The following is a 57,671-nucleotide window of genomic DNA, read 5'->3' on the forward strand; positions in this document are numbered from 1 at the left end:
ATGTCGCAAGCTAAGGAATTGTTGGTTGAGGGCATCGTAGCGATTGCCGAGGGAGAAAATCCAAAAAATATCGAATTGAAATTATCCGGTTTTTTAATCGAAAACCGGGATTAGCTCGGAGGGGCGTGATGCGGCGAAAAAAAAAAGAATTGGCCGAACCTGAAAATCATGAGCGATGGCTGATTTCCTATGCCGACTTTATCACCTTATTATTTGCGTTTTTTGTCGTAATGTATTCGATCTCTTCGGTCAACGAGGGTAAATATAAAACACTGTCCGACTCATTGGGAGAGGCCTTTTCGAAAAGACAATCGGAAGCGGCGATTTCCGATAGAGAAGGCTCTCCTTTTACTGTGGTGCAGCCGATCAAAATCGGTGAAGAACCGATGGCGGTTCAGCCGATCGAGCTACCTCATCCGACTTTGGAAGAGGTTGAAAAAAAGCATGAGCTTAGTGAGGATATCCTGCGTGAGCGGCGCAATTTGATTGATGCGTCCGAACAAATGTCGGAAGTCTTGGCGCCATTTATCGAAAAGGATTTGGTGGCGGTTAAAAAACATGACTTTTGGATCGAGCTAGAAATGAATAGCGAACTGTTATTCGCGAGCGGCGAGGCTGAGTTATCGCCAAAAGCGTTACCGATTTTGAAAAAAGTTTCGGAAATTGTCAGACGTATGCCGAATTTCATCAATGTCGAAGGGCATACCGATACGGTCCCGATTAGTACCGTTAAATTCCCATCCAATTGGGAACTGTCTTCGGCGCGAGCGACTAGCGTAGTAAGAGAATTCGTCAACGAGGGGATAGCGCCGTCACGATTATCGGCGGTCGGCTATGGAGAATTTCATCCGATAGCCGATAACAGTAGCGAGGCAGGTCGATTTCAAAATAGAAGAGTTGCGGTGGTGTTGATGTCGCATGCTTTTGCTCGTTACGGCGCGGATGACAAAGAAAGAGCGAAGTTACTGAATATATCGCCGGTTACCGATGCTGAAATCAACAATACTCAAGGTTCCCCATAGTGGTGTGGGTAATTACCATCCTCGTTCCTAACGCACCGGCTTCCTAGGTATGGGTTTCCACGGAGGACCGTGGGAACCGGAAAATCTACGAGAGCCGAGTTTTTTGCGGTTTAGCTAATGAATTTAGATTAAAAGGCATTTTATGAAGGTCTGGACGGTATCCAATCAGAAAGGCGGTGTAGGCAAAACGACGACTGTCGTTACGCTCGGCGGTTTATTGTCTTCCTGGGGATTTCGTACATTATTGGTCGATCTCGACCCGCACGGCGCATTGACAAGTTATTTCAAAATGAATCCCGATGAAGTCAAGGCGAGCGTATACAATCTTTTTCATGATGCCAGTTTGAAAAAGAAAAACGCGGGACCCGAACCTTATATCGTAGAAACTAAATTCGACGGTTTGTTTGTGTTGCCGGCCGCGACCGCGATTGCAACGTTGGACCGACAAGTCGCATCGATGGGCGGTATGGGATTGGTGGTCAACAATGCCTTAGCCAAGGTATCCGATCGTTACGATTACGTCATCATCGATAGTCCGCCAATGCTCGGTGTGTTGATGATTAATGCACTGGCGGCTTGTCAGCAATTAATTATGCCGGTGTTAGCCGAATTTTTAGCCGTCAAGGGACTCGAGCGTATGATGCATACGCTCAATATGGTTTATAAATCACGTACCCATGCGCCTCGATATACGATTGTACCGACGATGTTCGATAAACGAACGCGCGCTGCTCAAGAAAGCCTTAGGGTGTTGAGAGAGCAATATCCGGATTATCTATGGAATTCGATTATACCGATCGATACAAAAATCAGGGATGCCAGCACACAAGGTATTCCGCTATCGATTTATTGGCCGGAATCGAAAGCCGTGGAGGCTTACTCGGCTTTGCTGGATCGCTTGTTATTGTATGATAATCAAACTGTCAAAGAAACGGCGGCAGTTTAATGAAGGGTCTTAGCGATAACAAATTGGATATCGAGCCACAGATTATTCACCAGGAATTGGCTCTCGACAGCTATTTAAAAACCCTGCTGGAGGAAATGCCGACTGAGGAAGCCGACGTGATTATGCCATCGGCACCTGAGGCTAAAGTGCCCGTACCGACAGCACGTGTCGAATCGAAAATAAAGAAAAAAAGCGAGACCATTGCCAAGACGTCGGCCTTGGTTGAACTGCAATTGGTTCCAAAGCCTACCATGCCGCTTGCGGTTATGCCGTCTTGGGCGCAGTATGAATTCCAAGCCTTATTTTTTAGAATAGGCCAGCTCATACTGGCTACTCCTTTGGTTGAATTATCCAGAGCCATTAAATTTGATAAGACGATCACTAAAATCCCTGGGCAACCCTCGTGGTTTATCGGTTTGCTGGAAGACCAGAAGCGAAAAATCGGTATTCTCGATTCCGGGCAATTGATTTTAGGGAAAGGTTATGCAAATAAACGAGACTTAATTGAGCAGCCTTATAAAAGCATGTTAATTACCCAGGATGGCAATTGGGGCTTGGCTTGCGATGAACTTTTGTCTATTGGTAAGGTGCGTCCCGAGCAAGTTCGTTGGCGAACCCATCGTAAGCAGCGGCCATGGTTGATTGGAACAGTAATCGAGGAATTGACCGCCGTGATCGATGTCGAACAGTTGACGCCGCGAAGAAAGGGAAAAGAAGAAAGGTTAAAGGTTAAAGGTTAAAGAAGAAAGGTTAAAGATTATCGTTCCCACGCTCCAGCGTGGGAATGCAGCCCTGGACGCTCCAGCGTCCAGTGACGACAAAAAAGATAGGAAAAAGCCGCAATACGAAGGTACCGGCAGGACGGGATTTACTCCCTTTATACTCAAAAATTAGCTAACTTCATGAAGGTATGGGGTGTGGCTAGCGAAGATATCGGCATTCCTCGACAGGGATACCCCTCGCTCGAAATCCAGTGAGAATGCTCAAACTGGGAATTGCTGCTTGTGGAGTGGTACGTTGTGCGTAACTATAATCTTTAAATTTCGTGATTTTCGTGGACAAAATTCTTTTTATAGAGTGAAGGGTTAGTAGTTGGGCGGATACGGTTTGCAAAAAATAATAACTTTGAATAATGAAGCGGTGATCGCGAATGAGTGAATTCGATACAAAACAAAACAATCCGGTGATGCAATGGGTAACTTTTCGTCTCGGTGATGAAAAGTACGGCATCAATGTCATGCAAGTGCAGGAAGTGCTGCGGGTTGCAGAAATCGCTCCGGTTCCCGGTGCACCGTCTTATGTGCTGGGCATCATCAACTTGCGAGGCAATGTCGTAACGGTGATCGATACGCGCAATCGATTTGGTTTGATGTCGAAGGAGACCGACGATAATTCGCGCATTGTCATAATCGAAACTGAATCGCATATTATCGGCATCTTGGTCGATAGCGTTGCCGAAGTCGTCGAGCTGAGATCGTCAGATATTGAAACGGCTCCGAACGTCGGCAATGAAGAAACTTCTAGGTATATTCAAGGGGTGACTAGCCGAGATAATGAATTATTGATTCTAGTCGACCTAAATAAGTTTTTAAGCGATGAAGAGAAAGCGGAATTGGATATGTTTTGAAGTTAATCGTAACCTGAAAACAGCAACTTCCTTGAGCCGCGGCTAAGAGAGGCGGTCATGATCGAAATACAACCGATAGTACCGACATATCCGGTTATTAAACCGGCTAAAGTCACTAATGACGAAGATCGACCGGATAAGAAAAAACAACAAAACGAGCAGGAAAAGGGTTCTGAATCGGAGCAGCAAGACGATACGGGACCTGCTCAGCACATTGACGAAGTTGTTTGATGAATGAGATTTTATATGCCGGTCTTGCCGTACTGAGCGTTATGTCGATTTTGCTAGTATGGTTAACAGTCGATCATATTAAGCTTAAACGCAACTATCGAGCCTTGGCCGAACACCTGAATAATCATAATTTGGATATTGTCGGTTTATGTTCGGCATCGGTCGGTGTCGATAACCGATTAGCCGAGACGGCTGAAATACTCAAGGAGTTGACCGAAAAAATCAACGACTTTGAACAAAGAGAAGAAGAAGCGAAGCCTTACCACGCGATCATTCAGAAGGTGCGCAGCGGCGCCGATGCGGCTGAATTGATACAAAAATTCGGTATTAGTCGTGATGAGGCCGTGCTATTGATTCGTTTGCATGGGGCTAGATAAAGGCTCTGTTTGCGATAATACTCCCTTTTGATTGAAAAACCGTCTAAGAATAAAAGGTATGGGATGTATCTATCGAGGAACGCCTGAGTACCGCTCCAGCGTTACGAGACGCTAGAGCGTCTCGGTCTTCATTCCCACGCCGGAGCGTGGGAACGATAGGGGGGTGTGAATAATTACTATTTAGGTGCTGGATGAATTATCCCAAATAGTTAATCATAGCCAATGAATAATGGGTTGATATACAGCCGTCTACTCCGAATGTCGGCAAACACAACGAACGTTTTGACTTTATTGAACTTTGATCAGTTCAACATCGAATATGAGTGTGGCATTAGGGCCAATCGCGCGGCCGGCGCCGCGTTCGCCATAAGCCAAATCGGAGGGTATGTAAAAACGGTATTTAGCGCCTTCCTTCATTAACTGCAGCCCCTCGGTCCAGCCGGCAATGACTCGATTTAACGGAAACGTGGCGGGTTCGCCTCGGCCATAGGAGCTGTCGAATTCTTCCCCGCTGATTGTGGTGCCTTTGTAATGAACGGTTACATTATCGGAGGCATTTGGCGTGGCTCCGTTTCCTTCGTTCAAAACTTCATACTGAAGGCCGCTAGCTGTGGTTTTTATGCCCGCCTTTTTGGCGTTTTCGGCAAGAAAGGCTTCGCCTGCTTCTTTATTTTCCTGTGGGGTGGTCGCATTGGCCATTGAGAACATCGTAAATCCTATGATAATAGCGGTAAAAACTGAAAAAACGCGGATATGCAGTTTAGTCACAGATTTTTTCCTCCTGTCGTGAGTTATAAGGAAGTGAGTCCATTTTTGGAGAAGTCGCGAGAAAAAGCAAGAAAGCTTGTTTTTTAATCCCAATAAAGTAGCTAATCCATGGGAGTAGGTTAGCGCCTTCTAACTCCAATACCGGTTTGTCCTTTTTTGCCGGTGATGCCGCTTGTTCGCAACTGTGAACAAGCGATATAGTTTACCAAAAAAACCAGCTCTTGCTTTCAAATTCGTTCCGGCATGAATTTAATTGCGAATCGTAAACACGGGCTTTGCGGTCGACTTTTTCGGCAACTTTTAGTAACCAGGGTTTTTGTAAAAACGTTCGGCGCCGGTATCCCGTATGACCTTCGTGATAGGCCAGGTATAGTTGCCGAGCGTTTGATTTAGCTAGTCCGAGTCTTTTGTAGCTCATGTGATTGTACCAGCCAACAAAATCGACCGCATCGGCAAAGTCTTCGCGGTCGGCGCTCCAGCGACGGTTATGTTTCATGTAGTCTCCCCAAGTACCGTCCAATGCTTGAGCATATCCATAGGCACTACTTTTTCTAAACCAAGGTATGAACCCTAATAATTTCCGTCTTGGCGGGGCGGCGTCGGCAACAAAGCGAGATTCTTGATGTATGATCGCCATTTGGACAGGAATTGGGACCCCCCATTTTTCATAAGAGGTTTTGGCGTGTTTGTACCAGTTGCTTTTTTCTCTGAAAGTTTCGCAAATGTTTTCTGTGTTTTTTGGCGGGGCAGTGGTGCAGGCTTGTAAAATAAGAAACGAGATAGCCGTTAAAATTATTTTTATCGATCGAATGGATAGCAGCATAAAAAATGGACAATCAAGTTCTGAAAGACGAGATTCGAAGCGAAAAATAAAAATAATAGTCTACACTAGTCATTATTTAATTTTCATTGTAAGAGCATAATGCTTGCCCTTTTCGGTTTGGAAATAGAGAATAGAGTTGTTTATTTTCCGGTTATTGTCAGCATTTCCTAATTTGGAAATCAAACAGGGTGAGAAGTGTGTCTGGCGAGGAGTAAAAATCGACCGAGCACGCCGGTGCCTTTTAAGGCACTGCCGAAATTTGAAGAGCGACTGGTATGTTTCGGCTCCATATCTTCAATAATGAAAGTCGTACAAAAATGTAATGAATGTAATGTAGGTTAACAATGCCATACGAAAAACGCCATTATCGGAAAAAACTAACTTCCCATGGATTAATTTATCTGGATGGGGTTGAACTTCCGATGACCTTGAGCAACATCTCGATCACCGGTCTTTTGGCTGAATTGAACGATCATGAACGCATTAATGATGTTGAAGATCTGTTTAAAACAGTAAAGATATCCCCTATCGTCGATATCTACCTTCATGAAATGCGACTTGCCGGCGAAGCCGAAATTGTTCGAGCCGATATGATCGACGGTCGGATTTATTTGGCGTTGGATTTTAGAAATGTCGAGCATGATGTAGAAAACTTGTTTTATGCAAGGCATGCCTACAGGAAAAAATTGGAGGCGCCGGGGCTCATAATCCTTAACGGCCATAATTACCATTTCAACACGATTAATGTGTCGGTAGACGGCTTAATGGTTACGTTACCGGAGCGTATTGACGTGGAGCCTGGGGCAATTGCCGCGTTCAACTTTAAAAGACTCGACCTTCTCGGCGAAGTTAAGGTCGTATGGGTGACTTACCAGGACGGGAATACCTTATTAGGTTTGGAATACAATTACTTGGAAAAAACCTTTGTTGAAGGTATTCCGAGATTCTCCCATCATAACCCGGGTGTGGTTAAAGGGTAATTGCAATAAGTCCAGCAAGCGGATGCTCTGCTCAAACTTTTCATGTTTAAGCAGATTTGCGGAATAATCAAAAAAGAGTTGCAATCCATTAATCTAAAAAGAGCAGTTGAGAGTATCAAGCTACCGTTATTCCTGAGTCCTTCGGCTTTACTCAGGAGAGCCCTGTCGAAGGGTGAGGGGAATTTAAGGTTTAACCATGCCGGTAAAAGTGTTGTAGGCCGTTCATGCTTCGACTTTGCTCAGCACGAATGGTCTACAACACAAGCCAATTGCTCTTTTTAGGATTATTCAAACAGCTTGCGTCCCCGCCAAAAATCCTCGGCCATATTCATAGCGCAATCTTGACTGTCCGCTTTGCCTATCAGCTTCAAGGCGATCGCCGCGGTACCGATAACGGCCGCTTCTCCGTATTCGTCCTCGATATCGCCTTGCCAGACTGCAGCGAGCTGCTTAGGGTCGAGCGTTTCGGATTTGACATGGCGACGCTCGAAAATTCTCGGCCATTGCTCATCGTATAATTCGCCATGCTTAACGCTTTGCACTAAGCAATCGGCGTCGGGATTACGTTCGACTTCACCGCTTTCGCCTTTGAATACCGCGACATGAAGGTCGTTTAATAACAAAGCGGCTTCTTGATGCACCGGCCGGTAACCCGGGTGAAAAATCGCCTGAATGCTGTGTTTGGCATTAAAAGGGTTCAACATTCTGGCGAGCGTATGTACCGGCGATCGCAAGCCCATGATCGGGCGCAATTCGATGATTTCATGAAGTTTCGGGCAGAAGTATTCCAGCGGCAAATAACTGAAGCTTTGCTCTTCGAGTTGTTGTCGCGCTTCTTGTAAAGAGGCGGCGTGCTCGATGCCGAGGTATTTCAGAGCATCGTGCGTATAAATTCGGCCTGCGGTATGGCCGCCGGCGCCATGCATGAAGACTTTGATGCCATTTTCCGCGAGCAATAATGCCGACAACAAAAACCAGGGGAGGTGGCGTCGTTTGCCGGCGTAGGAAGACCAATCCAAGTCGGCGGGGCAAGAAGGTTCGCCGAATGGACTAAAAGTTTCGCGTGCGGCTTGAATGAAGCCGGCCAACTCTTCAGGCGTTTCTTCTTTAACCCGCATTAGCATCAAAAAAGCGCCTAATTGCACGGGCAGCACTTCGCCGGCCAAAATCATTCTCATCGCTTGATAGGCTTCTTCTCGAGTTAGCGGGCGCGAGCCTTTTTTGCCTTTACCGAGAATGCGGATATATTCAGCGAAAGGATGTTCTTGTCTTGTCATGGCAGATTACAATCCAATAACGACATAATGATCGATTAATAACGCGGCAAACATCAGCATCAAATAAATAATGGAAAAACCGAAGGTTTTCATTGCCGTTCGGTCGTCCTTGTGGCGCATCATCAAAATCGCATAATAAACAAAGCCGAGGCCGAGAGGAACTGCGGCGGAGAGATAAATCAGCCCGCTCATGCCGGTTAAATAAGGCAGCAATGTCACCAATAAGAGTAGCACTGTATACAGTAATATTTGCAGTCTTGTGAATTCGGGGCCGTGCGTGACTGGCAACATCGGAATTTTAACTTTCGCGTATTCTTCGCGGCGGGCGATTGCCAGGGCCCAAAAATGCGGAGGTGTCCAAACGAAAATGATTAAAAACAATAGTAACGAATAAGGATGCACTTCGCCGGTCATCGCGCACCAGCCCAAAACCGGAGGTGCCGCACCGGCCGCGCCTCCGATCACGATGTTTTGCGGCGTCATGCGCTTTAAATACACGGTATAGATGATTGCATAACCGATCAGCGACAATAAGGTCAAAAACGCAGTGAGCGGATTAACCAAAAAGCCCAATATAAGCATCGACACCAAGCCCAAAAGCGATGCGAAAACGATGACATTCATTGAGTGCAACGAGCCTTTCGGCAATGGGCGGTTTTGCGTTCTGCCCATTAAGGCATCGGCATTCTGATCAAGATAGTGATTAACCGCCGCTGCGGACGAGGCGGCGAGTCCGATGCCAACGGTGCTGTAAATCAAGGTATCGATGGGCGGTATGCCGGGCACGGCCAGCAACATGCCGACCACGGCAGTAAAAACGATTAAGGCAACTACTTTGGGTTTGCACAGTTCAAGATAGTCACGCCAATAGAGCAGGGCGGATGGGTTAGTCATTATCGAAAATATTCCAACATTTATATTAAGCTATAGAATACAGTGAACTATTGATTTATCAAATAGTCGGACGCGTTAACCTTACTACAGAGAGGACGTTATGAAGTTGCAAATTGCGAGTGCGGTATTATCCGGCATGTTTTTGTTGCCGGCACAAGCGGCGGTTAAAGTACATGAGCGGATTTTAGACAATGGTTTGAAAATCCTGGTCAAAGAAGATCACCGGTCGCCGGTAGCGGTTTCCCAAGTCTGGTACAAAGTCGGTTCCAGCTACGAGCCGGGCGGCATTACCGGTATTTCTCACATGCTCGAACACATGATGTTCAAAGGCACTGACGAGCTCAAACCCGGCGAGTTTTCCCGAATCATCGCGGCCAACGGCGGTAACGAAAACGCCTTTACCGGTCGCGATTATACGGCTTATTTCCAGACGATGGAAAAATCCCGTTTGGAAGTCAGTTTTAAACTGGAAGCCGATCGTATGCGTAATCTGCACTTGCTTGATGAGGAATTACAAAAAGAGCTGCAAGTCGTTTACGAAGAGCGTCGGATGCGCACCGACGATAAGCCTCGCTCTAAGACCCAGGAGCATTTCGCCGCACTGGCTTATTCGAACAGCCCCTACAGAAATCCGATTATCGGTTGGCCGACGGACATAGAGAACTACACAATTGCCGATCTCGAGGCCTGGTATCAAAAATGGTATGCGCCGAACAACGCTACCTTGGTCGTGATCGGCGATGTCGAGCCGAAAGCGGTGTTCGCGTTAGCCGAAAAATATTTCGGACCGCTCAAGCCCAGTGAAATTACGCCGGTGAAGCCGCAAACCGAAGTCGAACAACTCGGCATACGGCGCATGATCGTCAATTTGCCAGACAAACTGCCGTATCTGGTCATGGGGTATAAAGTTCCTGTGCTGAACACGGCCGAACACGAATGGGAAGCTTATGCATTGGAAGTGATGGCGGGTATTTTAGATGGCGGCAGCAGTGCACGCTTGGAGTCCGGATTAGTGAGGGGCAAGCAGATCGCTGTGGCGGCCGGGGCCGGCTACAACTTGAGTTCCAGACTCGATGAATTGTTTATGTTTGACGCGACGCCTGCACAAGGAAAGAGTCACCAAGAATTGGAAGCGGCGTTAAAGGAAGAAATCGAAAAACTCAAGTATGAGTTGGTGCAACCGGAAGAATTGCAGCGGATCAAAGCGCAGGTGCTCGCGAATGCCACCTACGAGCGCGACTCGATGTTTTATCAAGGCATGCAGCTGGGCATCAATGAGACCGTCGGTTTAGGTTGGCAAAAAGCCGACGAATATGTCGACAAGGTCAATCGGGTGACCGCCGAGCAAGTCCGAGAAGTCGCTAAAAAATATTTTACCGATAACAACTTGAGCGTGGCCTATTTGGTGCCGCAACCGATCGCTGAACAAACCGGCAATAAAAAACTTAAGGAGAGCAAATAATGCGTATCGCTTTGATCAGTCTGTTATTGATGCTGACAGGACAGACCGCCTGGGCTGCGGCAAACATTGAACACTGGACAACCAAACAGGGGGCTAGAGTGTATTTCGTACCCGCTCCAAATCTGCCCATGGCCGATATCCGGGTGACTTTCGATGCAGGTAGTGCGCGCGACGCTAAGCAATTCGGAATCGCTGCGTTGACCTCCGGGCTACTCGATACCGGCGCCGGCGAATGGAATGCCGACCAAATTGCGCAACGTTTCGAAAGCGTCGGCGCCCGTTTCGGAACCGGAGTATCCCGCGATATGGCTTGGCTGTCGCTACGTACCTTGACCGATCCGAAATTGTTCGATAAGTCGGTCGAAACGATGCAAGCCATCTTGACTCAACCGCGCTTCGAGGAAGCCGATTTTCAGCGCGAAAAAAAGCGCACGTTGGCCGGTTTAAAACATCGCGAATCTTCGCCGTCAACCCTGGCCGATATTGCCTTTTATAAAGCGGTTTATGGACAACATCCCTATGCGCATCCAAGTGCCGGCGAAATTGAGACTGTAGAACCTTTGCAGGCCAAGGATCTTAAAAGCTTTTATAGCAAATATTATGTGGCTACCAATGCGATGGTGGCCATCGTCGGCGATATGAGCCGTAAACAGGCTGAACAAACCGCCGAGAAATTGTTGGCGAAATTACCGGCTGGACAAAAACCAGCCGAATTACCGGAAGTGGCGATGCCCAAGCAAGGCCGCCGCGAACATATCGCGTTTCCTTCCGCGCAAACTCATGTAATGAGCGGTCTTCCGGGATCCTATCGCAATGACGACGACTATTTCGCATTATTTGTCGGCAATCACATACTGGGCGGCGGCATGCTGGTTTCGAGATTATTCGAGGAAGTCAGGGAAAAACGAGGTCTAGCGTATAACACTTACAGTTATTTTGCACCGATGTATCGCAAAGGACCTTTTGCGATGGGCCTGCAAACCCGGGCCGATCAAGCCGACAAAGCGTTGGAAGTCTTGAATCAAACCTTGACCGAGTTCATTGAGGAAGGGCCGACCGAGGAAGAACTCACCGCCGCAAAACAAAACATCACCGGCGGTTTTGTCATGCGTTTCGATACCAATAGTAAAATGATCGGTTATGTCGAAATGATCGGATTTTACGGTTTGCCGCTCGACTACTTGGAAACTTTTCAGGAGAAGGTGAATGCGGTGACCGTCGATGCGATCAAGGACGCGTTTCAGCGTCGCGTCGATTCCGAGTTATTGCAAACGATCACCGTCGGCGAAACTCAATAAATCCGTGCAAAACAAGCTAAGAATCATCGCCGGCGAATGGCGCGGTCGCAATCTGCGTTTTACCGACGCACCGGGATTGCGCCCGACGCCGGCAAGAGTTCGGGAAACCTTGTTCAATTGGTTGCGAAGCGATATTTATGGCAGCCGTTGCCTGGATCTCTATTCAGGCAGCGGCGCGCTGGGTGTGGAGGCTGCCTCGCGAGGTGCAAAATCGGTCGTACAGGTCGAAAACAACCCACAGGCTTGCCGACATTTAAAAGAGAATACCGTTATTTTATCGACCGACCGAATCAAAATCGTCAATCAGGATGTCTTCCGCTACTTGGCCGGTGACGCCGAATCATTCGATCTAGTTTTTCTCGATCCGCCTTTCGGCAAAGGTCTCGCCGTGCAAACCTGCCAATGGCTCGAAGATAAAGGCTGGTTGTCCGCGCGGGCTAAAATCTACTTGGAAACGGAAATCGTGCTCGATTTTACCGACATACCCGAAAACTGGCGGCTTCTAAAAGATAAAACGGCCGGCGAGGTAGCGTATCGGTTATACGAAAGGTTCGCCGAATAAGATTTCCTGATTACAGATAAGCTTCAACGCTCGCTGCTTCACAGGCACCAGCTCTCGCCGTTATACATAAATTGTAGGGTACGCTACGCGTACCTCCATGCAGTTAAGCACCGAACTCTACTCAGATGGGCTTGTGTTAAGCATTGATGGGGCGATCATGGTACGCATAGCGTACCCTACGGAGCTGAGTATTCTCGTTCCCACTCTCTGTATCACTGTCATTAAGTTAAGGGTAACCCGTCATTCCGCCATGTACTGGCGGAATCCAGAGCCATGGATGGCATGCTTGAGTACCTTGGCAGGACGGGCTTTATAACCTCGTCCTAAACGTTACCTACATGGATGTAGGTAAGGGGCGTGAGCAGGAGCGGAAGCTTTTCGACCGTGGCCAAAGCAAATCAAAACGTTCGGGGCGGGTTAAATAACCCGCCCCGCGTGATGCTTTAGTGCTAAAAAATCAAACAGATGAAAAAATCCCCCCAAAACGTTATAATCCGCTGTTTTTTCATTGTTCCGGCTTTATCATGAATATTACCGCAATCTATCCGGGCACTTTCGACCCCGTAACCGCTGGGCATCTGGACTTGATTGCTCGGGCCGCTAAACTTTACGACAAAATTATCGTTGCAATCGCGGTCGGTACGACAAAAACGCCCTTATTTACGATCGATGAGCGTGTTGCGCTGGCTAAATCGGTGACCGAAGCGTTCGAAAACGTATCGGTTATCGGGTTTAGCAACCTATTGGTCGATTGCGCCAAAGAACAAGGCGCTCATGTCATCATCAGAGGTCTAAGAGCGGTTTCCGATTTCGAGTACGAATTTCAATTGGCCGGTATGAATCGGCGGCTTTCACCCGATCTCGAAACGGTATTTTTAACGCCGGCCGAACAATACGAATTCATATCGTCGAGCATGATCAAGGAAATCGCACGCCTCAACGGCGACGTATCCAGTTTCGTGCCCGATATCGTTAAACAAAGTTTAATCCAAAAATTTAGTCAGGAGTAACAATGGCTCTTATTATCAATGACGAATGCATCAATTGCGACGTGTGCGAACCGGAGTGTCCGAACGGTGCGATTTCCCAAGGCGAGGAGATTTATGTCATCGACCCGGCTTTGTGTACCGAGTGCGTGGGGCATCACGATTTGCCGCAATGCATCGAAGTGTGCCCGGTCGATTGTATCGACAAAGACCCGGAGCATGCCGAAAGCAAAGACACGCTGTATCAAAAATACCTCAAATTGACTGCGTAGAGTACGCTCCGGGTAAATCTTCAGGCTAAGCATGCCGCAAATACGACTGACCACGCTTAACGCCCGGTACATCCATAGCGCATTCGGGCTGCGCTATCTCTACGCCAATTTGGGAGAGCTGCAAAACGTATCCGAAATACTCGAATTCGGCATACAAGACCGGCCGATCGACATTGTCGAAAAGCTTTTGCAGCATCGTCCGAAAATCATCGGTTTCGGCGTCTACATCTGGAATGTCGCCGAAATCGGCTCGACGGTGGCCCTGCTCAAACAAATCGCGCCGGAAATCGTCGTGATCCTAGGCGGCCCCGAAGTCAGCCATCCGCCCGATTTGCCTCCTATCGCCGAGTTGGCCGACTACATCGTCACCGGCGTCGGCGAAATCAGTTTTCGCGCATTATGCGAACAAATCCTAAACGGCGAAGCGCCCGACGAAAAAATCATAACCGGCGTCGAATCGCCGCTGGAAAGTTTGGCATCGCCTTACCCCTATTACAACGACGAAGACGTTCGCAACCGCATCGTCTATGTCGAAGCCTCGCGCGGTTGCCCGTTCAAATGCGAATTTTGCCTCTCGGCGCTCGATGTCACGGCCAAGCCGTTTACATTGGATCGCTTCTTGGACGAAATGGACGTGTTGTATCGGCGTGGCGTTCGGCATTTCAAATTCATTGACCGGACCTTTAATTTAAAAATCGCCGCCAGTGTTGCGATACTGGAATTTTTTCTCGAACGCATGGGCGACGGCTTGTTTTTACATTTCGAAGTGATACCGGACCATTTACCGGACCGGCTCAAACAAACGCTCGAAAAATTCCCACCCGCAACGCTGCAATTCGAAGTCGGCGTGCAAACTTTCGATCCTGTCATTCAACGGCTGATCAGTCGCCGCCAGGATAACGAAAAAACCAAAGAAAACCTGCGTTGGCTCAAAGCAAACACCCACGCGCACATCCATGCCGACCTAATATTCGGACTGCCCGGCGATACGCTGGCCAATTTCGCGGCCAGTTTCGATCAATTAGTCGCATTACAGCCGCATGAAATTCAACTGGGTATCTTAAAACGCTTGCGCGGTGCGCCGCTCAATCGGCATAACGAAGCCTACCGGTTGCGCTACAACCCCGAGCCGCCTTACAACATTCTCAGCACCCGCGATATCGGATTTAACGAAATGCAACGCATCAACCGATTCGCGCGCTATTGGGACATGATCGGAAATTCCGGCCGCTTTGCCGAAGCCCTGCCTTTGATACTGGCCGATGCGCCCTTCGAACGCTTTTTGCGGTTAAGCGATGCCCTATACGAACTCAGCGGTAGCACTTGGAAGATAGCGCTTCGGCGATTGTTTGATCTGCTCTATCGAGTAATGACGGAATTCTTGGCGATTCCTACGGTTGAAGCGAAGCACGTTCTCGAAGCGGATTATCAAAAAACCGGCGAAAAAGGCCTGGCGTCGTTCATGAAAACCGAAGGATATGAAACAAGTAAACCCTCTCGTCAAAATCAAGCGAATAAGCGTCAGCAGGCATTCGGTCACTAGTAGTGTGCGCATCGCGCACCATTTTCCGGACTCAGGTTATTGCAGAACATTCGAAGGGCCCCGCACCGCACACCTTTTTTAGCAGCAATTCCCCGTTTGAGAAATTTCGCCGTATTCAGGATGCGGGGTATGCCTGTCGAGGAACGCCGTAAACCCATCCATGGGGGCTTGACGGCGGCTCCCTTCCGCCGACACCTCGCCAAGCACATCCCGCACCCTTTTTTAGGGTATTTCGCTTATTGTGGAACATTCGTAGGGTGCCGCATTGCGCACCTGGGTCATGAGCTGTTGTCGAGTTCTGTGTCGTGGAAAGGGAACGTTATGTGCGCCCAACCAGGTAAAACGACCGATGAAGAAAAACGTCGCAATTAAACTGTGTTATTTGACGCAGTCAATAGGTTAAATGACACACTTTTTGATGAAGAAGCGCTGAATATCGAAAGCACTTTATTTAGCTAAAATAAAAAGAGAATCCTCCGTTAGGCAGGTATGAATGAGCTTCGGACGAGAAATTGTGAGGATAGTCTCGGATTTTTAAAAGCGGCCTCATTTTTGCTTAACATAACCGAGGTAGGGTGATGGTTGTTGTAAAAGGGCTTATTGCTTTTCTATATCAAATTCCTCCTAGATTACTGATTAGATCAATTACCTTGCCTTTAGAAGATAGCTAATACAGCGCCAATATTAGAACGATAGTTGTGTAATGAAGCTAACTGGGATAAGGAGCGGGCGTTGTCTTAAAACTCCGCAAACGGTATATTGCGGGCTTTTTACTTCAATTCAATAGACACAGAGGTACATAATGGAAATGAAAAAATCAATGCTGATAACAGCGGTGGCTGTTATCGGATTATCTATCAATACGGCTTATGCGCATGGCGAGCATGAGTTTAACGGTGGCGAACCTTATACCTTATTTCATCCTGAAATCACTTGGGTAGACGGTACCGCTACGGCTAATAACGTACAGTTAGGTGGCGGTGAAAGGTCGGCGGCCGCTTATTCGTTTAATGTGACAGAAGCGGGTAATTTGGATGTTTATAGCGCTTATACAGACGCTCAATGGGGCGTTACTTCTATTTGGGTTTTTCAAAAAGATACAGTTGGAAACGATTGGACTTTAACGAATTTAAATACCGATGGAGCACGTAAACCAGGTGGTGGGGCATTAAATATCTTTGATGTTCCAATTGTGGGATGGCAAGACGATGAATTTACTACAGGTGTTTCGCCTGCCGGGCTAAGAGATCATTTCGAAGTTGGCGAATATATGGCTTTGGTTACTATACTTGGGGCACATCCCGATGGACATCCGGGTGTCTTTGATGCAGTCGGAGCTAAATTATCCGATGGCTTTAATTGGACGGTCGGTGGTTTCGCCCTTATCGATCTCGTTCAAGAAGTAGCTTTTCACAATTTAACCATAACGGCTTCAGCGGGTTCTTCAGCTGTTGTGCAACCTGTGCCTGTGCCAGCTGCAATATGGTTCATGGGGTCGGCTTTGGCGGGATTAGGCGTTTTGCGACGTAAAAAACCCACTGCTTTGTAGGCTTAAATACAGTTTTGATTGGATTATTAGGTAATGCGGCAAATAAGATGAGGCTAATGATATTAGTTAAATGGATATCTCTAACGGCTTTGCTATTTGCCTCAATGTCAACAGCATATGGCGACAATACGATTGTTCAAGCCCCGTTTGTTATAAGACAAAGTGCGATTCCCGAAGCTGAATGGTTGTTGGAAGCTGAACAAGCCGATTTGCACGGATTGCTCGGAAGTTTGTCGGAACGGAGTGCGATAAAGATCCATTATGCCGCGTTGCCTACCGTGAACGTTGATGCAACGTGCATTGGCCCAACTGTGGTAACGATACTGCGGTGTTTGCTTGGCGCAGAGACTAACATGCTTTTTCATTATGCAGAGTCAGTGGGTGATGATGCCAATAAACAGGAACGCGAACCGAAAGAAATATGGATTTTAGCGTCTTCTCTGAGCCCGCCGCCAATTGCGTCAGCACGGCCAAGCGATTGTGGGAGCTCTGAAGGTAAGGGAGTCAGTCGACCGGTAGAAAGTTTACAAAATGAGTTGATTGTGGAACAAGATGTCGATTCATTGCTACGCCAGGTCGACTCGGAAGATTCGGAGGAAAGGATGAATGCACTAGCCGGATTGGCTCGGCTTGGCAAAACCGATAGCCCAGAGGTTTATGATGCGGTTGCTCGATCAATATCGGATAACGACGCAAGAGTAAGAGGGCAGGCTGTGTATGCGCTATCGCAAATCGAGAATGATCCAAACGCATTGAATGACTATTTACAACAAGCCCTGCATGACTCTGAGCTTGGGGTGCGTTTGATGGCGATCGATGCAATCGAATCTGACGCCGCTTTGTTGCAACAGGCGCTTCAAGATAAAGATTCGTCTGTACGCGATTATGCAGCAAGCAAATTACAAACAATCATGCAGCGCTAATACTATCAAAGAAGAGCAATAAACTATTCACTTGATGTTCACAGCTTATTACGAAATGAGACAAAGTTATTGAGCAGCAAAACTGTGTGAAAAATTACTTAAATAGAGAAATACAATGAAAAAAACCCATAAATTTATTAAAAGAACTTTAACTCTAGCGGTCCTATCAGTAGGAATGGGCATGACTGGACAGGTTTCCGCACATGACCTTAACGGATCGTTAATCGGAGGTTTTTTCGGGGCGACTGCAACCGATTTATTTATGCTTCAATGCTTTAGCGATCCTGGCTTAGGAGGTGGGGCCGCGGCTGCGAAATTGTCTTTAAGGGTAAGAAAATCACAAGGCAGCGGTAGTTTTTTAAATATTACGGTGATGAAGGACGGTGTGGCGAAATCCACAACTATCGGTCAAACAGCGAATGTTTGGAGCCCATGGATACAGGTTACGCCTCAGCAAGGTAACGGAAATTATATGATGACAGTTAGTCAAACGCATGCCGTCAATAGTTTTTACACAATCGAATATCATTGCGAGTCTGCGGGCGGTGCGCATACCGGAACTAGTTTGGTAACTTTACAAAACCAATAATTCTTATAGCGCTGTTGTTATATGTTGACGCCCCTTGATTCTTAACCTGGCTGAAACATAAAGGGGCGTCAACGTATAATAGGACGACCTAGTGAAGCATCAAAATACCCGGTCGTTTTTCGCTGATGCTCAAGCAAAGCGGTATTTTGGAGCCTTTATGTTTTGCGGGATTCTGGTTTGGTAAGGTTTTAAACACTTTTCAAATCCAATAGCTTAGCGTTTTATTTTGTATCGATATATACTCTTTCGTTTTTTCGATTACGGTTATAAAACCCAACTATCGCTTCCAAAACGAGAACCATGCTTTCTATCAAATCAGTTATTGTTTTATTCTTTTCGCTTTATTTTTCTATCAACATAGTTCGCGCCGATTGGGCCGGACAACCGGCGCCGAATTGCGAGTTGATGCTTATGAACGACGGACAGTCGTTCGACTGGGCTTCGCTTGAAGGCAAGGTCGTCTATCTCGATTTTTGGGCGTCTTGGTGTGTCCCTTGCGTGCAGTCTTTTCCATTCATGACCCAAATGCAACGCGAACTCAAGGGTCAGGGTTTGGTCGTGATCGCGGTCAATGTCGACGAGGAACTTAAGGATGCTGAAGGGTTTTTGTCTCGTTACCCGGCTGGGTTTACTGTTGTCGCCGACCCTAATCAACAATGTGCGAAACACTATAATGTAAAAGCGATGCCGTCGTCTTATGTGATCGACCGCAAAGGCCTTATCAGAGACGTACATTTAGGCTTTAGGCGCGGAGAAGCGGAAGCATTTAGGAAAGTAGTCGAGCGGATTTTGGCGGAGTAGGGTTTTTTTAGTGAGCGGAAAGCTGTAAACGGTCAGCGGTTATTGGGTTGTATTTCGCTAACGGGCTTTTATTTTTCTGTTTTTCTCTAAATCCCAGTCTTTTTTTACAAGTACGAATATACCCACCACATAAAGTTGATATCGGTTGTCGGCTTGCAATGGCATCATGGACATTTTTGGTGTTTGTGCGTATGGCGTTGATAGTCGCGACGAAGGCGTGGCTCCCGCATCGGTTCCACAATCTGTGGGAGCGATCCCCAGATCGTCCCTCACCTAACGCTAGGTGAGGGAAAGTCGGAAAGGTGCGGTAACAATAAAATGTTATCGAAGTTGTATTTGCCGAGAGATCGGGCTGTGTAGATTATGCTTCGCATACCTTTTAATAACTATTTTTTACAGCCGGAAGGCTAGTTAAAAGGTACGCAATGCTTACGGATTTATGTATATCGGCTAGCGCAGGGTCGGGAGACTCTATGGGATATTTTTTGCGGGATATTTGTTTGTTACAACAGTTGCCGTGCTTATGCAGTAAGCGACTTTATCTTCCAAACCATGATTATACGCAGTATGAACTCATCGATTAAACATAAACCTTGGCCGCTGCTCATGCTGGGGTTGTCTTTATTACAAGGATGCGCGGCGGTCCAGCCATGGGAGCGCGGCGTTCTGGCTAAACCGCAAATGGCGCTGGAGAGAACCCCTTTGCAAAGCGAATTGCGCGGGCACAGTTACGGCAGCCGCGAAGCGGCAGGTGCGGGCAGCTCGGCGAGCGGAGGCGGCTGTGGCTGTTACTGAGAAAGATCGGAAAGCAAATTCGGCGCTTGGCAGCCTACAAGCGCTAACCGCGGCGGCATTGATTTTGCCGGGCTTAGCGCCTGCGCAAGCGGCCGAGGATAATGAATTCAGTTTTCAATACGGGCGTTATGAAGAAAGCCGGCGGGATTTAGGCGGGGTTAAAAGTCAGTTCGATCCGATTACTGTAGATAGCCTACATACCAGCGCAAGAGTCCGCTTAACCGATCGTATCAAATTTGCGTTTAACTACATACAGGATACCTGGTCGGGTGCGACTCCGATTAGCACAGCGCCGTCTACACGAGAAGGGAATCAACCTTATGATGTTGGTACAGTAGCAGGAGCATCCCCTTGGTTATATTCTGGCAATGGGAATGGTAAGGTTTATTTTGATGACCAACGAAGGCCAGTTAGAACTATTCGTAGGGATAATGGTTTAGGGTTTGGTTTTGATGAATTAATTGCGGCGGGGCTTGATAATAGAAATGTACATACGATGTCTATTGCATCTCCCGAAGTGCGTAAGGAAGGCAATTTCAATTTGACTTATGAATGGGACGATGCAACGGTCAGTGCTGGTGGCGGTTTGTCGCTTGAAAACGATTACGAATCGCGTTTCGCCAATTTGGGTTTTACGATCGATTTTAATCAAAAAACCACCACGCTCAGCGGAGGTTTGAGCTACGCCAATAGTTCAACTTCGGCGCGTCTTGACCATGATGCACAGACCTATATTAGTAAAAATGCCTATAATGGTCAATTGCCCGAATTCCAACCTCGTTATGCAAAAGTAATTTCTAATCCTATACCAGGGACAGATGATTCCGAAGAAATTTTGAGGGGTAAACGAGAAGACTGGGCTGTCAACATGGGTTTAACGCAAGTCGTCACTAAATCGTCGCTGGCTAAGTTTGGAGCTAGTTATACTCGTAGTACCGGCTATATGGGTAATCCTTATAAAGCAGTTACGGCTTTCTTTCTAAGACCCGTTACCGCTGGCTTAATGAGCAGAGATTGCGATACTCAAGGGACAGTAGCCGGACCTGGACTTGGAGCTGCGGATTGTGGTGAAGGAATTGCTTACGAGGGCCAGGCGAAAGCGTTTCTAGAACAGCGTCCTGAGGTGCGCAATCAATGGAGCTTTAATACTGGTTGGGTACAATACATTGATCCTCTTGATGCTGCGCTGCATTTCGATTATCGTTTCTATCATGACGATTGGGGCATCAATGCGCATACTTTCGAAGCTGATTGGGTGCAGCCGCTTGGATCAGGTTGGTCAATGACGCCCCGTGTGCGTTATTATTCTCAAAGTGAAGCTGATTTCTATGTCCCGTTTTTGGTCGCAGATGTTTCGAATGAGAACGGCGCAGATCGGCTGGGTAGCGACAATTCTAAACTGCCGACCCAAACCTTCTCAAGCGACCATCGGCTATCCGGCTATGGTGCATTGAGCGGTGGTGTCACGGTCAGCAAGCAATTTACAAAAGGAGTTCGGTTCGATGCCGGCTTCGAGTATTACACGCATCAAGGCTCACTGAAAATCGGTGGAGGCGGCGAGCCGGATTATGCCGATTTCGATTATTGGGTCGCGAACGGCTCAGTGAGTGTCGAATTTTCAGCAATCGGCCGAAGTCTGACCGATCACGATCATCACCATCATCACGATATGACCGAGCACGAACCGCTGATGCCCGCCGGTTTGATGTGCGTCGGCGGGCACATGCTGAATCAGGAAGGCGATTTCATGGTCGGCTATGTGTATCAGTATTTACGGGAAACCGGCAATATGCTAAACCGGACCTCGAAAGCTAGCGATGCGGCGATGGTGAATAACGGATACCGGACGATTCCAACCTTCCATGACATGCACATGCACATGATCGACTTGATGTATGCGCCGACCGACTGGTTCAACATCATGGTCATGCCGATGTTTATGGATATGGATATGGATTTGCGAGTACTAGATGGGATAAACGGCGATGTAACCACGGATCATTTGCACGGCGGCCATCAAACCGGCGGCATCGGCGATACGCTGATGTTCGGTATGTTCAAATTATTCAAGCATCGCGGTCACCATATCAATTTAGGGCTTGGTATCAGCGCGCCGACCGGCGATGTCGGGATCAAGCTGAACCGGCAACACCAAGAAGACGCCGGCTTTATTCATTATCAAATGCAGCTCGGTAGCGGCACTTGGGACTTTCTGCCTAGCCTGACCTATCTCGGGCAATATGACAGGTTTTCGTGGGGCGCGCAGGCCAACGCCACTGTGCGTATGCAAAACCGGAACGATTCAGGGTATCGGCTAGGTAATATGTTCCAAGCCTCCGCTTGGGGCGGTTACAGTATATTCAACTGGTTATCGGGTTCTGTGCGGGGTGTTTACACTGTCGAAGGTTCAATTCAAGGGGAATTTAATCCCGTACCAGGTGCAGCTGGTTGTACAGATCCCATTACAAATGGGGCCATACTTTGTTCTAATGTCAATCCGACAAGCTCCACATTAGATGACCCAAGAAACTACGGCGGTCGCTTCTGGGATGTCGGCTTCGGCCTAAATGTGGTCGTGCCTGGTGGCGAGTTTTCCGGCAATCATTTGAGCGTCGAATGGTTGCAGCCGGTGCATGAAGATGTCAACGGCTTCCAATTGGAACGCAAAGGCACGCTATTCGCCACTTGGAGCTATATGTTTTGACCGTGGATGATGTCTGTATGAAAAAACTATTAAAGCGATGTTCGGCTCTAATCGCTGAAAATTAAGCGCGTAACTGGTACTCAGTCATTTTTGCAATGTCGGGTAAAAATCGTTTAGCGTAGCGTAAATCCTCTCATCCTTCGACAGGGCACTCCTGAGCGCAGCCGAAGGGCTCAGGACGAACGGATTTACTTTATGCTGTTACCCAGGCTCCATCATGGCCAATCTGTTCAGGAAGCCCTAGCTTCCCGATATCAATGAAGCCGTAGGGTGCGCATCGCGCACCTTTCTTCGGTGCCGAACCGACGAGCCTGACCAGGTGCGCGATGCGCACCCTACGGCTGGCACTTACAAAACCTATGAACACCAACAATTTCAAAAATATTTTTGAGTTTAAAACGCGGGAACACAGTATTTAGCTAAAAATAGATTTTTTCGATAGCCTAGTTCTGTGCCGTGGTAAGGCGCGCGATGTAAATCCTACGGTGCTAGCCGTCATCGGCGCTTATGTTATACTCCGAACCGATAAGAACGACTTCAAAGGAGCCGGGTCATGGCTTTAGCGCAAGAAGATATCAACTATATAGAATCTCTGATTCGAAAAGTATTGGCCGAACAGCTCGATCAGTCCCGTTTCGACTCGCGTTACGATTTGGAATTAAGGGAGCGCACCATTCGTGTGGAAGAGGAGTTGAAACATCAACGCGAATTGATGCTCGAAGGCTTTAAGCAAATGGAAAAGCGCTTTGAGCAGGTTGATAAACGCTTCGAGCAGGTCGAAAAGCGTTTCGAGCAAATCGATAAACGTTTCGAGCAGGTCGAAAAGCGTTTCGAGCAAATCGATAAACGTTTCGAGCAAATCGATAAACGTTTCGAACAAGTCGATAAGCATCTCATTCAGATTACGACCCGCATGGATAGGTTCATGTTTTGGTCGTTAGGTTTGACCATCTCCGCCGTCATAGCCGTCCTTAAATTCATGTAAACAAGGCTGGGTTTATAAGCCGCCTCATTTCAAATTCGCATCTTGAAAAAAGCCAAGCGCCTAAAATTCTATCGATTCAATTTCAAGGCCATGGGCACGCCTTGTGAAATCCAGTTATTCGCGGTTTCGCATAAAACGGCCCAACACGTTGCCGATATCGTCATCGACGATGTGGAGCGCTTGGAGCAACGCTATTCCCGCTACCGCCCGGATAGTTTTTTATCCGAGATCAACCGTGCGGCCGCGCGCGCCAATTCGATAGAAGTCGATCCCGAAACCGCTGGTTTGTTGAATTATGCATTGACCTGTTACGAGCAAAGCGATGGATTGTTCGATATCAGCTCCGGTATTCTGCGTCAGGCTTGGCGATTCGATCGCGAAAATTTACCGGAAGAGCCGCAGATTCAAGTGTTACTGGATAAAATCGGTTGGCATAAAATCGATTGGACGCCGCCGAAGTTGACTTTTTCGGTGCCGGGCATGGAGCTCGATTTCGGCGGCATCGTCAAGGAATATGCGGTCGACCGAGCTGCGGGGTTGTGTTTACAAGCCGGTATCAAGCACGGGTTAATCAATCTTGGCGGCGACATTAAGCTTATCGGTCCCCGGCCCGACGGTTCGCCCTGGCAAGTCGGTATCGCGCATCCCCGTCAAAAAGGGGAGGTAATTCAAGCCTTGGCTCTTTCGGGCGGCGCCTTGGCTTCAAGCGGGGATTACGAGCGCTGTTTGCAAATCGATGGCGTGCGCTACGGTCATGTGCTCAATCCCAAAACCGGTTGGCCGGTGCGCTTTATGGCTTCGGTTAGTGTTGTCGGGGATTTTTGCGTCGTTTCCGGGAGTGCCGCGACGATTGCGATGCTGAAGGAAGAGGAAGGACCCGCGTGGTTAGAATCGTTGGGCTTGCCTTGTTTGTGGGTCGATGTGAACGGCAATTCCGGCGGTTCGCTCATGAACCGAATAAGTGTGTGACTCCTCGTTCCCATCGCTCCAGCGTGGGAATGCATACCGATCTTACCTTGGTAGCCAAGGTAAGGGTTCCCACGGAGGACCGTGGGAACCAGAAAACCAGAAAAAATTTCAAGAGGTTATCCATAAACTTGGAGTAACCTTTCCGGAGAGCGAAGTTGTTTAGCAAAGGCGCGGCAACCTATTGAATTAACTTCTTATTCTTCATAGTGAAATGATTTTTCTAGGATAAAGGTCCTTTTTTCATAAATTCCTATCGCTATTATTTTTTCTGGGGTAAATCGAACGCTTATTATGGGCGAGGTTGTGTGTCATATGCCGCAGTAACTGTGGCATATGACACAGTTATCGTAAAATTAAGAGTTTATAAGTACTTTATTAAATAATTTAAATTATTGAAACCAAGTGAAATACTAGGTATTGGCATGTAGTCTGCTTCAATTAAAAGCGAGGGGCTAGATGTTGGGTTCAGCTGATGTCAATTTTAAGACTCAATTCGGATTTAGTAGCCTTTTCAATTTAGCCACACTCGTTGTGAGACGGGGCCGGAAAGTCACGGTTCTTGTATGCAATCAAGAAGGCCGGGCTGCCTCCTTAATTAAGTATTGATTGAGTTTAACGATAGAGGGTAGTACTCACTTAACTTTCAAGTTAGCTTGGGCTAGTTTGTCGTCTTTATTGGTGACGAACCGTGGGCGTTAGCTGAATCGTATGCTTGTTTTTGTGATGGGGGCGTTGGGACTGTCTGTTTTGTTGTTGTATCGGTTCCGCGAATATCACTGTTAACTTTTAGCGTTTAACAGTAAAGAGGACTTTTTAATGAAAAAAATAATATCGTCTGTTGTTGTATTTGTAGGGTTATTGTTAGGTAGTCAAGCTTACGCCCATGTGGGTTATAGAAATCTGGATAACTTGAATCCGTTTGTCGCGGCAGTCGGTTACGACAATGGCTGGTATCAGGGGACTCAACCAACCTTGGCTAACAGCCATGATGTTCGTTGGTATAGCTTTACGTTGGAGCAAGATTCTCTTGTAAGTATCAGTGTCGAAAATGCAGGCGTTGGAACCTATACGACTTACAATAGCGCAGGCGTTGATACCGGCAATACCTTTCCTGTTTTAGCCGATCTCGATGTCGGTTTTAGTTTGTACAAAGGACTCGTACCGCCGTCTGCTTATGAAGGCGCGAATATCGATGGCGAGCCTGTCTGGCCGGTTGCTGACGGGAATAATGGGTTGTTTAATGCGGTTGGCGATACCACGATGGGTAATAACAGCGGTGTTATTAACACGATTGAATTTATTACTGCCGTTAACGATAATGGCGTAGGCGCAACCGAATCGCTTAGCAATATCTTTTTACTTGCCGGCGTATATTCACTGGTAGTCGGTGGTGCGGCCGCTGACGGGGTCGGTGGTGGCGCATATGGTGTAATTGCTAGCGTCCAGCCCGTGCCCGTTCCTGCTGCGGTTTGGTTGATGGGGTCGGCTTTAGTCGGTTTAATCGGCATGAGAAAACGCGCTATCGCCGCTTGATTCAATTCTTGTGCCGAGTCAATTAAATCCAGGTCGGTTTCCGGTTTGGTTTTCAGTTAATCAATACCGTTAGGATGCGGTATCCCCCTGGACAAGGATGTCTTACATGGCTTCTTGGTAATACCACGCTTATTGAATTGAACTTGAAAGGTCGTTTGATGAGAGACTGGGTGCGACGTAAAACCGGATAAGGAGCGAGCTTTTATAGGATTGCTTTAAAGCCCGTTATTCCGATATGGGCTGCCGTAATCCACTCTCACAGAAGAAAATCGTTGTTCATTTATTTCATTACTTTACATGGCAGTTAGTTATCGGTTTTTGATCTTTTGTATTAACGTTTATTTTGAGGAAAAAGCTATGAAAAAATTGTTGTCGACAGTGGCCTGTGCTGCTGCGGTCGGTTTTTTTCCAACCCAGCAAGCGTCAGCGCATATCAGCTGGATCAACCTGACAAATTTAACGCCGGCCATCGACGGCGATAAGCATATTTATTCGGCTAATAGTATTGTGTCTGGCAACTACGGTTGGGCCGATTCGATGGATGAAGACTGGGGCGATAGCCATCAAGGTGCTTGGGCGCAGTTTACATTGACCGAATCATCGAATGTCAACATACATGTCGAGTCTGATTATCAAGATACTTTTATTACGATAGGCGGTAATACCTTTCCTTTACGAGTAGGCGATTTAACCCCGGGATTCTCGCTTTATAACGGCGTTTTGCCTGATGAAGCCTATGAGGATGCATTTCCACCGCCGGCTGGAAAAGAAGGAGCCTGGAACGGGCAGGGCACGACTACTATGGGTAACGATGATGGTGAAGTCGGCACAATCCATTACATCGGTCATGCCGGCGAAATCGACGGCTTGGCGACGGCTGTTTCATGGATGGGTGCGCTCGAAGCCGGCATTTATACCGTTGCAATCGGAGGGACGTGTTATGAAAGAGAGAGTTGCGGTGCTTTCAATCGATTCGATGCCGATAATGTCAGTCGCGGTTTTGATATTAGCTTGACCGTCGCTCCTGTCCCTTTGCCGGCTGCGATTTGGCTAATGGGAGCGGGCTTGGTTGGTTTGGGGGCTTTCAGAAAGCGTACTCTAGCCGTTTAATGGTGTTCTGTCGTATTTTAAAGATCGATATTGTTCTTCTTTCCCTGTGATTGGGAGTGGGATCGGGTTTTGCGTGTACCAAAATCCGCCCCACCTCCGACCTTTTCTCTCTAATTAGTAGGGTGCCGCACCGCGCACCCTTTCCCCGGGCATGCCGTTTGGTGTGTTTCAAAGTTTTGTAAATATCTCCTGATTAGCAAGATGCTTCAACTTACCGAAGCCAAGTGTCCGAGCAGGGGCCAGTCGTAGTCGCAAAAACTAAAATATGCTGTTACCCAAGCTCCAGCTTGGGTAACCTGTTCAGGAAGCTCTAGCTTCCGGTGTGTCTTTCCCAAGCTGGAGCTTGGGAAAGAGCGTGATATGGGTTGGCCGTTTTTAGCTTGAAGCGCATGGCTTGCGAACCCCGTCCTGCTGGGGATATGCTGATCTTTGGGCTTTAGCTGAAGAAACTTGCTAATCAGGAAATATCTTGTAAAAAGGTGCGCGATGCGCACCCTACCAGCTTTATGTCTATAACTGAGGAGCAATGGGGTCAAAGAAAATGTGTGTCATTTCACGCATTACTGTGGCATATGACGTAAATCTTTTGAGAGATATTGCGAACTAGACTTGAAGTTAGTTTATGGCGAGAGTCGAAATTAAAATAAATTCCAAGCTATTTACTTGGTTTTGTTGAATTTGTGAAGTAGTAGCAAAAAATAAGGACTAAATAAATTATGCTTGGCACAGTAAATGAATAAGTAAAAGGGTGTGAAATAACATGGCGTTGTTATAAGTCAACGGGGGGACTTGCCGGATCGTTGTTTTGCAAATTCCTTTCTATTCGTAACTTAATAACAAAAATGGTGATCTATGAATAAAAATATATTTGCTGCATTGGCAATAGGCGTTACCGCCTTGGTGTCGATACAAGAGGCTTCGGCGCATGTGGGCTGGAATGGTCGCGATTTAATAACCGATGCTTATTCTTCGACGAATAACGGTGACGGTTCGACCACTTATCATTTCGACCGGGGTGTAGTTGCGGGTAATTTCGGTTGGGCTGACGGTTTGGATGCCGATTGGGGCGATAGCCATCGCATTCGTTTTACCAAATTCTATTTAGAGCAAGATTCATTTGTTAATGTCGACGTTTGGGGGACTGATCAAGTCAGAAATCGAAATGACGACGATATGATGGATCCTTCTTCTTTGTTGGCCGATTTGAACCCTGCGTTTTCGATTTATAAAGGAAACGGTGCGCATCATGATGCAAGTGCGGGTGCGCATAATGATCATAACTTAGTGCCCGGCAGCTCTTTTGATTGGTCTACATTTAATAATGCCGCCGATTTCGGTAAAGAAGGTGCGTTCAGAGCCTTGGGCGATATCACCATGTGTAATAATGCCGGGGAATGCGGTACGCAAGCATTTACCGGCTACTTTGCTGGCGGTGTGAATACTACTGCCGATTCGATCTCTGTTGCGGATATTTTCCTAACTGCCGGTTGGTATTCCGTAGCTGTTGGCGGCACTTCAAGCGAAGCTTGGAATTACTACACTGCGGGCGACGGCCGCGCTCCTGACCTGACGGCTCATAATTATTTGGGCACTCATAATGATTTAGATCTAGCCAATAGAGGCTTTAATGTCGATTTAACAGTCAGAGCGGCATCTCTCCAGCCCGTTCCCGTTCCGGCCGCAGTTTGGTTAATGGGGTCGGCATTAGTCGGTTTAATCGGGTTTAGAAGACGCTCGTTGGTCGCTTAATTCAATTCTAGAATTTAGCCTTTTTGAAAAAGCCCTCGGGCTTTTTTACATCAGTTAATGCCGTTGGGATGCGGCATCCCCCGGACAAGGATGTCATCTTTCAAGGTCGATTTTCAATCGATGCATGAATTTCTTATTTTATAATTTTTCCGATTCACTACGGCGTTGGCATTTTAGACTGCGGTGTTCTGTTTGGAATCTTAATTGACTTGATGATGACTCTTGTTTTATAGGTATTTTATGTCTAAATCGCGTGCTCTTTCTTCCGGTTTAACTATCTCAGTTTTCGACAGGACCGTACTGTATTTGACCGTTTCGTTGACCGGTGCTTCGGTAATGGTGCTGGAATTGCTCGGCACGCGGCTAATCGGTCCGTTTTACGGCGTCAGTTTGTATGTTTGGTCGTCGTTGATTTCGGTAACGATGATCGCGTTGGCCTTCGGTTACTGGCTCGGCGGCCGGATTGCCGACCGCATGCCGCGTATTCGTTTGTCTTATTTGATCGCTTTGGCCGCGTTGACGACCGTGATCATTCCAGCCTTGACCCGGCCGGTGTTGCTGCTGACCGATCCGATGGGTCTTAGAGCCGGCGCTTTTTTCAGCGCTTTTTTACTGTTTACGCTGCCTTTGACCTTGTTGGCGATGACGGGGCCTTATGTAATCAAGCTGGCCGCACGGCAATTGGCGAACGTCGGCGCCTTGTCGGGTTCGGTGTATGCAGTCAGTACGGTCGGTAGCGTGATCGGCACGATCGCGTTGGGTTTTTATTTACTGCCGGTAACGGGATCGCGCGCGGTGCTGTATGGTTTAAGCGTTTTGCTCGGCATGTTGGCATTGATGCTGGCGCTTTACGAACGGCGCGGTACCGGTCAGCAATTTACAATAATGAGCATGGCCTTGATTTTTTTTGCATGCTTGGGCGGCGCTGCCTTTGCGTATGAAAATAATCGTACGCAGCCTTGGGGTAAAGGTTTGACTTTGCTTTACGAATCCGAGAGCGTTTACGGTTGGGTGCGCGTGATCGACGACGAAACCCAAAAAGTTCGTTTCATGATGTCCGATGCCTCGACGATCAGTGCAGCGGATATCGATAATGTTCGGCAAGGTTTATTGACTTATCAATGGGTTACTCAGAGATTGCCGTTGTTTCGCCCTGCGGCAAAAAATGCGTTACTGATTGGCCTAGGCGGTGGACATATCGCGGACGGTTTGGAAAAGCAAGGCGTCAAAACCGATGCGATCGAGATCGATCCGGCGGTGGCTGAAGCGGCATTGAGGTTTTTCGATTACCGCCCGTCCGGCGATTTGATCGTCGGCGATGCGCGTTATGAAATCCGCCAATTGACCAAGACTTACGATTTGATTATTCATGATTGTTTTACCGGAGGCTCCGAGCCTGCTCATTTAATGAGTATCGAAACGCTATTGGAGTTGAAGGCGCATTTAAATCCAGGCGGGATTTTAGCAATCAATTTCGTCGGGTTTACCGATAGCAAGCGGCAACGGCCGGCGCAACTGGTATACCGAACCCTTGGCGACGCGTTTGCCGAGCGGAGAGTTTATATTTCCGAACCGGGTTCCGAATTTAACGATTTTATTTTCATGGCGTCGGATGAACCGATCGCGATCCATGTAGGGCAGGGTAATCCAAAAATGCTGGAGCTATTGAGTCAGCGGCGCTATGCGATGGCCGAAGGAGATTTGGTCGTCACCGACGATTTTAATCCGCTGGAAAACCTTCAGGTCAGTAAGGCCGAAGCCTATCGTAAGGTGCTGTTGGAGCGGGTCGGCATGGATGTTCTTTTGCGTTGACGATTGCATTTACCGCAAGCTACATCCGACAAACGATCGATCATTCTTAGAGCGTCGCATCGCGCGCCAATTTCCTGCCATTCCGTTTGTTTCAGTGTCTTGAAAAGGTGCGCGATGCGCACCCTACTTACTCCCTTTATACTCAAAAATTAGTTAACTTTATGAAGGTATGGGGTGTTGCTAGCGAGGATGTCGGCAGCAGGGGCAGATTTTTGCTCCTCGGCAATTGCTCCTGCATTGCCCTAATACACGCCATCCTTGGCGCTTAGCTGCCGTCAAGCCCCCATGGATGGGTTTATGGCGGTCCTCGATAGTCACACCACATGCCTTTTATTCTTAGACGGTTTTTCGATCAAAAGGGAGTAGCTTCTTCGATCAATTCCATTCAAGCAATTTCCATTGATTGATTCGCGTACCGCGATGTAAATCGCTTTCTCTGACGTCCATGTTGCCGTCGCCGTCAGTGTCGATCAAATAGTAAGCCGGGCCGATATCGGGAACGACTTTGATCATATACAACTCGCCGTTGATCCGGTATTCCTGTATTTGGTCCTTGCCTCGCCGAATGATGGTGATATCGGGCTCCATCGGTTCGCCGCTTTCGACAGGCATCGGTGCATCGGGAAGTTCGGGAATGGCTTCGGTGGTTTCCTTGCTTCTGCGTATTACCGTTCGATCAGGCTCCATCACTTGGCCGCTTTGCACGGTTGCCGGCATATCCGGTACGTCGGGAATATCCATTAAAATGGGCGGCGGAGCCGATAATGCGAATGCTGGAATAATCAGCAAGCTGTAAGTTAAAGTTAAACGCATCATATTTTCTATTCTAATCGGTTATTGATTCTATTATGACAGCTTGCGGGCTCTGCGTATTGAAAAAGTTATGACAAACCATTAAAGAGTTAGCGGCGAGGGGAGTTTGTCATCCAGGTCGATTTTGAATCATGTATCGGCCTTCTAGGCGGTTGGTTATTGTTCCTATAGCGATCCCTGTAAGGGAATCTTGACTGATAGGGAAGATAATACAAGGGGTAAGCCGGCATTCGGAATTGATTCTCTAATGCTTCGGCCTGCCTTAATTCGGCGATGGCTTGTTGACGTTGCGCTTCCGCGCTACGTTTCAGCGCCTCAACCGCTTCGGTGCGATTCCTTTCCTTGCGCTGCATTCTTTCGGCTTCCAGTCTTTCGGCTTTTTGTTTATCCCGTTCCATTTGCCAAATGGCGAGTCGTCTTTCGGCCTCGGCCAATTGACGAGGGTCGGTGGGTTCTATTGGTACTTTTTCTTGTTGCGCATCGGATGAGCAAGGTTTGCCCTGGTAAGTGATTTTTCCTGATGATGCGATACATTTAAAAACATCGGCATCAACAGTTGGGCTTATGGCTATCAAAAGCAAAAGGAATGCTATCATTGTCATGACGGTAACATTTTTATGCGTAAGGTTATAAGTGTAGACCCGTTATATGCAGCTTGGTTCTTTGAGCTTCTTGGTTTTTCCTCGTTTCCACCGCTTCAGCGTAGGAATGCATACCGATCTTGTTTCGGCAGCTAAGGTATGTGTTCTTACGGAGGACTGCGGGAACCGGAAAAAACTTAGGATGCGGTCATAAATAACTTTCCTATTTTTAATGCACGGTAAGCAGGTTCGGTTGCTTGATTGACAGGTGTCGGCGGCAGGGCAGATTTTTGCTCCTCGGCAATTGCTCCTGCATTGCCCTAATACACGCCATCCATGGCGTAATGCAAAATCTGCATTCACCCAGCACCTAAATTCATAGCTCGTTGGCTATGGTTAACTATCACTGATAATTTAGGTGCTGGGTTCACGGCGTCCTGTCAAACGAGTTACCGAACCCGCTACAAAACTCATAGCTCCAGGAAGTTATTTTTCACGAAATCCTTATTATTCATCATATTTCTCATGCCGGTACATTCTTCGGGCTCATCCTTTTTACGCCATCTTTTTCCACTGCTGATATCGAATCTCGTTTTGCTACTTTCGCTTGGAGCGACCTTCGGAGTTTGGAAAAATGCAGAAGCCGATCTTGAGCGCAATTTGAAAATCGATTTCGATTTCAGGGTTAGGGATATTATAGACCGCATCGAACAACGTATGGCGGCTTACCATCATCTGGATCGAGTCGGAAGGGGAAGGCAAAGGCAGCGTATTTGTTTTTGAAATACCATTAGCACAGAATGAGGCATCCGACTAATTTTTCAGCGAACTTACTATGAATCAGAGTAACAATGGGTCTTATCGAAAATTACGCCGCACCGTGACGTTGGGCGTATGCGGGATTTTGTTGCTGTTTGCACTGTTCATCGTTTATGTTGTCAGGAATGAAAGTATCAATCGCCTTCATGACTTGGCAACTCATACTTCTGCCGCGACCAGTGTCAACGAGATTTTGCTATATCGTGTCCTGGTCGATATCGATCGTTTTTTACTGAAAACACGGATCTTGCTGAATCAGGGTAAGGCCGATGAATTGTTGCGTGATTCATTAAAGAGCGAATTGGCCGCCAATCCTGAGCTAATCGATTTGTTAATTGTCGATCGCGACGGTGCGGTCATTCATTGGACCGGATCCGGCGATAAGCCGGTTGTTCTTGATCAACCCTCTTACACCTATCATTTAAATCGTTCTGAAGATCGCCTGTTTGTGAGCTCTCCAATGTCTTCATCGATAAGCGAAAGGGGGTATGAGGTCTCATTGAGCCGGCCCTATTTTGATGATGAACAACATTTTGTCGGAACGGTAGTTGCGATTGTTTCGATTGATCGCTTGGCCGAAGTTTTTGCCGGTATAGAGCGCGTACCAGGGTCGACTTTGGTCGTGATGAATAATGATAATGAGGTGTGGTTTCGCAACCCGCGCGTGTCTGGCGACTCCGGCACTCGATTGCGTGAAGTGCTGGAGCCTTATCGGGATAAAAGACAACGGTCGGGCAGGGTGACATCGCCCTTTGACGGTAAGGCTTATTGGGTTGTCGAAAAGCGCATGGCTGATTTTCCTCTTCGAATATTGACGTCCGCCGAAATGACTTCGGTGATGGCCGCCGAACGCGCCATGATTGCTTGGGCGATAGCGCTGTTTTTAGTCGTTTCGTCAGTGTTGTTCGTATTATTGTATCTGATACGGCGACAGGTGGCCGGTTTAGATCGGAGCGAGAGTGCTTTACAGGAAAGTCACGATCTATTGACGAAGCTGTCCGAACAGGTTCCCGGCGTTATTTATCAATTTCGATTGTTTTCCGATGGTCGATCTTGTTTTCCTTTTGCGAGTTGCGGCATTAAAGACATATATGAAGTCACTCCTGAACAAGTGCGAGAAGATGCCGCTTTGTCCATCGCGAGAATACATACCGAGGATCGGAATAATGTGATGTCTTCTATCCGGGAGTCGGCTACCTCGATGACTCCATGGCATCAAGAATATCGTGTAATATTGCCGAAGCAAGGTTTGCGTTGGCTGCGAGGGGATAGCCGACCGGAAAGGCTTGAAGATAACAGTGTGCTATGGCACGGCTTCATTACCGATATCACCGAGCGAAAACTTTATGAGCAAGCCGCTCAAGAGTTAAACCGCGATTTCAATACCTTTCTCGACAATACGTCGGATTATGTGTATTTCAAGGATCAAGACAGTCGTATTCGCTTTTGCAGTAAAACATTGGCGACGGTTACTGGTTACGGCAATTGGCGAGAATTAGTCGGCAAGCACGATTCGGAAATTTTTCCGGAAGAAATCGCGCGTATCTATTATGAAGAAGAAAAGCCTATTTTTAAGGATGGAAAGCCGTTGATCAATAAGATTGACCCTTACTATGATTTACAAGGACAGCTCCGCTGGGTCAATACCAATAAATGGCCGGTATTCGATTGCGATGGCAAGACGGTTGTCGGATTGTTTGGCATTAGCCGCGATGTGACCGAACAGAAACGAGTCGAAGAAGAATTGCTCCGATCCAATGTCGATCTCGAGCAATTCGCCTATAGCGTGTCGCACGATATGCGCCAACCTTTACGCATGATCACAGGTCATCTGCAATTATTGGAACGCGCTTTGCGCGACACCTTGGATGAAGAAGGCAGAACCAATATGGCTTTCGCGCTCGATGGGGCTAGACGCATGGACGCGATGATCGTTTCGTTACTGGATTATTCGCGCGTGGGGCGAAAAACCGAGCCGAAGACATGGCTGGAAAGCAAGGAAGCGCTGGATGAAGCGATGGGGTTTTTACAGCCGGATATTGTCGGCACGCAGGCTGAAATCGATGTGCGAGGAGAATGGCCGACTGTCTTTGCCAGCCGCGACGAATTGAGCCGCTTGTTCCAAAACTTGATCGGTAACGCGCTTAAATATCGGGAGGCGGATATTCAGCCGCGTATCGAGATTAGTTCTGATGTCGATTCGGCTAACTGGCGGGTGTCTATTCGAGATAATGGCATCGGTATCGATCCTACGCAAATCGATCGGCTATTTCAATTTTTTAGCCGACTTCAATTAAGATCCCGCTACGAAGGAACCGGCATGGGGCTGGCATTGTGCCGAAGGATCGTCGAACATCATGGAGGAAATATTCGCGCGGAATCGCAAGGCGAGGGTTGCGGTAGCACTTTTAGTTTCGAGCTCCCACTTAGCAACCCGATGCAACAGCATACCGGGGAGCCGCTTTATGAGTAAGGCTTCGATGCCGCTGAAAGCATTGCTTGGCGTCTCGGTACTGTGGACCGCTTCTGTAGCAGGCTTCTTTTTTTGGGATAGCCATATGTCTATTTGGTACGCGCAGGAGATGGCGATCAAAGAAGCGCGCGGTCATTTCAACAAAGATGTGGCTTTGCGTAAATGGGCGGCGCGCCATGGCGGCGTCTATGTTCCTGTCGATGAACGGACTCGCCCGAACCCTGCCTTATCGCATATTGCCGAGCGGGATATCAGTACACCGTCCGGAATCAAACTGACATTAATGAATCCGGCGTATTTGCTTAGGCAAGTCATGGACGAATACGAAGAACTTTATAAAGTGAAAGGAAGAATTACCGGCTTTAAGCCTTTGAATCCCGATAATGCTCCCGATGAATGGGAGGCGGCGGCCTTGCGCCAATTCGAGCGGGGCGAAACGGAAGTTTTTGAGAAAACCCTGATTAACGGCGAGCCTTATCTTCGCTTGATGAGCGCCATGGTAGCCGACGAATATTGCTTGAAATGCCACAGTCGGCAAGGTTACCGTGTCGGAGATGTCTTGGGAGGCGTCGGCGTTTCCGTGTCGCTGCAATCTTATCTGGAGGGTGCGGCGAGGGTCGATCCGGAAAAGATACTGTTGCTGGCCGTTATTTGGATAATGGGTTTGGGTGCTATCTATGCAATCGGATTATTAATTCGGCGGCGCATCGAGGAGCGAAAGCTCAACGAGGCTGCATTAATTAGAAAAAACCGGGAAATTGTTAGCGCGAATGCGTATCTGACTCGATTCGCCGAAATTTCTGCTCATCATTTGATGGAGCCGACCCGGCGCCTGGTGAGTTATAGCCAGCGCTTGCAATGTCACTTAAAAACCATGCCGGATACGCATAATGATGAAATTTATCAAGACTTGCAAGTTTTGGAGCGCGACGCTGCGCACTTGCGTATGTTGGTTAAGGATATTCAATTATTTCTAGCGGCCGGCGAGCCGGTCGAAAAGGTTGGCATTCAGGATGTCGATGCGCTGGTGTCTAGTCTGCTGCAACGCCTAGAGGCTCGCGTTAAACGCGCTCATGTGCGATTACACATCGATAAATTACCTCCGGCAACATTAGATAAATCGCGGTTAACCGATTTATTTTGGATATTGATGGACAATGCACTAAGCCATGGCTTGCCTACCGATGATAACGTCGTTCCTGAAATTCATATCAGCGGGGAACGCGTCGGCAAACTCAGCCGTTATCGCATCAGCGATAACGGCCCCGGTATTCCTGTGCAATACCGGGAGAGAGTTTTTGAAATCTTCGAGCGATTGACTACGACCGATAAGTCTGCGGGTGCCGGTATTGGTTTACCTATCGCAAGGCGTATTATCGAGAGCAGGCACGGCAAAATAGAACTGGAAGATTCGCCGTTTGGTGGAATAAGCGTAGTTTTCGAATTGCCTGATGATAATTAAGGTTATGTTCAGGATGTATTATCCTAAAAAGAGCAGTTGAGGCTTCACCAAGCTGGTGTAAGTGTTGTAGACCCTTCATGCTTCGACTTGGCTCAGCACGAACGGTCTACAACACTTACCAACTGATCTTTTTAGGATCATTCCAAAATTTTTACTAGCCAACCGTCTTCGCTGATGCATTTAATGATCGGCGACCTAAGCTTGACGTTGATTCTCGCATGAGTGCCTTTTAATTCGGGGGGCAGTTTGCCTCGCACGACATAAAAAGGGTCCTTGAATTCGGTGGTAATCGCAATCGGAATCTTTTTGACGGTGACCTCAAGATTTTCCGGTTTGTCGAATCCGAAGGCATTGAAGGTAATGTCCGATTCGGGCGCGACTTCGGCCAAATGTGCAGGTACCAGTTTATTTTTGTTGATTCTTAATTTCTGACAAGCGGAACCGCCGCCACCGCCGGCGCCATGTCCGTCATGCATACTGGAATTCCCTTGAGCATGGACTGAACTGAATTGCAATAATAAACAACAAGCGATCAAAGGTTTGATGAGTTTCATAATGTTTCCTTATATTTTTTCTAATTGTCGAAACGCGTAGAGTAAAAGGTAGCTCGGATAATCTTACTGCCTCTTGCTCAAGCGTTAAATATACTCAATAACAGAACCTTCGCGCACTAAATTTTTCAGAGTTTTTTGTCTGAAATTGTTCAAGCCAGTTCAGGCTGTCGAGAGTCGGTCCGACGGGTCTGTACTCGGCACCGGTCCAACCGGAATAACCTGAATTCCGTATCGAATTGAACAAACGATTGAAATCGATATTTCCCGTTCCAGGCTGACCGCGTCCCGGGTTATCTGCAAATTGGATGTGACCGATTATTTCGGGGTGCTGGCGAATAAAGGCCTCAGGGTCTTCGTTCATCATCGATAAGTGATAGATGTCGACTTGCAATAAAATATTGGGGTGTTCGAGTCGTTCGAGCCAGTCGAGCATTTGTGCGCCGCTATGGATAATAAACCCCGGCATATCGATTGTATTGATTGCTTCGAAAACTGTGTTGACGCCGAACGCTGCGAAAGTATCGGCCGTCAAGCGCAGATTGTCGCCGAATGTTTGCAGATAGTCGTCGAGGCGGCTGGGATTCATACAGCGTCCGGGAAGCACATTGACTGCTTTAGGTTGCAAAACCTCGATATAGTCGACGGTTTGGGCCAAGGCGGTTTTAAAGCGCTCGCATTTCTCGGGAACTGCGGCCAAGCCTTCGCCGCCTATCAACAAATCGTCCGCTTCGACATTGAATAGCACCAATTGCAAGCCGGTTTCGTCCAGTTTGGCGCGAAGCGCATCAATGCTTTCGCTATAAGGAAACTGAATCTCGACCGCCCTGAAGCCGGCGTTTTTAGCCGCTTCGAAACGATCCAATAGCGGCAATTCGGTAAACAGCATGCTGAGGTTGGCGCTGAAATTGATCATCGGGGATGTTCTGTTGTCGGATAAATAAATTGCGGATAACGTAATTAAATTAGTAAGCCTTTTCCTGATTAGCAAGTTTCTTCAGCTAAAGCCCAAAGATCAGCATTTCCTTAGCATAGCGGGGTTCGCAAACCATGCGCGTCAAGCTAAAAACGACCAACCCACATCACGCTCTTTCCCAAGCTCCAGCTTGGGGAAGACACACCGGAAGCTCCCCCTTCGACATGCTCAGGGCAAGAGCTTCCTGAACAGGTTACCCAAGCTGGAGCTTGGGTAACAGAATATTGTAGTTTTTGCGACTACGATTAGCCCCTGCTCGGACACTTGGCTTCGGCAAGCTGAAGCATCTTGCTAATCAGGAGCCTTTTCAAGGCTATGTTCGCGTTAATAGTTGAAGTGAGTGTTACACCAATTTCGAAATTTGAAGGCTGTAGGGTACGCTGTGCGTACCACAGCAGTTCCAACCGTAGCTTGACGTGTCCTCATGTGTTGCCCTGTGCCGACATTAGGTACGCGCAGCGTACCCTACAGTTTATCTATAACGGTGAGAGCTGGAGCTTGAGAAGCAGCTCAAATATTTTCGTCTATTTCGTAGACAAAAAGCTTTTTTTACATCACCGTTCGAATAGCTTGATCAACGTAGCCGGGTCTTGTTCGAGAAAGCCTTGACTGCCATGTAATTGCATCAGTTGTGCGGCAAGGCCCGACATCGGGATGGCATTACCTTGATCGGACGCCAAATCGACCGCCATATTCAAGTCTTTCAGCAAGGTTTTGACACGCCATTTAATCGGTTCGAAAATTCCGTCCGCCATTTCCGGTCCGACGATTTGTAAAGGTTTCGAATCGGCAAAGCCGCCCGCCAACGCTTCGGGGATTTTAGCGGCATCGACGCCGGCCTGTTTCGCCAAAGCCATCATTTCGGCGATCACCAGCACATTGCAACTGACGATCATTTGATTACAGATTTTTGCAATTTGTCCGCAGCCGACCTCCCCTAAGTGCGTCAGTTGGCGGTAGAGCGGAGCCAAAACTTCGCGCGCGGTTTCGATATCGTTATCGGCTCCTCCTGCCATGATCGCCAAGCTGCCTTGTACCGCACCTTGCACTCCGCCTGAAACGGGCGCATCGACCCAAGTCATGCCGCTGCGTTGTCGTAATAGTCCGGCAAGTCGGCGCGTGGTTTTCGGGTCGATGCTTGAAAGATCGATTAGCAGTTTTCCGGTTGAACCTGAGTTAAGAATAGAGTTCTCGACGACAGAAGCCACGGCCTGCGAATCGGACAGGCATAATAAAACAATATCGGAAGCCTGGACCAATTGCTCGATCGAATCGCAGGCAAGCGCGCCCGCTTCGACGACCGGTGTCAGCTTGTCTCGGGAACGGTTCCAGACGTTGACTCGAAAGCCCGCATCGAGCAAGCGTATAGTCATTGGTTTGCCCATCAGGCCGATGCCGATGAAGCCTAAGGTTCTTTTGTGTTGGGTCATGCTTGAGTGTTTTTGTTCCAATTCGTACGATACGGCCGAATAGCGGTTGCCATGGTTTAATGCGCTAAGCGGTTCAAAAGCTTAATATAACCGTTCGGCGATTGCAAAGGCTTGATTGTTACTCGCGCAGAGGCGTGAAAGCGTCGCGCCCACAACGCTTGTAACCCCCTGTGGGAGCGATCCCCTGATCGTCCCTCACCTAACGCTAGGTGAGGGAAAGCCGCGAACGTTGATTAACAACAAGCGATATCGAAGCCGGATAGGCTAAAATGCAAGCCTTTAGGATTTGGTCGTAAATAACTTCCCTATTTTACGGAGGAGGGTTCGGTTGCTCGCTTGGCAGGTGTCGGCGGCAGGGAAAGCCGCCGTCAAGCCTACACGGACGTATTCACCCAGCACCTAAATTCCATAGCCTTTGGTTATGATTAATTGTCTTGGATAATTTAGGTGCTGGGTTCACGGCGTCCTGCCAAGCGAGTTACCGAATCCTTAACAAAGCGCAGAGTTCCAGGACGTTATTTATCACGAAATCCTTAGTGACGCTCCTTCGTCATGAAAAACCCTGCGCCTCCGCGCCTCTGCGCAAGACCAATGAAACCCCAAGGAGACGATTTTGAAATTAGCAAAAACATCGGTCGTTGCCGTTCTGGCCGTATTCCTAACACTGTCGGCCATTACCGGTCATGCAACGGAAAACAAAGTCGCGGTCTCCAGCGCGCATCCGTTGGCGAGCCATGCCGCGCTGGAAATGATCGGTCGGGGCGGCAATGCTTTCGATGCCGCGGTTGCGATCAGCGCGGTATTGGCCGTGGTCGAACCGGCCGGTTCCGGATTGGGCGGCGGCGGTTTTTGGTTGTTGCACCGCGCTTCCGACGGTTTCGAAACGATGCTGGACGGACGGGAAACAGCGCCGTTGGCCGCACACCAAGACATGTATCTCGATGCCGAAGGCAAGGTCATACCAAAACTGTCGATCGACGGGCCCCTGTCGGCTGGAATTCCAGGCGTCCCTGCGGCCTTGGTTCACTTGGCCGAGCATTACGGCAAATTACCCTTGTCGGCTTCGCTGCAACCGGCGATTCGCTATGCGCGCGACGGTTTTATCGTCGGGCCGCGCTATCGCCGCTTATTGTCATTTCGCTTACCGCAAATCAAGGCATCCTCGGCGGCGACCGCGATATTTCTCGATAACGGACAAGTACCCGGCCCCGGTTGGACTTTGCGTCAGCCCGATTTAGCGAAGACTTTACAGCGGCTCGCCGATTTCGGGGCAGCCGGGTTTTACGCCGGCGAAACGGCGGAAAAACTGTTGAAATCGGTTAAAGCAGCCGGCGGTATTTGGAGTCAAGAAGACTTCGACAATTACCGGGTAGTCGAAAGAGAGCCGGTCAAAGGGACTTATCGCGGCATTCGAATAACCGGCGCGGCACTGCCGTCGGCCGGCGGCATCGGCTTGGTGCAAGCCTTGAATATCCTGGCCGAATACGATTTGACCGCAATCGATGCAGTCACCCGCAAACATCTGGTGATCGAAGCTTTGCGCCGGGTCTATCATGACCGGGCTTTATACTTGGGCGATCCCGATTTTATCGATGTTTCGGTTTCGCGTTTGATTAATCTCGATTATGCGGCCGGTCTCAGAAGTACGATTCGTAAGGATAGATCGTTGCCGAGCGCAATGCTGTCAGGGAATTTGCCAGAACAAGCAGGCGGCGACAACACGACGCATTTTTCAGTGATGGATGGCGAAGGCAACCGAGTTGCCGCAACCTTGAGCGTTAACTATCCCTTTGGCTCCGGGTTCGTTGCCGAAGGTACCGGTGTGATTTTGAACGACGAAATGGACGACTTCGATAGCCGGCCTGGCGCGGTTAACGTATACGGCTTGATCGGCGGATTGCCGAATGCAATAGCGCCCGGTAAGCGTATGCTGTCGAGTATGTCGCCGACTTTTCTCGAAGACGACGAGCGCATCGCGGTATTGGGAACGCCGGGCGGTAGCCGCATTATTTCGATGGTCTTGCTGGGGATATTGGATTTTGCCGACGGTAACGGTCCGGATTCCTGGGTTAGCGTTCCGCGTTATCATCATCAATATATTCCCGATGCCGTGCAATACGAACCCGGCGGCTTGTCCTCTGAAGAATTGCAAGGTCTTGAAAAATTGGGCCATCGGCTACGCGAAACATCCTACCGGTACGGCGATATGCAAGCGCTGCAATGGCATAAGCGGGAAGGCCGCTTCAGTGCCGCGAGCGACCCTCGTGGCGAAGGTTTGGCGGTGATTCGCAATGACTGAAGCGACTCTGAAACCCGGCTGTATCGAAATAGAATACGGCAAGCTTTACAGTATAAATGTATTGAATCGAAACTATTATGACATGCTGAGCGACAGCGAACGGTCTAATGCGATGCAGCGGCGCACGGCCGAAATGCAAAACCGCTATGTCGAGATTCATGCAAAAAAACGTCTGGCGTTGTCCGAACTCTTGAAATGTAAACCCGAAGCCCTCGTTTTTGCGGCCGAGGCGAACGGTAAGCCCTATTTACCCGATTATCCGGACTGGACATTCAACCTGTCGCATTCGGGCGATTATTTTGCGTTGGCCGTGGCCCGGCAGTGCCGCTTGGGTATCGATCTCGAGGCGGCAAGAAGCCGGTCGAATTTGGCCGGTATCGTTATGAAATGTTTCGCGGCTGAAGAAATAACGTACTGGGAAGCTTTGCCGGAGGAGGAGCGGATTTCCGCGTTTTACCGTTTTTGGACTCGTAAAGAAGCCTTCGTGAAAGCGACCGGCCGTGGCATCGCCTTGGGTTTGAACCGTTGCGTGGTCGACCCGAGCGACCCTGGCCGGATGTTGCGCGTCCCCGAAGAATTCGCACCGGCATCGGACTGGCGGATTGCCTGCAACGATTGGAAACGTGACATTTTTTGCGCGGTCGTGATCGATCGCGCTATCGAGAAAATTCAATGGCGAGAAATCGTATGAAAAAAATATTTCTTGGTTTGGCGGTTTGTTTATTTTGGCTGATCAGTGCCGAAGCTCAAGAACTTTATCCGGCCGAACGATTGGGCCGTGGTCGCTTGGTTTTCGAAAAGTCGCGACATGCGATCGACCTCGAAGTGGCGATGACCGAAACCGCCCGGTCCAGAGGCTTGATGTTTCGCAAAGCGCTTGCCGACAATACCGGCATGCTGTTTATTCATCCTAAAGAAGATGTGCTCGGGGTTTGGATGAAAAACACCAAAATGCCGTTGGATATTTTGTTTATTTCAGCGAAAGGTAAAATCGTATCGATTTTGCAGAATGTCCAACCTTGCATCACCCCGGTTTGCGGGGTCTACGATTCGCATGCTAAGGCGTTATATATGCTGGAGGTGAATGCGGGAACCGTCGCACAGCTGGAAATAGCGCAAGGCGACCGGGTTTTGATTGAGTTGGAAGAATAGGGATTGGTTGGTGGTTAGCGGTAAGCAGTGAGCGGTGAGCAGGGTGAAAGGGGAAAGATGAAAGATGAAAGATGAAAGATAATCTCCTGTCCGCTCACTGCTTACCGCTTACCAATCGCTGCTCACCGCTCACCCTCGTCAATACCCTGTCAACTCCACATAGCCGAATCCTGTAACTGGCAGCCCGCGATGCGTGCCTGTCAGTCTTGCCGCGCCTTCCCAATAACGGAAAGCCAAATTCAATTCCTGATCGTTGAGCAGCGGCTCGACTTCGAGCTGCAATTGCTGTTTCGGTATCGTCAAACGCCAGCGGGACGGATAAGTGCGCTTGGAATGCGGACTGGTCCATTCGTCGAGTACTTCGATATTCACGTCGTCGACCTGAAGCGCGACCGGGTTTGATCGAGCCGGGATCAACGTACCGGAGCTATGCGGATCGATGCCGCCGTCCTTGAGCCGGAGTTGGTAAACCATCAGTTCGGTATCGTCCGATAGCTGTAGCGAAAACCAGTCCCAGCCGGCTTGATCTTCCGATAAAGCGCTGGTGCTCCATTCCCGGTCCATCCAACTACTGCCGGACACCGGAAAATTTTGTTTGTCGATCCTGACGCTTCCCTCGGTCGAAAGCCGGGTATAGGAATAATAATAAGACGCGTTACCGGCCTTATCGCTTTTTCGGCTGAAACCGCGGTCGCCTTGTAAGACCACCGGTTTTTGCGTGCTCAATAATAGGTCGATCGCGATATCCCGATGTTCGGCTTTTAGGTGCATCGGAAAAATGCCGCCGTTTATTCCTTCGGCAGACCAATCATGCAACCAGACCTGAAAACGGTCGTTACGTGCGCCGGCCAAATCCAAGGCGGTTCGGCTGAAACGCTCGGCACTGTGAAACCGTCGTCCTTTAACGTCGGTTACCGTAAAATGCGCCATGTACAAGTGTTGGTCGCGCCAGGCTGATTCCGACTCTATATCGTCGGGCGCCAGCGCAAAGCGGAAGAAGGTCAATTGATAACCGAAACGCCGCCCATTCGGGTCTTCCAGGTTGCCGGTAAAATACCACCATTCGCTACGGTAATCGTCATGCGCGCCATGATCTTCCGGAAACAGGAACGGACGGGGCTCTAGTACCTTCGCGTAGCCTTCGCTATCGGCAGTTAGCGGACTGCTGAACGAGGATTCCTCAACGGCTTGGTTTTCGTCGACCGGACTGAAATGCAGCCACACCGATAAGATAACGATAAGGCAAAGCGCGAAAAAGAGAACGTTTTTTTTCATTATTCGGCCCGCAATGCATCGGCCGGACGAGTACGAGCCATTCGATAGGCAGGCAATATACCGGCTAACAGCGCCGCGAATACCGCCAGCAGTAAACCTTGAACTAACACGGCAGGGTCGACATGAAAGGCCATTGTCCAGCCGAATGAACGCAAGTAAACGATATGAATCAGCACGTAAGCGACTAACAGGCCGACCGGAACGGCGATCAAACCGGCTGTTAATCCCATTAAACCGGTTTCCGTGCAAATCAAACCGGTCAATTGGCGGGGTGTCATGCCGATTGCGCGCAGAATGCCGAGTTGCCGGGTACGCTCGAATTGCAGCGCCATCAGTGCGCCGAATACGCCGACGAAAGCAATGCCGGCCGCGAGCCAACGCAAGGTTTCGGTAATCAAAAATGTCTCGTTGAAAACTTGCATTGAAGCATCGAAAATCGCACGGCTGGATTTGAGTTCCATGCCTTGCTGAAGCAGGTCGCGCAGACGGTTTTCCAATACGTTCAAATCGATTCCCATTACTCCGTAAACACCGATGCCGGTATAACCCAAGTCCGGCCAATAACGAAGATATTGCGTTCGGCTCATCGCAAGTCGGCCTCGGTCGCCGCTGTAATCGTAATAAATTCCGATTATCTTAAAGTCTTGCAATCCGTCTGCCGTTTGCAGTTTGATGCTTTCGCCGGTTTTGAGTTTATTGTGATAAGCGTAAGGTTCGGTCACGATAACTGCCTGTTGTTCCTCGAAGGCTCTCCACAAATCGGCATCGAATGCTTGTTTGAAGATGAAGCCGTTTTTCGATGCATCGGTCAATTCGAACGCAGATATCTTGACCGGCTTGTTGTCGGCGACGACTTGGCTATGCAAAACGGTGCTAACTTGATCGACTTCGGCAAGTTCCGCGATAACCGATTTCAATTGCTGATCCTTGACGGCTTTGTCGCTGGTCGTTTTATCGCTAGTTAGCGAGACATAGAGATCGGCTTGCAAGGTTGTGTTGAGCCACTGTGCGACGGTTACGCGAAAACTGTCGATCATCAAATTCATGCCGACGGTCGCGGCAACCGCGATCATCAGTGCCGCGATCGCGACGCCGGTACGGCTAATTTCAGCACCGACCATGCGCGGTGGTAATCTGCCGAGAATGCCGAAGTGCCGGCCGCTCAACGCTTCTACCACGGACATGAAGCCCAAAGTTGCCGAAGGCGTAAGCAATGCAAAGCCGAACAACAGTAAAAATACGCTGGCGAGTCCCAGTTGTATGCTGGTTTCGGACAAAAAGCCTACGGCGAATCCGGCCGCGATCGATATTAGACCTAACAGCAATACCGACCGGGTCAACTGCCGGGTTCCGGATTCCAATTGCGAGCGAGTCAGTGCGTGCTTCGGCGAGAAACGGTTCGCTTCGCGAAGCGGCGGTATCGCGGCCAGTAGCGTGGCGCCGATACCAAGGAGAATGGCCTTGCCGATTTGCAGCGGAGAAACCGATAACGATAATCTATCGACTCTGAAATAAAGCGTATCGACTGTGGCTGAAACGGGTTGCAGCATGATTTGGCCGAGCAGCAGCCCGAGCCCGATGCCGAGCGTTGTCCCTATGGCGGCCAACATCAGAACTTCGGCTATAATCATTCGGCTGATTTGCTGCCGCGTTACGCCGATCAGGCGTAAATTGCCGATTAAGCCGCGCCTTTGCAGTACTAAAAACGTCATGGTATTATAGATTAAAAACATGCCGACCAACAGCGACAAAAGGCCCATCGCGGAGAGATTGATGGAAAAGGCCTCGGTCATTTGCTGCATCGATTCGAATTGCGTTTCGATCGAAACCAACGAAACATCGCCCGGCAAAAGGTTGGCGAGTCGAGGTTGAACATTCCGAGTGCCGTTATCCGGAATAATGACATCGATATAACTGAGCTTGCCGAACCAGCCCGTGATTTCCTGAACCGTCGAGATATCGGCGATCACGATATTGCGAAGCGCTTCCGTTGCTGCAGCGCTCCCGGGGGAGATCAAGTCGACGATACGCAACCGATGGTCGCCGGTGCCGGTCGTCACGACCAACTCATCGTCGATATTCAATCCTAAAGCTTCGGCGGTCTGTCTGCCGATTAATGCGGTATTCGTTTCGGCGACTAAGCGAATCGCTGCTTGCGTACCGTCTTGTCCGCTTTGCCAGCCGGAACGAAAGGCGTTTTCGGCGAATGGATCGATACCGATCACACGGAGTTTAATTTCCGGATTTTGTTGGATAGGAAGATAGGTTTGCAGTACCGGTGCCAGGTTGCGGGTTCCGTGCTCGACTCTCAGCTTGCGGTAAAGCATTTCATCAAGCCCTCCTTCGCCGCCAGCAATGCGGTGCGTGGCTTTTCCCGAAACCGTTCGTTCGGCTTGTTTAAATGACTGTAGCGCGCTATCGAGCGCTAAATCGATAGCGATCACGACCGCGACGCCAAGCGTGATGCCGAGCAAGGCGAGCGCTAGTTGCCAAGGGTGTTGCAAGAGAAAATTACGACCGGCACGGTTGAGTATCGTATTCATGGGTTAATCGTCGGTTTCGATCAATGCATGGTCGCGGATGGTCAAAATACGGTCGGCGATGCCCATGACTTCACGGCTATGCGTGGCAAGTATCAGCGTTTTTCCGCTTTGCCGAACCAGTTTATCCAATAATGACATGACCTGTTGACCGGTTTGTAAATCCAGATTACCGGTCGGTTCGTCGGCTAGAACCAATCCCGGATCGTGAATCAGCGCGCGAGCAATCGCGACGCGTTGTTGCTCGCCGCCGGAAAGCCGGTCGGGATAGGTGTCGAGCCGATCGGACAATTCCAGAGAGTTCAATAAATCGGTTGCCTTGTCTTGGTCTTTTCTAGTTATGCGCCGGATCAATTCCAAAGGCAACAATAAATTTTCCAACACCGTCAACGTCGGTATCAATTGATAGGATTGAAACACGAAACCGATATGATGTCGGCGAAACAAGGTGCGCCGATGTTCCGATAGCACGGTCAGATCGATACCGTCGATAACGATACGGCCGCTATCGGGCCTGTCGATACCGCCGAGCAAGTTCAACAAAGTCGATTTTCCCGAGCCGCTTCGTCCCAGCAAGACCAACAATTCCCCGCGTTTTACCGATAACTGCAGGTTATCGAAAATCGTAACGGGCCGTCCCGATTCGCGGTAGTTTTTGGTTAGTCCATTGAGTTCGATGAAGGTTTCGTTGCTGGTTGGAGGCATGGGAGTATGGATTAGGCTGGATGTTGGTTAATTTTAAAGGGGAAAGGTGAAAGGGGAAAGAAGTAAGCAGTAAGGAATATGCACAAATTTACTTCTACAAGTTTTAGGCACTAAGGAGGTTCGGCGACTCGCTTGACAGGACGCCGTGAATACATCCATGTAGGCTCGACGGCGGCTATCCCTGCCGCCGACGCCTGTCAATCGAGCCACCGAACCCCCTTTCAGCATTTGTCGAAGTTATTTCATGCTCGTTCCTAAGCAGCAAACCAAGAAAGAGCAGTTGGCATAGACCGTTCGTGCTGAGCCAAGTCGAAGCATAAAGGGTCTACAACACTTTCACCGGCTTGGTGAAGTCTCAAACTAACCTTCACCATTCGACAAGGCTCTCCTGAGCGTAGCCGAAGGGCTCAGGGCGAACGGTAGTTTGATACACTCAAATGATCTTTTTAGGGTAAACGGTGAATGATGAAAAAAACAAAGTTAGGCCTTATTGTTGACAATTTCTTTTGACTCCATGTTTCGGCACCATTCAGTAATACAGGAAATGACGCATGATGTTGTTTTTGATATCTGTTGTGGCTTACTATAGCGATTATTCAAGTTTTCATGGAGCCATTGAGATGGCGCTTGCGCAAGAAGATTTAATAGAAATTCAAAGGCTCATTGATCAGAGTATTGCCGCCCGTCCGGAGCTGGTTAATGCCAATGTCCGTTATGAGCTTGAGCTTCGTGAACGAATTGTTCGGGTAGAGGAGGAGCTTAAGCATCAACGGGAGTTGATGATGCAAGGTTTTGAGATGACTCAGAAGCGTTTTGAACAAGTCGACAAACGTTTTGAACAAATCGATAAGCGTTTTGATGAAATGCTTAAGCGTCACGATCGGCATTTTCTGTGGCTAGTCGGTTTTATTGTGAGCTGCGCGGGTCTAACGATTGCTGCGGTGCGGTTTTTTTAATCCAGTCGGGAAACCGAGGTCACCCATCGTCTTGTTCCTAAGCGCCGGCTCGGGGATTCCCACTATACGCATCAAGCTAAGCAAAGATCCCTCAGTTGAATCGCTACCTCCTGCGCGTTTAAACAGCGTAGCCCGTATTCCTCTACGCTGCATCCGGGCTACATGCTTTAATCCTGAAAAGAGCAGTTGGCATGTAACTTATTCAGTCCCCCGGAAATTATCGTTCCCACGCTCTGCGTGGGAACGCCTGAGTACCGCTCCAGCGGTACGAGACGCTAGAGCGTCACGGTCTTCATTCCCACGCCGGAGCGTGGGAACGATAGGGGCTGTGAATAATTACGTTGGCATGTGTTGTAGACCGTTCGTGCTGAGCTAAGTCGAAGCATGAAGGGTCTACAACGCTTTCACCGCCCTGGCGAAGCCTCAAACTAGCCTTCACCCTTCGCCAGGGCTCTCCTGAGTATAGCCGAAGGAACCAGGGTGAAAGGTAGTTTGAGTCTCTCAGCTGCTTCTTTTTAGGTTAATAGCACCTTGGGAATTGAGCCGGCTTATACAGGGACCGATAGCAGCTTACCGTTAACTGCAAACTCTCAACCCCCTTATTGCGCTTTCAGCTTATCCAGTTCGGCTTTGGCTTCTTCCCTGCCTTCGAAAGCCGTATCCCCTTCGAGCGCTTTTTCCAGCGCTTTTATGGCATCCGCTTTCCGGCCTTTTTTCAGATAAGTCATGCCCAAGTGATAGTGCAAGTCCGGTATCCGGGCTTCCTTGGCGACGGCTTTTTCCAGGTATTTCAAAGCTTCGTCGTAGTTGCCTTTTAGATAATTGAGCCAGCCGTAGGTGTCCATGAACGACGGTGCGTCGGATTCCTTCAAGGCTTGAGCAAGGTCGAAGGCCCGTTTTAGGCTGGCATCATCGCCTTTATTTGTCAGCAAGGCCGCCAGATTGTTAGTCGCCAGGGTAACGTCCGGTTTGATCTTCAGCACTTTTTCATAAGCTTCGATCGCGGCGTCTGGGTTTTTCGACAGTTCGTTGATAGCGGCGCTACCCATCAGCAACTGAACGCTGTCCGGTAAAACTTTAAGGCCGTCTTGATAGACTTTGATTGCTTTGTCGGTCTGCTCTGATCTCATATAGGCCGAAGCGAGATCATGATAACCCTTTTCGAATTTCGGATAGAGCTTGACGACTTTTTCGAAATGTTTTTCGCCTTGTTCGAATTGTTTATTGTGTAGATGCAATTCGCCGCGAAGCGCGAGGAAGGTTCCGTTTTCAGGCTGCTTGGCCAGTACGTCGTCCAACAGCTTTTCCGCTTCCGCGACTTCTTGTCTAGCCATATAGCTGGAAGCCAGAGCGCTAACGACGTCGACAGCCAGTGGTTTGATTTCCAGGGCTTTCTTCAAAGCATCGGTCGCTTCTTGCGATTTCCCTTGCGCCATATAAATTTGTCCGAGGCGGAAATAGGCCAAATCTTTGTTTTCCGACATTTCAAGCAGTTTTTTTGCGGTGGCTTCGGCTTTCTCCCAATTTTTTTGATTTCCGTACAATTCTATCAGTTGGTTGGCAACTTTAGCGCCTTTATCGGAGAGGGCCGTAAGTCCGTTTTCGTAGACTTCGATGGCCTTATCGATCTGTTGCTGTCTCAAATAGGCCGACGCCAAATCCAGATAGCCTTGTTCGAACTCTGGGTAGAGTTCGACGACTTTTTTAAAGAGACTTTCGCCTTTTTCGAATTGCTTATCCTGTAGATACAATTGTCCGCGCATCGCCAAGAATGCGCCGTTTTCCGGTTGTTTTGACAAGGCATCGTCGAGCACTTTTTCTGCCTGTTTGACTTCATTGCGCGCTAAATAGCTCGAGACCAAGCCGCTCACTGCGTCCATAGCAAATGGTTTGATTTCAAGCGTCTTTTTAAACGCCTCGGTCGCTTCTTGGGTTTTGCCTTGCGCCATGTAAAGCTGACCGAGTTTGAAGTGGCCTAATTCCGGTTTTTCTTCGTTATCGAACAACAACCGGGCGGTTTCTTCGGCTTTGTTCCATTTTTTCTGCTGAGCGTATAGATCGGCCATCATGATGGTTAAATCGGTGTCTTTATCGAATTGAGTACGCATTTTGCCCAATAATTCTATAGCTGCGTCCTCCTGTTTGTTACGCACCATCAGCCTAGCCAAGTCTTTGGCGGCAGAGAGGTTTTTGGGATTGACGGCAAGGACTTTTTCGAGCGACTCTTTGGCCAAATCGATCTTGCCGTTTTGCAGATGCGTGCTCGCTAGCAATAATAAGGCTCGTTCCGAATCGGGGGCGTCTCTCAAAACGGTTCTTAAATCGGCGGTCGCCCCATCGAATTGCTTGTCTTGCAGCAGCAAGCCGGCGCGCATCAACAACGCGGCATTGTTGCGCTGGTCGGCTTCGATGACTTCATCCACCAAGCTGCGGGCCGTGGTTAGATCTTTCTCTTTCAAGGCAAGAGCGGCCAAACGGTTTTTGGCTTCGAGCCCGTCTTTTCCAATCGGATCGTCGGCGACAATTTTATTGAGGATGTCTTTGACTTTATCCGGTTGATCTTGGTAGATCTTAAGCATTGCGAAACGATAGCTAAAGTTTTTCGGGTTTTTTTGGATCATCTCTTGTAGCGTTTGCTCGGCAACCTCTTTACCGCGTTGCGCAATCAAAAAATCGACCAGTGCCAGTTTTGGCGACTCTTCGTCCGGGAGTTGGACAATTAATTTATGTAATACTTCTTCGGCTTCGTCGAGACGTTTTTCGGCAACATAAAATTTTGCCAGACCAATATAGAGTTCTTTTTTATCCGGAAAGCGATCGACCAGAGAAACCATTTCCTGCTCGGCTAAGACCTTATTACCTTGGGCATTGAGAATGTTTATCTTGATCAAGGATAGGCTTATTGCATTGGGATGCTGAGCTAAAGCCTTGTCGATGGCTTCGAGCGCTTCAGGAAGTTTTTTTTCGTCGCCATAGATCTTAACCATCAGCATCGTTGCTTCTTGATGGCCGGGTTCTAAGGTCAGTGCCTTGTTCAAAAGTTCATTGGCTTGTGCGTTATTGTTTTTTCGTAAAAAAATAGCCGCTTTTAACGCGAGCGCGTCGGCATGGTCCGGTTGTTTCGCCAATACTAGGTCGGCTTTTTCCTCGGCTTGTTCAGCATTGCCGCTAACCAGAAATAGTTTGCCAAGCAGCAGTTGCGCTTCGTAGTGGTCCGGATTCGACTCGACGACCGAGGATAGGAGGCCGAATACTTTTTGCCAGTTTTGGTCCTTTTCTTCGACTTTGGCAAGGAGATAAGCGGCATCAGAATTTTTGGGGTTGATTTGCAGCACGTTTTTCAATTCGACTCGCGCTTTATCGAAGTTATCTTGGTCGAAAAAAGATTGCGCTTTTTCCAGATACTTTTGTTCGCGATCTTCGGCACTTCCGCACGCGGCAAGAAGCAGCACGCTCATCAGCAGTAACAATCGAGTAGGTTTGCGTAGTTTCATTTAAAGTTTCCGTTGCATTATTAGGTAAAGAAGTGATTGAAAGTATAGCTAAGGACAAGAGCTATAAAAGATAGAGTTCTAATAAATCATGGTGTGATCGGCGATAAGTAAGGCTATTGTTAATTGTAAATGTTACAAATGTTTTGCAATAGGCTTTCTGCGATTGGTTTAAAAAGGCTATGTATGCGGTAATCGTTGAAAACATCCGCCACTACCGGAGCACTTATAAATCCAAAGTGAATTGTAGGGTATGCTGCGCGTACCTAGCGTCAGTACAAGGCAATACATGAGGGCATGTTAAACTACGGGTGGGACTGCTGGGGTACGCAAAGTGTACCCAACAGTCTTCAAGTTTCGACATTGGTGTCGTATTAATTTCAACTATTAACGCGAACATAGCCTTTGCTGAGGTTATAGAGCTTGTTCATTTTGCTTTGGGTAAAAATTGAATGGTAATTTCGACAGGCTTACGGTCATGAGATTAGCGAGGCATGAAGTTTAACTAAATTTAATCAGCAAAATTAAGGCCAAAACTTCACATAAATCCGTAAATCATTGCTTATGTAGATAGCGTCGCTGTTTCGGCTAATCCATCCTGGCATTAAAGCGTGAATCCTAAATGAGCAATGGTGAGGGAAAAGCTGCATGAGTCGTTAAATAACATAGTTTAATTAATATGCTTTGTCATTTTAGAGGCGGTGATAGTTTAGCGTTGTATTCCCCAAAAATCCGCCTTTTTCGGATGCCTATAGCAAACATAGGCTATTTTGCTCTCGTTATTTGCGATGGATAGTAATAAATGCCTCCTTAAATCAGGCGCTCATGGTGTGAAAAATGCTTGTTTCCGGGTTTTGTCATTAAATCCAAACTGTAACGGCAGTCAAAGTAACATTCATGAAGGCTCGGCCATCGCCTCTGCAAATGAAAATTCGAGGCGTAGGGAGGGGCGGTATTTTCGTTGCTGAGCTTTTGCATATCGAAAAATTATACCCATCGTAGATCAAAATTCGGCACCGGGGCGCCCGTCAAAGGACGCCGTGAATACATCCATGAAGGCTCTATGCCAGCTCCATGCTGGCAAAGCCTTAGCCGAGCACCCCGGCGCCTCCTAAGGCACTGCCGAAATTTGAAGTGCGAAAGGTATAGATAAAAAGTCCAAATCTACAAACTTTCATATTAAGGATAGAAGATGTTATGAACGATTATTTAAGTCGCGGTCAAGCCGCAATCCAAGCGCGGAATACTGAAGAGGCGATTAAATGGTTTGAATTAGCTGTTAAAGAGGATCCGAAAGATGCTCAGTCGCTTGCTTGCTTAGGGCAGGCGCAATGTTGGCATGGGCGAATCAAGGATGGATTGACCTATCTGCGTTTGGCAGGTCGTTTTTTAGAAAAAAAGGCTAAAAAGAAAAGAGATACTAAGGAGTTGGTGATGCTAGCCGAGCAATTGCAGTTTTGGAATGATTACGAAGGCTCTCTTGATTTGCTCAAAAGCACGGTACAAATTAAGCCTAATGAAGTTAGGGGTTTTCAGTTGCTTTCATTAGCCTATTCAAGGCTCAATCAAGGGCGTGATGCGTTAACTGCAGGAAAGCGAGCCCTAAAATTAGCGCCTGAGAATATGGTGTTGAATATCTTGTTAGCGACCCTAGAAGCGGCAGAGGGTCGAGTGGATTCGGCGAAGATACGTCTTGAAAAAGTCTTACGCGCGTCGTTTAGTGCCGAAGAAAAATACCGGGCCCATAAAGAGCTAGCCAAGTTGCTCGATAAAGAGGGGCTATATGACCAAGTCTTTGAACATTTGCACGTCGCGGCCGGTTTTGCGAAACGGCTGCCTGAAATAAACAAGCAAAATGAGCTTTTGGTTCCGAACATGCTGGAAGCAAACAAAGCGGGCTTTGATCGAGAGCTTTTAGGGCGCTGGTCGGTTGAGGAGTTTAAACAGGAGTTGCCGGCACCGGTATTTTTGATGGGCTTTATGCGCTCGGGGACCACGTTGAGTCAAGAGGTTATCGGTACGCACGGCGATATTATAGTGGCGGACGAGCCTGATTTAATTGTTGCGATGAGAAATGAACTCAATCGTATATCGGAATATCAGGGTACGACGCCGGAACAATTGAAAGCGCTGGATTTGTCGGCAATAAAAGAATTGCGAGCGTTTTATTGGAGACGAGCGCAAGGTCGATTTGGCGATGATATCGGTAGTAAAATGTTTTTAGATAAAACGACAATGAACACGATCGATATTGGTTTGATTAACTGCGTATTTCCCGATGCAAAAGTAGTATTTGTGACGCGCGATCCACGCGATGTTTGCTTGAGCTGCTTTATGCAAGTGATGGCTCCTACGCCGGCGACTGTGCATTTGCTTGATTGGCGGTCGACAGCAGAATTTTATGCGGCAGTCATGGATTGGTGGATGTATATCAAGCAGTCGTTAACGCTTGAATGGATCGAATTTCGCTATGAAGATGCGGTATTGCGGTTTGAGGCGACATTTAGGCCGGTCTTTGATTTTTTGGGCTTGAGCTGGGAGGAGAATGCTATTGAATTTCATAAAAATGCGTCGAAAAAAATAATCGTTAGTCCGAGTTTTAATCAAGTATCCAGGCCCCTTTATCAATCTTCACTGGCGCGGTGGAAAAACTATGAGTCCGAGTTTGGCTCGATCATTGACGTGCTAGACCCTTGCATTAAGGCGTTTCGTTATGATTCGCGGCAGGAATAGGTTGTTTTTTGCTTCAATGTGCGTCATATCACACAATTTATTAAAAATAAGGGCATATCGCTTATTTATTATCTGAGATTTGAAAGGAGCTCGAGCTAATTATTCTAGTAAACCTATGAGATATAAAATAAATGTGGTTATGGCTAGGTTCTTGCTGATAACCTTATTCGATTAAGGGTTGTAGTTTTTGTGCAATGTTTGACTTCATATCGTTGTTCACTAAAGATTGCGCGCAAATAATATGTGCTGATTAGCAAGATGCTTCAGCTTGCCGAAGCCAAGTGTCCGCGCAGGGGCCAGTCGTAGTCGCAAAAACTACAATATGCTGTTACCCAAGTCCAGCTTGGGTAACCTGTTCAGGAAGCTCTAGCTTCCCGACGATTTTCTGGTTCCCATGGTCCTCCGTGGGAACCCATACCTTGTCAGCCGAGGCAAGATCGTTATGCATTCCCACGCTGGAGCGGTGGGAACGAGCTTGATGTGGGTTGGCCGTTTTTAGCTTGACGCGCATAGTATGCGAACCCCGTCCTGCTAGGGATGAGCTGATCTTTGGGCTTTAGCTGAAGAAACTGGCTAATCAGGTAATATGTTGAGCGAGTCTCTCGAAAATTTTCGGGGGGCCGAGTTTTTTTAGATTTGACGGATAATAAAAACGGTGAATTTTAAATGAAATTTATGAATAAACTGATATCGGGTTATTTATTGGTGGCGACACAAATAGCCTTTGCCCATGGTCCGGTCCCGTCTCCGTTGACCGATGCGGAAGTGCCTCCGGTTCCTGGTTTGGTGGACGGTCCCGACCCTATAGTCGTTGATAAAGACATGGCAATTGCTTTGGGTAAGGCGTTGTTTTGGGACGTCAATGTCGGCAGTGACGGCATGGCTTGCGGTTCTTGTCATTTTCATGCCGGAGCGGATGTCAGAGTAAAGCATCAGTTGAACCCCGGCGAAAATAGCAGTAAACCGACAGGGCAAATTTTTAATGTTACTGCATCCGGTTTGGGCGGGGCTAATCACACATTGAACCGGGATGATTTTCCCTTTCATCGGTTTAACAACCCTTTCGATCGCAATAGTGGTGTGGCTTTTAGCAATGACGATGTCGTTGGATCGTCCGGTACGTTTAGCGGAGAGTTTACCGGCGTTTCCAGGTTGAGGGGTATAAACGACGAATGTAGTCGAGAAGCCGATCCGGTGTTTCATGTCAACAATGTCGGCACCCGACGCGTCGTGCCGAGAAATGCGCCTACCGTCATCAATGCGGTTTTTAATCATAGGAACTTCTGGGACGGTCGTGCCAATAATATCTTCAATGGTAGCAGTCCTTGGGGAAATCGAGACCCCGATGCCGGTGTTTGGGTGAAGGTTAGTGCAAGAAAAGTAAAAAAACAGCGGTTAAGCCTTGAAAACTCATCATTGGCTTCGCAGGCGTTAGCGCCGCCTTTGAATTCAGTAGAGATGAGTTGCCGTAATAGAACATGGCCGGATATCGGCAGAAAATTGTTGTCAAGAAAGCCTTTGCAGTACCAAAAGGTTCATCATGAAGATAGCGTCTTTGCGCCGCTTAATTTGACGTTGAGTTCTCCGGAGAGTCTGCAGCCCGGCCTCAATACTACCTATAAGGATATGGTTAAAAAGTCGTTTAACCAAAAATATTGGTCTTTTTCGCGCACCGGCCCATTTGGCGGTCGGCCCGGTCAGCAGGCTTACGATCAGGCCGAAGCTAATTTTTCAATGTTTTTCGGCATTGCATTACAGCTCTATCAAGCGACTTTGATTTCCGATCAGGCGCCCATCGATACCTGTCCGCGTGATCCGGCAACTTTCGAGCCGTTGGCCGAGTGTATTGGTGAATCCGCTAAACGAGGTATTGCAGTAATGGAGTTGGCGCATTGCAATCTTTGTCATGCAGGACCGACATTGTCGACAGCGGCGGTAGTAACCAATGCAATGATTATCGATAAACTTGGGCCTAACGGCATGGGTCCTTTCAGTGGCGCCGCCTCGGCCGGCATTAATAAATACGGCAACACGGTTACCCGCGATACGACCCAAGGGGGTCTAAGTAGCCCTAAGCTGATGGACTTCGGTTACTTTAATACCGGTGTTGCGGACCCGGATGGCGACCCTGGCTTAGGCGGTTTGGATGATTTTGGTAACCCGCTATCGCTTGCCGCTCAATATGTAGAGTATTTGGCCGGTGAAACGGATAAAGTTTTGGATGAGGGAGTAACAACCAATAGAGCTTGTGACTTTATTGCTCCGTTGTCATTGAATATCCCAATTAACTTTGGAGATATGTTTACTACGCTGGACGGTTTGATTCCGGATCCGAACGGAACTGAAGGTTGTTTAATAGAAACAAGGAATTATATTCCTACGGTTCAAGCGGCTCAGGCTCATAAAAACGGACCTAAATTGGGTCTGGCAACTAAGGCTGCGTTTAAGGTGCCGACTCTGCGAAATATTGAGTTAACCGGACCTTACATGCACAACGGTAGTATGGCAACGTTGAAAGAGGTTGTGGAGTTTTATGCTAGGGGCGGTAACTTCGACAACCCTCAATTGCACGGTTTGCAAGTTGCGCTTCCCTTGGCTAACAATGTCCAGGCCCGAGAAGATCTGATTGCGTTATTGAAAACATTTACCGACGAAAGAGTGCGATACGAACAGGCTCCGTTTGATCATCCCGAGATCATGATTCCAAATGGTCATGTCGGGGATAGGGATTTTGTTACGGCTGGGCATCCATTACATGCTGAATGGGCCAAGGATGAGTTTCTGGTAATTCCGGCGGTCGGTGCCAACGGTTCAATTGAGCCGCTCCT

General features: G+C 48.3%; 48 protein-coding genes and 1 riboswitch (2 of these 49 cut by a window edge). Of the genes, 35 read left to right on the top strand and 13 right to left on the bottom strand.

Annotated elements, in window-relative coordinates; translation table 11 throughout:
* From ACRJJO_RS06540 to ACRJJO_RS06570, 7 genes are all read left to right on the top strand, one after another.
* On the top strand, positions 1-114 hold the 3' end of the coding sequence (locus ACRJJO_RS06540) for a flagellar motor protein (protein ID WP_431065070.1). 639 nt of this gene lie to the left of the window's left edge; 114 of the gene's 753 nt are visible here — the last part of the coding sequence; its start codon lies off the left edge, out of view; it ends in the stop codon at positions 112-114.
* A 14-nt stretch (positions 115-128) separates the two neighbouring features.
* Positions 129-1,022, top strand: coding sequence for a flagellar motor protein MotD (motD, locus tag ACRJJO_RS06545; RefSeq protein WP_431065071.1), 894 nt, complete (start codon positions 129-131; stop codon positions 1,020-1,022).
* A 142-nt stretch (positions 1,023-1,164) separates the two neighbouring features.
* Positions 1,165-1,968, top strand: coding sequence for a ParA family protein (locus ACRJJO_RS06550; RefSeq protein ID WP_431065072.1), 804 nt, complete (start codon positions 1,165-1,167; stop codon positions 1,966-1,968).
* On the top strand, positions 1,968-2,708 hold the full coding sequence (locus ACRJJO_RS06555) for a chemotaxis protein CheW (RefSeq protein WP_431065073.1): 741 nt from the start codon (positions 1,968-1,970) through the stop codon (positions 2,706-2,708). The genes ACRJJO_RS06550 and ACRJJO_RS06555 overlap by 1 nt, the downstream gene beginning before the upstream one ends.
* A 410-nt stretch (positions 2,709-3,118) precedes the next feature.
* On the top strand, positions 3,119-3,595 hold the full coding sequence (locus ACRJJO_RS06560) for a chemotaxis protein CheW (protein WP_014149575.1): 477 nt from the start codon (positions 3,119-3,121) through the stop codon (positions 3,593-3,595).
* Positions 3,596-3,652: 57 nt separating this feature from the next.
* Positions 3,653-3,826 (top strand): hypothetical protein, encoded by a 174-nt coding sequence (locus ACRJJO_RS06565; RefSeq protein ID WP_017842651.1) that lies wholly within the window; start codon positions 3,653-3,655, stop codon positions 3,824-3,826.
* Positions 3,826-4,203, top strand: a complete 378-nt coding sequence (locus tag ACRJJO_RS06570; RefSeq protein ID WP_431065074.1) for a DUF2802 domain-containing protein — start codon at positions 3,826-3,828, stop codon at positions 4,201-4,203. The genes ACRJJO_RS06565 and ACRJJO_RS06570 overlap by 1 nt, the downstream gene beginning before the upstream one ends.
* 288 nt (positions 4,204-4,491) lie before the next feature.
* Here the strand turns inward: ACRJJO_RS06570 and ACRJJO_RS06575 are convergent, their stop codons facing one another.
* Together ACRJJO_RS06575 and ACRJJO_RS06580 are read right to left on the bottom strand one after the other, a co-directional pair.
* Positions 4,492-4,911 carry an FKBP-type peptidyl-prolyl cis-trans isomerase gene (locus tag ACRJJO_RS06575; protein ID WP_404361467.1) on the bottom strand — a complete coding sequence of 140 codons (420 nt, stop codon included), beginning with the start codon at positions 4,909-4,911 and terminating at the stop codon, positions 4,492-4,494.
* Positions 4,912-5,173: 262 nt separating this feature from the next.
* Positions 5,174-5,794 carry a transglycosylase SLT domain-containing protein gene (locus tag ACRJJO_RS06580; RefSeq protein WP_431065075.1) on the bottom strand — a complete coding sequence of 207 codons (621 nt, stop codon included), beginning with the start codon at positions 5,792-5,794 and terminating at the stop codon, positions 5,174-5,176.
* A gap of 344 nt (positions 5,795-6,138) precedes the next feature.
* Between ACRJJO_RS06580 and ACRJJO_RS06585 the strand changes: the two genes are divergently transcribed.
* Positions 6,139-6,774 (top strand): PilZ domain-containing protein, encoded by a 636-nt coding sequence (locus ACRJJO_RS06585; RefSeq protein ID WP_431065076.1) that lies wholly within the window; start codon positions 6,139-6,141, stop codon positions 6,772-6,774.
* Positions 6,775-7,058: 284 nt separating this feature from the next.
* Here ACRJJO_RS06585 and ACRJJO_RS06590 read toward each other — a convergent pair whose 3' ends face one another.
* The gene (locus ACRJJO_RS06590) at positions 7,059-8,051 is read right to left on the bottom strand and encodes a glycosyl transferase family protein (RefSeq protein WP_431065077.1); all 993 of its coding nucleotides are present in this window, start codon (positions 8,049-8,051) and stop codon (positions 7,059-7,061) included.
* Between the two features lie 6 nt (positions 8,052-8,057).
* Positions 8,058-8,945 (bottom strand): heme o synthase, encoded by an 888-nt coding sequence (gene cyoE, locus ACRJJO_RS06595; RefSeq protein ID WP_431065078.1) that lies wholly within the window; start codon positions 8,943-8,945, stop codon positions 8,058-8,060.
* 100 nt (positions 8,946-9,045) lie between these two features.
* On the opposite strand from cyoE, the gene ACRJJO_RS06600 reads away from it, so the two are divergent.
* The 18 genes from ACRJJO_RS06600 to ACRJJO_RS06685 all read left to right on the top strand — a co-directional run bounded on the left by ACRJJO_RS06600 (position 9,046) and on the right by ACRJJO_RS06685 (position 30,587).
* Positions 9,046-10,407 carry a M16 family metallopeptidase gene (locus ACRJJO_RS06600; RefSeq protein ID WP_431065079.1) on the top strand — a complete coding sequence of 454 codons (1,362 nt, stop codon included), beginning with the start codon at positions 9,046-9,048 and terminating at the stop codon, positions 10,405-10,407.
* Complete coding sequence (locus ACRJJO_RS06605) at positions 10,407-11,705, top strand: M16 family metallopeptidase (RefSeq protein ID WP_431065080.1); 1,299 nt, start codon at positions 10,407-10,409, stop codon at positions 11,703-11,705. The genes ACRJJO_RS06600 and ACRJJO_RS06605 overlap by 1 nt, the downstream gene beginning before the upstream one ends.
* A gap of 4 nt (positions 11,706-11,709) precedes the next feature.
* Positions 11,710-12,267 carry a 16S rRNA (guanine(966)-N(2))-methyltransferase RsmD gene (rsmD, locus tag ACRJJO_RS06610; protein WP_431065081.1) on the top strand — a complete coding sequence of 186 codons (558 nt, stop codon included), beginning with the start codon at positions 11,710-11,712 and terminating at the stop codon, positions 12,265-12,267.
* A gap of 524 nt (positions 12,268-12,791) precedes the next feature.
* Positions 12,792-13,277 carry a pantetheine-phosphate adenylyltransferase gene (coaD, locus tag ACRJJO_RS06615; RefSeq protein ID WP_431065082.1) on the top strand — a complete coding sequence of 162 codons (486 nt, stop codon included), beginning with the start codon at positions 12,792-12,794 and terminating at the stop codon, positions 13,275-13,277.
* A 2-nt stretch (positions 13,278-13,279) separates the two neighbouring features.
* The gene (locus ACRJJO_RS06620) at positions 13,280-13,525 is read left to right on the top strand and encodes a YfhL family 4Fe-4S dicluster ferredoxin (RefSeq protein ID WP_014147424.1); all 246 of its coding nucleotides are present in this window, start codon (positions 13,280-13,282) and stop codon (positions 13,523-13,525) included.
* Positions 13,526-13,556: 31 nt separating this feature from the next.
* Positions 13,557-15,068, top strand: coding sequence for a DUF4080 domain-containing protein (locus ACRJJO_RS06625; protein ID WP_431065083.1), 1,512 nt, complete (start codon positions 13,557-13,559; stop codon positions 15,066-15,068).
* Positions 15,069-15,870: 802 nt separating this feature from the next.
* Positions 15,871-16,617, top strand: a complete 747-nt coding sequence (locus tag ACRJJO_RS06630; protein ID WP_431065084.1) for a VPLPA-CTERM sorting domain-containing protein — start codon at positions 15,871-15,873, stop codon at positions 16,615-16,617.
* A 104-nt stretch (positions 16,618-16,721) separates the two neighbouring features.
* On the top strand, positions 16,722-17,540 hold the full coding sequence (locus tag ACRJJO_RS06635; protein ID WP_431065085.1) for a HEAT repeat domain-containing protein: 819 nt from the start codon (positions 16,722-16,724) through the stop codon (positions 17,538-17,540).
* Between the two features lie 115 nt (positions 17,541-17,655).
* A complete protein-coding gene (locus ACRJJO_RS06640; protein WP_431065086.1) occupies positions 17,656-18,129 on the top strand; it encodes a hypothetical protein in 474 nt (157 codons plus the stop codon).
* Positions 18,130-18,429: 300 nt separating this feature from the next.
* On the top strand, positions 18,430-18,930 hold the full coding sequence (locus ACRJJO_RS06645) for a TlpA family protein disulfide reductase (protein WP_431065087.1): 501 nt from the start codon (positions 18,430-18,432) through the stop codon (positions 18,928-18,930).
* 567 nt (positions 18,931-19,497) lie between these two features.
* Positions 19,498-19,725, top strand: a complete 228-nt coding sequence (locus ACRJJO_RS06650) for a DUF4266 domain-containing protein (RefSeq protein WP_125220886.1) — start codon at positions 19,498-19,500, stop codon at positions 19,723-19,725.
* Positions 19,712-22,429 (top strand): DUF3570 domain-containing protein, encoded by a 2,718-nt coding sequence (locus ACRJJO_RS06655; protein ID WP_431065088.1) that lies wholly within the window; start codon positions 19,712-19,714, stop codon positions 22,427-22,429. The genes ACRJJO_RS06650 and ACRJJO_RS06655 overlap by 14 nt, the downstream gene beginning before the upstream one ends.
* Positions 22,430-22,982: 553 nt before the next feature.
* Positions 22,983-23,414, top strand: coding sequence for a hypothetical protein (locus tag ACRJJO_RS06660; protein ID WP_431065089.1), 432 nt, complete (start codon positions 22,983-22,985; stop codon positions 23,412-23,414).
* Positions 23,415-23,504: 90 nt separating this feature from the next.
* Complete coding sequence (locus ACRJJO_RS06665) at positions 23,505-24,383, top strand: FAD:protein FMN transferase (RefSeq protein WP_431065117.1); 879 nt, start codon at positions 23,505-23,507, stop codon at positions 24,381-24,383.
* 509 nt (positions 24,384-24,892) lie between these two features.
* A riboswitch (cyclic di-GMP riboswitch) is annotated at positions 24,893-24,974 on the top strand.
* A 225-nt stretch (positions 24,975-25,199) separates the two neighbouring features.
* Positions 25,200-25,916 (top strand): VPLPA-CTERM sorting domain-containing protein, encoded by a 717-nt coding sequence (locus ACRJJO_RS06670; RefSeq protein WP_431065090.1) that lies wholly within the window; start codon positions 25,200-25,202, stop codon positions 25,914-25,916.
* Positions 25,917-26,273: 357 nt separating this feature from the next.
* Positions 26,274-27,026 (top strand): VPLPA-CTERM sorting domain-containing protein, encoded by a 753-nt coding sequence (locus ACRJJO_RS06675; protein ID WP_431065091.1) that lies wholly within the window; start codon positions 26,274-26,276, stop codon positions 27,024-27,026.
* 852 nt (positions 27,027-27,878) lie between these two features.
* A complete protein-coding gene (locus tag ACRJJO_RS06680) occupies positions 27,879-28,775 on the top strand; it encodes a VPLPA-CTERM sorting domain-containing protein (protein WP_431065092.1) in 897 nt (298 codons plus the stop codon).
* 240 nt (positions 28,776-29,015) lie between these two features.
* Positions 29,016-30,587 (top strand): fused MFS/spermidine synthase, encoded by a 1,572-nt coding sequence (locus ACRJJO_RS06685; protein ID WP_431065093.1) that lies wholly within the window; start codon positions 29,016-29,018, stop codon positions 30,585-30,587.
* A 375-nt stretch (positions 30,588-30,962) separates the two neighbouring features.
* On the opposite strand, the gene ACRJJO_RS06690 is transcribed toward ACRJJO_RS06685, so the two are convergent.
* Positions 30,963-31,403: a DUF2782 domain-containing protein gene (locus ACRJJO_RS06690; protein ID WP_431065094.1), complete on the bottom strand. Its 441-nt coding sequence runs from the start codon at positions 31,401-31,403 to the stop codon at positions 30,963-30,965.
* An 86-nt stretch (positions 31,404-31,489) separates the two neighbouring features.
* The gene (locus ACRJJO_RS06695; RefSeq protein WP_431065095.1) at positions 31,490-32,002 is read right to left on the bottom strand and encodes a DUF4124 domain-containing protein; all 513 of its coding nucleotides are present in this window, start codon (positions 32,000-32,002) and stop codon (positions 31,490-31,492) included.
* Positions 32,003-32,506: 504 nt separating this feature from the next.
* On the opposite strand from ACRJJO_RS06695, the gene ACRJJO_RS06700 reads away from it, so the two are divergent.
* The 3 genes from ACRJJO_RS06700 to ACRJJO_RS06710 are packed head-to-tail and all read left to right on the top strand — an operon-like array spanning position 32,507 to position 36,735.
* Positions 32,507-32,764, top strand: coding sequence for a hypothetical protein (locus tag ACRJJO_RS06700; RefSeq protein ID WP_431065096.1), 258 nt, complete (start codon positions 32,507-32,509; stop codon positions 32,762-32,764).
* Positions 32,765-32,816: 52 nt separating this feature from the next.
* Positions 32,817-35,273: an ATP-binding protein gene (locus ACRJJO_RS06705; protein WP_431065097.1), complete on the top strand. Its 2,457-nt coding sequence runs from the start codon at positions 32,817-32,819 to the stop codon at positions 35,271-35,273.
* Positions 35,266-36,735 (top strand): sensor histidine kinase, encoded by a 1,470-nt coding sequence (locus ACRJJO_RS06710; protein ID WP_431065098.1) that lies wholly within the window; start codon positions 35,266-35,268, stop codon positions 36,733-36,735. Before ACRJJO_RS06705 ends, ACRJJO_RS06710 begins: the two co-directional genes overlap by 8 nt.
* A 137-nt stretch (positions 36,736-36,872) precedes the next feature.
* Here the strand turns inward: ACRJJO_RS06710 and ACRJJO_RS06715 are convergent, their stop codons facing one another.
* The 3 genes from ACRJJO_RS06715 to ACRJJO_RS06725 form a co-directional block, all read right to left on the bottom strand.
* Positions 36,873-37,289 (bottom strand): hypothetical protein, encoded by a 417-nt coding sequence (locus ACRJJO_RS06715; protein ID WP_431065099.1) that lies wholly within the window; start codon positions 37,287-37,289, stop codon positions 36,873-36,875.
* Positions 37,290-37,383: 94 nt separating this feature from the next.
* Positions 37,384-38,202 (bottom strand): hydroxypyruvate isomerase family protein, encoded by an 819-nt coding sequence (locus ACRJJO_RS06720; RefSeq protein WP_431065100.1) that lies wholly within the window; start codon positions 38,200-38,202, stop codon positions 37,384-37,386.
* Positions 38,203-38,816: 614 nt separating this feature from the next.
* A complete protein-coding gene (locus ACRJJO_RS06725; protein ID WP_431065101.1) occupies positions 38,817-39,713 on the bottom strand; it encodes an NAD(P)-dependent oxidoreductase in 897 nt (298 codons plus the stop codon).
* A 592-nt stretch (positions 39,714-40,305) separates the two neighbouring features.
* On the opposite strand from ACRJJO_RS06725, the gene ggt reads away from it, so the two are divergent.
* The 3 genes from ggt to ACRJJO_RS06740 are packed head-to-tail and all read left to right on the top strand — an operon-like array spanning position 40,306 to position 43,143.
* Entirely contained in the window at positions 40,306-41,991 is a 1,686-nt protein-coding gene (gene ggt, locus ACRJJO_RS06730) for a gamma-glutamyltransferase (protein ID WP_431065102.1), read from the top strand.
* Positions 41,984-42,682 (top strand): 4'-phosphopantetheinyl transferase family protein, encoded by a 699-nt coding sequence (locus ACRJJO_RS06735; RefSeq protein WP_431065103.1) that lies wholly within the window; start codon positions 41,984-41,986, stop codon positions 42,680-42,682. Before ggt ends, ACRJJO_RS06735 begins: the two co-directional genes overlap by 8 nt.
* Positions 42,679-43,143: a DUF192 domain-containing protein gene (locus ACRJJO_RS06740; RefSeq protein WP_431065104.1), complete on the top strand. Its 465-nt coding sequence runs from the start codon at positions 42,679-42,681 to the stop codon at positions 43,141-43,143. Before ACRJJO_RS06735 ends, ACRJJO_RS06740 begins: the two co-directional genes overlap by 4 nt.
* Before the next feature lie 138 nt (positions 43,144-43,281).
* Here ACRJJO_RS06740 and ACRJJO_RS06745 read toward each other — a convergent pair whose 3' ends face one another.
* The 3 genes from ACRJJO_RS06745 to ACRJJO_RS06755 are packed head-to-tail and all read right to left on the bottom strand — an operon-like array spanning position 43,282 to position 47,663.
* On the bottom strand, positions 43,282-44,418 hold the full coding sequence (locus ACRJJO_RS06745) for a lipocalin-like domain-containing protein (protein ID WP_431065105.1): 1,137 nt from the start codon (positions 44,416-44,418) through the stop codon (positions 43,282-43,284).
* Positions 44,418-46,961, bottom strand: coding sequence for an FtsX-like permease family protein (locus tag ACRJJO_RS06750; RefSeq protein WP_431065106.1), 2,544 nt, complete (start codon positions 46,959-46,961; stop codon positions 44,418-44,420). Before ACRJJO_RS06750 ends, ACRJJO_RS06745 begins: the two co-directional genes overlap by 1 nt.
* 3 nt (positions 46,962-46,964) lie before the next feature.
* The gene (locus tag ACRJJO_RS06755; RefSeq protein ID WP_431065107.1) at positions 46,965-47,663 is read right to left on the bottom strand and encodes an ABC transporter ATP-binding protein; all 699 of its coding nucleotides are present in this window, start codon (positions 47,661-47,663) and stop codon (positions 46,965-46,967) included.
* A 551-nt stretch (positions 47,664-48,214) separates the two neighbouring features.
* Here ACRJJO_RS06755 and ACRJJO_RS06760 point away from each other — a divergent pair.
* On the top strand, positions 48,215-48,619 hold the full coding sequence (locus ACRJJO_RS06760; protein WP_431065108.1) for a hypothetical protein: 405 nt from the start codon (positions 48,215-48,217) through the stop codon (positions 48,617-48,619).
* Between the two features lie 599 nt (positions 48,620-49,218).
* Here ACRJJO_RS06760 and ACRJJO_RS06765 read toward each other — a convergent pair.
* On the bottom strand, positions 49,219-52,113 hold the full coding sequence (locus tag ACRJJO_RS06765) for a tetratricopeptide repeat protein (RefSeq protein ID WP_431065109.1): 2,895 nt from the start codon (positions 52,111-52,113) through the stop codon (positions 49,219-49,221).
* Positions 52,114-53,307: 1,194 nt separating this feature from the next.
* Between ACRJJO_RS06765 and ACRJJO_RS06770 the strand changes: the two genes are divergently transcribed.
* Positions 53,308-54,843: a tetratricopeptide repeat-containing sulfotransferase family protein gene (locus tag ACRJJO_RS06770; protein ID WP_431065110.1), complete on the top strand. Its 1,536-nt coding sequence runs from the start codon at positions 53,308-53,310 to the stop codon at positions 54,841-54,843.
* Between the two features lie 675 nt (positions 54,844-55,518).
* Positions 55,519-57,671: the 5' portion of a cytochrome-c peroxidase gene (locus ACRJJO_RS06775; protein WP_431065111.1), read on the top strand. The gene runs 28 nt beyond the window's last position; 2,153 of the gene's 2,181 nt are visible here — the first part of the coding sequence; its start codon is at positions 55,519-55,521; its stop codon lies off the right edge, out of view.

Source organism: Methylotuvimicrobium sp. (assembly GCF_050611805.1).
GTDB lineage: Bacteria > Pseudomonadota > Gammaproteobacteria > Methylococcales > Methylomonadaceae > Methylotuvimicrobium.

Excerpts from the sequence above, each read along its gene's own strand:
- motD (WP_431065071.1), top strand. The coding sequence starts at position 129 with ATGCGGCGAAAAAAAAAAGAATTGGCCGAACCTGAAAATCATGAGCGA.
- ACRJJO_RS06550 (WP_431065072.1), top strand. The coding sequence starts at position 1,165 with ATGAAGGTCTGGACGGTATCCAATCAGAAAGGCGGTGTAGGCAAAACG.
- ACRJJO_RS06555 (WP_431065073.1), top strand. The coding sequence starts at position 1,968 with ATGAAGGGTCTTAGCGATAACAAATTGGATATCGAGCCACAGATTATT.
- ACRJJO_RS06560 (WP_014149575.1), top strand. The coding sequence starts at position 3,119 with ATGAGTGAATTCGATACAAAACAAAACAATCCGGTGATGCAATGGGTA.
- ACRJJO_RS06565 (WP_017842651.1), top strand. The coding sequence starts at position 3,653 with ATGATCGAAATACAACCGATAGTACCGACATATCCGGTTATTAAACCG.
- ACRJJO_RS06570 (WP_431065074.1), top strand. The coding sequence starts at position 3,826 with ATGAATGAGATTTTATATGCCGGTCTTGCCGTACTGAGCGTTATGTCG.
- ACRJJO_RS06575 (WP_404361467.1), bottom strand. The coding sequence starts at position 4,911 with ATGTTCTCAATGGCCAATGCGACCACCCCACAGGAAAATAAAGAAGCA.
- ACRJJO_RS06580 (WP_431065075.1), bottom strand. The coding sequence starts at position 5,794 with ATGCTGCTATCCATTCGATCGATAAAAATAATTTTAACGGCTATCTCG.
- ACRJJO_RS06585 (WP_431065076.1), top strand. The coding sequence starts at position 6,139 with ATGCCATACGAAAAACGCCATTATCGGAAAAAACTAACTTCCCATGGA.
- ACRJJO_RS06590 (WP_431065077.1), bottom strand. The coding sequence starts at position 8,051 with ATGACAAGACAAGAACATCCTTTCGCTGAATATATCCGCATTCTCGGT.
- cyoE (WP_431065078.1), bottom strand. The coding sequence starts at position 8,945 with ATGACTAACCCATCCGCCCTGCTCTATTGGCGTGACTATCTTGAACTG.
- ACRJJO_RS06600 (WP_431065079.1), top strand. The coding sequence starts at position 9,046 with ATGAAGTTGCAAATTGCGAGTGCGGTATTATCCGGCATGTTTTTGTTG.
- ACRJJO_RS06605 (WP_431065080.1), top strand. The coding sequence starts at position 10,407 with ATGCGTATCGCTTTGATCAGTCTGTTATTGATGCTGACAGGACAGACC.
- coaD (WP_431065082.1), top strand. The coding sequence starts at position 12,792 with ATGAATATTACCGCAATCTATCCGGGCACTTTCGACCCCGTAACCGCT.
- ACRJJO_RS06620 (WP_014147424.1), top strand. The coding sequence starts at position 13,280 with ATGGCTCTTATTATCAATGACGAATGCATCAATTGCGACGTGTGCGAA.
- ACRJJO_RS06625 (WP_431065083.1), top strand. The coding sequence starts at position 13,557 with ATGCCGCAAATACGACTGACCACGCTTAACGCCCGGTACATCCATAGC.
- ACRJJO_RS06630 (WP_431065084.1), top strand. The coding sequence starts at position 15,871 with ATGGAAATGAAAAAATCAATGCTGATAACAGCGGTGGCTGTTATCGGA.
- ACRJJO_RS06635 (WP_431065085.1), top strand. The coding sequence starts at position 16,722 with ATGTCAACAGCATATGGCGACAATACGATTGTTCAAGCCCCGTTTGTT.
- ACRJJO_RS06640 (WP_431065086.1), top strand. The coding sequence starts at position 17,656 with ATGAAAAAAACCCATAAATTTATTAAAAGAACTTTAACTCTAGCGGTC.
- ACRJJO_RS06645 (WP_431065087.1), top strand. The coding sequence starts at position 18,430 with ATGCTTTCTATCAAATCAGTTATTGTTTTATTCTTTTCGCTTTATTTT.
- ACRJJO_RS06650 (WP_125220886.1), top strand. The coding sequence starts at position 19,498 with ATGAACTCATCGATTAAACATAAACCTTGGCCGCTGCTCATGCTGGGG.
- ACRJJO_RS06660 (WP_431065089.1), top strand. The coding sequence starts at position 22,983 with ATGGCTTTAGCGCAAGAAGATATCAACTATATAGAATCTCTGATTCGA.
- ACRJJO_RS06665 (WP_431065117.1), top strand. The coding sequence starts at position 23,505 with ATGGGCACGCCTTGTGAAATCCAGTTATTCGCGGTTTCGCATAAAACG.
- ACRJJO_RS06670 (WP_431065090.1), top strand. The coding sequence starts at position 25,200 with ATGAAAAAAATAATATCGTCTGTTGTTGTATTTGTAGGGTTATTGTTA.
- ACRJJO_RS06675 (WP_431065091.1), top strand. The coding sequence starts at position 26,274 with ATGAAAAAATTGTTGTCGACAGTGGCCTGTGCTGCTGCGGTCGGTTTT.
- ACRJJO_RS06680 (WP_431065092.1), top strand. The coding sequence starts at position 27,879 with ATGAATAAAAATATATTTGCTGCATTGGCAATAGGCGTTACCGCCTTG.
- ACRJJO_RS06685 (WP_431065093.1), top strand. The coding sequence starts at position 29,016 with ATGTCTAAATCGCGTGCTCTTTCTTCCGGTTTAACTATCTCAGTTTTC.
- ACRJJO_RS06690 (WP_431065094.1), bottom strand. The coding sequence starts at position 31,403 with ATGATGCGTTTAACTTTAACTTACAGCTTGCTGATTATTCCAGCATTC.
- ACRJJO_RS06695 (WP_431065095.1), bottom strand. The coding sequence starts at position 32,002 with ATGACAATGATAGCATTCCTTTTGCTTTTGATAGCCATAAGCCCAACT.
- ACRJJO_RS06700 (WP_431065096.1), top strand. The coding sequence starts at position 32,507 with ATGCCGGTACATTCTTCGGGCTCATCCTTTTTACGCCATCTTTTTCCA.
- ACRJJO_RS06705 (WP_431065097.1), top strand. The coding sequence starts at position 32,817 with ATGAATCAGAGTAACAATGGGTCTTATCGAAAATTACGCCGCACCGTG.
- ACRJJO_RS06710 (WP_431065098.1), top strand. The coding sequence starts at position 35,266 with ATGAGTAAGGCTTCGATGCCGCTGAAAGCATTGCTTGGCGTCTCGGTA.
- ACRJJO_RS06715 (WP_431065099.1), bottom strand. The coding sequence starts at position 37,289 with ATGAAACTCATCAAACCTTTGATCGCTTGTTGTTTATTATTGCAATTC.
- ACRJJO_RS06720 (WP_431065100.1), bottom strand. The coding sequence starts at position 38,202 with ATGATCAATTTCAGCGCCAACCTCAGCATGCTGTTTACCGAATTGCCG.
- ACRJJO_RS06735 (WP_431065103.1), top strand. The coding sequence starts at position 41,984 with ATGACTGAAGCGACTCTGAAACCCGGCTGTATCGAAATAGAATACGGC.
- ACRJJO_RS06740 (WP_431065104.1), top strand. The coding sequence starts at position 42,679 with ATGAAAAAAATATTTCTTGGTTTGGCGGTTTGTTTATTTTGGCTGATC.
- ACRJJO_RS06745 (WP_431065105.1), bottom strand. The coding sequence starts at position 44,418 with ATGAAAAAAAACGTTCTCTTTTTCGCGCTTTGCCTTATCGTTATCTTA.
- ACRJJO_RS06750 (WP_431065106.1), bottom strand. The coding sequence starts at position 46,961 with ATGAATACGATACTCAACCGTGCCGGTCGTAATTTTCTCTTGCAACAC.
- ACRJJO_RS06755 (WP_431065107.1), bottom strand. The coding sequence starts at position 47,663 with ATGCCTCCAACCAGCAACGAAACCTTCATCGAACTCAATGGACTAACC.
- ACRJJO_RS06760 (WP_431065108.1), top strand. The coding sequence starts at position 48,215 with ATGATGTTGTTTTTGATATCTGTTGTGGCTTACTATAGCGATTATTCA.
- ACRJJO_RS06765 (WP_431065109.1), bottom strand. The coding sequence starts at position 52,113 with ATGAAACTACGCAAACCTACTCGATTGTTACTGCTGATGAGCGTGCTG.
- ACRJJO_RS06770 (WP_431065110.1), top strand. The coding sequence starts at position 53,308 with ATGAACGATTATTTAAGTCGCGGTCAAGCCGCAATCCAAGCGCGGAAT.